56 protein-coding genes (2 of these 56 only partly in view) are annotated in these 55,351 nt (G+C 61.6%); 30 read left to right on the top strand and 26 right to left on the bottom strand.

Translation table 11 applies throughout. From position 1 onward, the window contains the following. The 4 genes from KVG91_RS00490 to KVG91_RS00475 all read left to right on the top strand — a co-directional run. Nucleotides 1-669, top strand: partial view of an amino acid ABC transporter substrate-binding protein gene (locus KVG91_RS00490; protein WP_010212954.1) — the 3' portion only. The gene continues 363 nt to the left of window position 1, outside the view; only the last 669 of its 1,032 coding nucleotides appear in the window; its start codon lies beyond the left edge, outside the window; the stop codon is at nt 667-669. A 72-nt stretch (nt 670-741) separates the two neighbouring features. Beyond that, entirely contained in the window at nt 742-1,923 is a 1,182-nt protein-coding gene (locus tag KVG91_RS00485; protein ID WP_169378514.1) for an amino acid ABC transporter permease, read from the top strand. Between the two features lie 10 nt (nt 1,924-1,933). Then, nucleotides 1,934-3,031 carry an amino acid ABC transporter permease gene (locus KVG91_RS00480; protein ID WP_169378515.1) on the top strand — a complete coding sequence of 366 codons (1,098 nt, stop codon included), beginning with the start codon at nt 1,934-1,936 and terminating at the stop codon, nt 3,029-3,031. Between the two features lie 11 nt (nt 3,032-3,042). Beyond that, nucleotides 3,043-3,807 (top strand): amino acid ABC transporter ATP-binding protein, encoded by a 765-nt coding sequence (locus KVG91_RS00475; RefSeq protein WP_003171943.1) that lies wholly within the window; start codon nt 3,043-3,045, stop codon nt 3,805-3,807. 61 nt (nt 3,808-3,868) lie between these two features. Here KVG91_RS00475 and KVG91_RS00470 read toward each other — a convergent pair whose 3' ends face one another. Both KVG91_RS00470 and KVG91_RS00465 read right to left on the bottom strand, forming a co-directional pair. Next, nucleotides 3,869-4,357, bottom strand: coding sequence for a type II toxin-antitoxin system MqsA family antitoxin (locus KVG91_RS00470; RefSeq protein WP_169378516.1), 489 nt, complete (start codon nt 4,355-4,357; stop codon nt 3,869-3,871). After that, nucleotides 4,354-4,665 carry a type II toxin-antitoxin system MqsR family toxin gene (locus KVG91_RS00465; RefSeq protein WP_169378517.1) on the bottom strand — a complete coding sequence of 104 codons (312 nt, stop codon included), beginning with the start codon at nt 4,663-4,665 and terminating at the stop codon, nt 4,354-4,356. Before KVG91_RS00465 ends, KVG91_RS00470 begins: the two co-directional genes overlap by 4 nt. Nucleotides 4,666-4,840: 175 nt before the next feature. Between KVG91_RS00465 and KVG91_RS00460 the strand changes: the two genes are divergently transcribed. Beyond that, the gene (locus KVG91_RS00460; protein ID WP_169378518.1) at nt 4,841-6,094 is read left to right on the top strand and encodes a CynX/NimT family MFS transporter; all 1,254 of its coding nucleotides are present in this window, start codon (nt 4,841-4,843) and stop codon (nt 6,092-6,094) included. 727 nt (nt 6,095-6,821) lie between these two features. On the opposite strand, the gene KVG91_RS00455 is transcribed toward KVG91_RS00460, so the two are convergent. From KVG91_RS00455 to KVG91_RS00410, 10 genes are all read right to left on the bottom strand, one after another. After that, complete coding sequence (locus KVG91_RS00455; RefSeq protein ID WP_169375712.1) at nt 6,822-7,442, bottom strand: DUF1120 domain-containing protein; 621 nt, start codon at nt 7,440-7,442, stop codon at nt 6,822-6,824. Between the two features lie 38 nt (nt 7,443-7,480). Further along, nucleotides 7,481-8,131, bottom strand: a complete 651-nt coding sequence (locus tag KVG91_RS00450) for a DUF1120 domain-containing protein (RefSeq protein ID WP_169375713.1) — start codon at nt 8,129-8,131, stop codon at nt 7,481-7,483. Nucleotides 8,132-8,141: 10 nt separating this feature from the next. Then, entirely contained in the window at nt 8,142-9,269 is a 1,128-nt protein-coding gene (locus KVG91_RS00445) for a DUF1120 domain-containing protein (RefSeq protein ID WP_169375714.1), read from the bottom strand. Nucleotides 9,270-9,280: 11 nt separating this feature from the next. After that, a complete protein-coding gene (locus KVG91_RS00440) occupies nt 9,281-11,716 on the bottom strand; it encodes a fimbria/pilus outer membrane usher protein (protein WP_169375715.1) in 2,436 nt (811 codons plus the stop codon). A 130-nt stretch (nt 11,717-11,846) separates the two neighbouring features. Beyond that, nucleotides 11,847-12,593, bottom strand: coding sequence for a fimbria/pilus chaperone family protein (locus tag KVG91_RS00435; protein ID WP_225926932.1), 747 nt, complete (start codon nt 12,591-12,593; stop codon nt 11,847-11,849). Nucleotides 12,594-12,595: 2 nt separating this feature from the next. After that, nucleotides 12,596-13,225, bottom strand: coding sequence for a DUF1120 domain-containing protein (locus tag KVG91_RS00430; protein ID WP_169375716.1), 630 nt, complete (start codon nt 13,223-13,225; stop codon nt 12,596-12,598). A gap of 75 nt (nt 13,226-13,300) precedes the next feature. Next, on the bottom strand, nt 13,301-13,924 hold the full coding sequence (locus KVG91_RS00425; RefSeq protein ID WP_169375717.1) for a DUF1120 domain-containing protein: 624 nt from the start codon (nt 13,922-13,924) through the stop codon (nt 13,301-13,303). 36 nt (nt 13,925-13,960) lie between these two features. Next, nucleotides 13,961-14,584: a DUF1120 domain-containing protein gene (locus KVG91_RS00420; protein WP_169375718.1), complete on the bottom strand. Its 624-nt coding sequence runs from the start codon at nt 14,582-14,584 to the stop codon at nt 13,961-13,963. A 29-nt stretch (nt 14,585-14,613) separates the two neighbouring features. Next, nucleotides 14,614-15,249 (bottom strand): DUF1120 domain-containing protein, encoded by a 636-nt coding sequence (locus KVG91_RS00415; RefSeq protein WP_169375719.1) that lies wholly within the window; start codon nt 15,247-15,249, stop codon nt 14,614-14,616. A gap of 187 nt (nt 15,250-15,436) precedes the next feature. Further along, the gene (locus KVG91_RS00410) at nt 15,437-16,060 is read right to left on the bottom strand and encodes a DUF1120 domain-containing protein (protein WP_225926931.1); all 624 of its coding nucleotides are present in this window, start codon (nt 16,058-16,060) and stop codon (nt 15,437-15,439) included. 321 nt (nt 16,061-16,381) lie between these two features. Here KVG91_RS00410 and KVG91_RS00405 point away from each other — a divergent pair, with 321 nt between their 5' ends. From KVG91_RS00405 to dacB, 8 genes are all read left to right on the top strand, one after another. Then, a complete protein-coding gene (locus KVG91_RS00405; protein WP_169375720.1) occupies nt 16,382-17,194 on the top strand; it encodes a response regulator in 813 nt (270 codons plus the stop codon). A 197-nt stretch (nt 17,195-17,391) separates the two neighbouring features. Further along, a complete protein-coding gene (locus KVG91_RS00400) occupies nt 17,392-18,027 on the top strand; it encodes a response regulator transcription factor (RefSeq protein WP_169375721.1) in 636 nt (211 codons plus the stop codon). 230 nt (nt 18,028-18,257) lie between these two features. Then, nucleotides 18,258-18,896, top strand: a complete 639-nt coding sequence (locus KVG91_RS00395) for a DUF1120 domain-containing protein (RefSeq protein ID WP_169375722.1) — start codon at nt 18,258-18,260, stop codon at nt 18,894-18,896. A 98-nt stretch (nt 18,897-18,994) separates the two neighbouring features. After that, complete coding sequence (locus tag KVG91_RS00390; protein WP_169375723.1) at nt 18,995-19,465, top strand: nuclear transport factor 2 family protein; 471 nt, start codon at nt 18,995-18,997, stop codon at nt 19,463-19,465. Nucleotides 19,466-19,502: 37 nt separating this feature from the next. Next, the gene (locus KVG91_RS00385; RefSeq protein ID WP_169375724.1) at nt 19,503-19,778 is read left to right on the top strand and encodes a GIY-YIG nuclease family protein; all 276 of its coding nucleotides are present in this window, start codon (nt 19,503-19,505) and stop codon (nt 19,776-19,778) included. A 268-nt stretch (nt 19,779-20,046) separates the two neighbouring features. Continuing rightward, nucleotides 20,047-20,982 carry a glutathione S-transferase family protein gene (locus tag KVG91_RS00380; RefSeq protein ID WP_169375725.1) on the top strand — a complete coding sequence of 312 codons (936 nt, stop codon included), beginning with the start codon at nt 20,047-20,049 and terminating at the stop codon, nt 20,980-20,982. 108 nt (nt 20,983-21,090) lie between these two features. Further along, nucleotides 21,091-23,511, top strand: coding sequence for a TonB-dependent siderophore receptor (locus KVG91_RS00375; protein ID WP_169375726.1), 2,421 nt, complete (start codon nt 21,091-21,093; stop codon nt 23,509-23,511). 110 nt (nt 23,512-23,621) lie between these two features. Then, nucleotides 23,622-25,067: a D-alanyl-D-alanine carboxypeptidase/D-alanyl-D-alanine endopeptidase gene (gene dacB, locus KVG91_RS00370; RefSeq protein ID WP_169375727.1), complete on the top strand. Its 1,446-nt coding sequence runs from the start codon at nt 23,622-23,624 to the stop codon at nt 25,065-25,067. A gap of 1 nt (nt 25,068) precedes the next feature. On the opposite strand, the gene KVG91_RS00365 is transcribed toward dacB, so the two are convergent. Beyond that, the gene (locus KVG91_RS00365; protein WP_169375728.1) at nt 25,069-25,848 is read right to left on the bottom strand and encodes an IclR family transcriptional regulator; all 780 of its coding nucleotides are present in this window, start codon (nt 25,846-25,848) and stop codon (nt 25,069-25,071) included. Nucleotides 25,849-25,968: 120 nt separating this feature from the next. Here KVG91_RS00365 and hmgA point away from each other — a divergent pair, with 120 nt between their 5' ends. The 4 genes from hmgA (at nt 25,969) to KVG91_RS00345 (ending at nt 30,669) form a co-directional block, all read left to right on the top strand. Further along, nucleotides 25,969-27,252, top strand: coding sequence for a homogentisate 1,2-dioxygenase (gene hmgA / locus KVG91_RS00360; RefSeq protein ID WP_169375729.1), 1,284 nt, complete (start codon nt 25,969-25,971; stop codon nt 27,250-27,252). 3 nt (nt 27,253-27,255) lie between these two features. Further along, nucleotides 27,256-28,542 carry a fumarylacetoacetase gene (gene fahA, locus KVG91_RS00355; protein WP_169375730.1) on the top strand — a complete coding sequence of 429 codons (1,287 nt, stop codon included), beginning with the start codon at nt 27,256-27,258 and terminating at the stop codon, nt 28,540-28,542. An 11-nt stretch (nt 28,543-28,553) separates the two neighbouring features. Next, entirely contained in the window at nt 28,554-29,189 is a 636-nt protein-coding gene (maiA, locus tag KVG91_RS00350) for a maleylacetoacetate isomerase (RefSeq protein WP_169375731.1), read from the top strand. 109 nt (nt 29,190-29,298) lie between these two features. After that, nucleotides 29,299-30,669 carry an MFS transporter gene (locus KVG91_RS00345; RefSeq protein ID WP_169375732.1) on the top strand — a complete coding sequence of 457 codons (1,371 nt, stop codon included), beginning with the start codon at nt 29,299-29,301 and terminating at the stop codon, nt 30,667-30,669. A gap of 305 nt (nt 30,670-30,974) precedes the next feature. On the opposite strand, the gene KVG91_RS00340 is transcribed toward KVG91_RS00345, so the two are convergent. Next, nucleotides 30,975-31,778, bottom strand: a complete 804-nt coding sequence (locus KVG91_RS00340; RefSeq protein WP_169378445.1) for a SirB1 family protein — start codon at nt 31,776-31,778, stop codon at nt 30,975-30,977. Nucleotides 31,779-31,965: 187 nt separating this feature from the next. Here KVG91_RS00340 and KVG91_RS00335 point away from each other — a divergent pair, with 187 nt between their 5' ends. Continuing rightward, nucleotides 31,966-32,985: a Glu/Leu/Phe/Val dehydrogenase family protein gene (locus KVG91_RS00335; protein ID WP_169378444.1), complete on the top strand. Its 1,020-nt coding sequence runs from the start codon at nt 31,966-31,968 to the stop codon at nt 32,983-32,985. Nucleotides 32,986-33,039: 54 nt separating this feature from the next. On the opposite strand, the gene KVG91_RS00330 is transcribed toward KVG91_RS00335, so the two are convergent. Continuing rightward, nucleotides 33,040-33,300: a YebG family protein gene (locus KVG91_RS00330; protein WP_012722374.1), complete on the bottom strand. Its 261-nt coding sequence runs from the start codon at nt 33,298-33,300 to the stop codon at nt 33,040-33,042. Between the two features lie 271 nt (nt 33,301-33,571). Between KVG91_RS00330 and KVG91_RS00325 the strand changes: the two genes are divergently transcribed. From KVG91_RS00325 to KVG91_RS00315, 3 genes are all read left to right on the top strand, one after another. Continuing rightward, the gene (locus tag KVG91_RS00325; protein WP_169378443.1) at nt 33,572-33,832 is read left to right on the top strand and encodes a DUF6124 family protein; all 261 of its coding nucleotides are present in this window, start codon (nt 33,572-33,574) and stop codon (nt 33,830-33,832) included. A 186-nt stretch (nt 33,833-34,018) separates the two neighbouring features. Continuing rightward, a complete protein-coding gene (gene relB, locus KVG91_RS00320) occupies nt 34,019-34,201 on the top strand; it encodes a type II toxin-antitoxin system RelB family antitoxin (protein ID WP_169378442.1) in 183 nt (60 codons plus the stop codon). A gap of 118 nt (nt 34,202-34,319) precedes the next feature. After that, nucleotides 34,320-34,808, top strand: coding sequence for a phosphate-starvation-inducible protein PsiE (locus KVG91_RS00315; protein WP_169378441.1), 489 nt, complete (start codon nt 34,320-34,322; stop codon nt 34,806-34,808). On the opposite strand, the gene KVG91_RS00310 is transcribed toward KVG91_RS00315, so the two are convergent. Continuing rightward, nucleotides 34,805-35,119 (bottom strand): DUF3509 domain-containing protein, encoded by a 315-nt coding sequence (locus KVG91_RS00310; RefSeq protein ID WP_169378440.1) that lies wholly within the window; start codon nt 35,117-35,119, stop codon nt 34,805-34,807. The genes KVG91_RS00315 and KVG91_RS00310 overlap by 4 nt on opposite strands. A 646-nt stretch (nt 35,120-35,765) precedes the next feature. Here KVG91_RS00310 and KVG91_RS00305 point away from each other — a divergent pair. Further along, nucleotides 35,766-36,176 (top strand): HPF/RaiA family ribosome-associated protein, encoded by a 411-nt coding sequence (locus KVG91_RS00305; RefSeq protein ID WP_169378439.1) that lies wholly within the window; start codon nt 35,766-35,768, stop codon nt 36,174-36,176. A 66-nt stretch (nt 36,177-36,242) separates the two neighbouring features. Here the strand turns inward: KVG91_RS00305 and fecA are convergent, their stop codons facing one another. The 3 genes from fecA to KVG91_RS00290 all read right to left on the bottom strand — a co-directional run bounded on the left by fecA (nt 36,243) and on the right by KVG91_RS00290 (nt 40,096). Continuing rightward, nucleotides 36,243-38,579, bottom strand: coding sequence for a TonB-dependent Fe(3+) dicitrate receptor FecA (gene fecA / locus KVG91_RS00300; RefSeq protein WP_169378438.1), 2,337 nt, complete (start codon nt 38,577-38,579; stop codon nt 36,243-36,245). A gap of 90 nt (nt 38,580-38,669) precedes the next feature. Next, nucleotides 38,670-39,611, bottom strand: coding sequence for a FecR domain-containing protein (locus KVG91_RS00295; RefSeq protein WP_169378437.1), 942 nt, complete (start codon nt 39,609-39,611; stop codon nt 38,670-38,672). After that, the gene (locus KVG91_RS00290) at nt 39,608-40,096 is read right to left on the bottom strand and encodes a sigma-70 family RNA polymerase sigma factor (RefSeq protein WP_169378436.1); all 489 of its coding nucleotides are present in this window, start codon (nt 40,094-40,096) and stop codon (nt 39,608-39,610) included. Before KVG91_RS00290 ends, KVG91_RS00295 begins: the two co-directional genes overlap by 4 nt. Nucleotides 40,097-40,504: 408 nt before the next feature. Here KVG91_RS00290 and KVG91_RS00285 point away from each other — a divergent pair, with 408 nt between their 5' ends. The 5 genes from KVG91_RS00285 to KVG91_RS00265 are packed head-to-tail and all read left to right on the top strand — an operon-like array spanning nt 40,505 to nt 44,263. Further along, complete coding sequence (locus tag KVG91_RS00285; RefSeq protein ID WP_169378435.1) at nt 40,505-40,804, top strand: DUF3649 domain-containing protein; 300 nt, start codon at nt 40,505-40,507, stop codon at nt 40,802-40,804. Next, nucleotides 40,801-42,375 (top strand): PepSY-associated TM helix domain-containing protein, encoded by a 1,575-nt coding sequence (locus KVG91_RS00280; protein WP_169378434.1) that lies wholly within the window; start codon nt 40,801-40,803, stop codon nt 42,373-42,375. The genes KVG91_RS00285 and KVG91_RS00280 overlap by 4 nt, the downstream gene beginning before the upstream one ends. Further along, nucleotides 42,376-42,702, top strand: coding sequence for a DUF3325 domain-containing protein (locus KVG91_RS00275; protein ID WP_169378433.1), 327 nt, complete (start codon nt 42,376-42,378; stop codon nt 42,700-42,702). Nucleotides 42,703-42,710: 8 nt separating this feature from the next. After that, nucleotides 42,711-43,289, top strand: a complete 579-nt coding sequence (locus KVG91_RS00270; protein ID WP_169378432.1) for an RNA polymerase sigma factor — start codon at nt 42,711-42,713, stop codon at nt 43,287-43,289. Then, on the top strand, nt 43,286-44,263 hold the full coding sequence (locus tag KVG91_RS00265; RefSeq protein WP_169378431.1) for a FecR family protein: 978 nt from the start codon (nt 43,286-43,288) through the stop codon (nt 44,261-44,263). Before KVG91_RS00270 ends, KVG91_RS00265 begins: the two co-directional genes overlap by 4 nt. On the opposite strand, the gene KVG91_RS00260 is transcribed toward KVG91_RS00265, so the two are convergent. Both KVG91_RS00260 and yejK read right to left on the bottom strand, forming a co-directional pair. Then, nucleotides 44,264-44,614 (bottom strand): glutaredoxin family protein, encoded by a 351-nt coding sequence (locus KVG91_RS00260; protein WP_169378430.1) that lies wholly within the window; start codon nt 44,612-44,614, stop codon nt 44,264-44,266. Then, nucleotides 44,614-45,618, bottom strand: coding sequence for a nucleoid-associated protein YejK (gene yejK, locus KVG91_RS00255; protein ID WP_076951318.1), 1,005 nt, complete (start codon nt 45,616-45,618; stop codon nt 44,614-44,616). The genes KVG91_RS00260 and yejK overlap by 1 nt, the downstream gene beginning before the upstream one ends. Nucleotides 45,619-46,014: 396 nt before the next feature. Here yejK and KVG91_RS00250 point away from each other — a divergent pair, with 396 nt between their 5' ends. Both KVG91_RS00250 and KVG91_RS00245 read left to right on the top strand, forming a co-directional pair. After that, nucleotides 46,015-46,296, top strand: a complete 282-nt coding sequence (locus KVG91_RS00250) for an HU family DNA-binding protein (RefSeq protein WP_003188840.1) — start codon at nt 46,015-46,017, stop codon at nt 46,294-46,296. 359 nt (nt 46,297-46,655) lie between these two features. Further along, entirely contained in the window at nt 46,656-47,093 is a 438-nt protein-coding gene (locus KVG91_RS00245; RefSeq protein ID WP_169378429.1) for a hypothetical protein, read from the top strand. A gap of 153 nt (nt 47,094-47,246) precedes the next feature. Here the strand turns inward: KVG91_RS00245 and rlmF are convergent, their stop codons facing one another. From rlmF to KVG91_RS00220, 5 genes are all read right to left on the bottom strand, one after another. Continuing rightward, a complete protein-coding gene (gene rlmF / locus KVG91_RS00240) occupies nt 47,247-48,266 on the bottom strand; it encodes a 23S rRNA (adenine(1618)-N(6))-methyltransferase RlmF (RefSeq protein WP_169378428.1) in 1,020 nt (339 codons plus the stop codon). Between the two features lie 237 nt (nt 48,267-48,503). Then, nucleotides 48,504-51,350 (bottom strand): valine--tRNA ligase, encoded by a 2,847-nt coding sequence (locus tag KVG91_RS00235; protein ID WP_169378427.1) that lies wholly within the window; start codon nt 51,348-51,350, stop codon nt 48,504-48,506. A 210-nt stretch (nt 51,351-51,560) separates the two neighbouring features. Continuing rightward, complete coding sequence (locus KVG91_RS00230; RefSeq protein WP_169378446.1) at nt 51,561-51,923, bottom strand: DNA polymerase III subunit chi; 363 nt, start codon at nt 51,921-51,923, stop codon at nt 51,561-51,563. Nucleotides 51,924-51,930: 7 nt separating this feature from the next. Further along, nucleotides 51,931-52,359: a DNA polymerase III subunit chi gene (locus KVG91_RS00225; RefSeq protein WP_169378426.1), complete on the bottom strand. Its 429-nt coding sequence runs from the start codon at nt 52,357-52,359 to the stop codon at nt 51,931-51,933. A gap of 147 nt (nt 52,360-52,506) precedes the next feature. Continuing rightward, complete coding sequence (locus tag KVG91_RS00220) at nt 52,507-53,997, bottom strand: leucyl aminopeptidase (protein WP_169378425.1); 1,491 nt, start codon at nt 53,995-53,997, stop codon at nt 52,507-52,509. A gap of 285 nt (nt 53,998-54,282) precedes the next feature. Between KVG91_RS00220 and lptF the strand changes: the two genes are divergently transcribed. Next, a protein-coding gene (gene lptF / locus KVG91_RS00215) for an LPS export ABC transporter permease LptF (protein WP_169378424.1) crosses the window boundary here: on the top strand, nt 54,283-55,351 show its 5' portion. 50 nt of this gene lie beyond the right edge of the window; 1,069 of the gene's 1,119 nt are visible here — the first part of the coding sequence; it begins with the start codon at nt 54,283-54,285; the stop codon falls past the right edge of the window.

Here is a 55,351-nt window from a genome sequence, read left to right as displayed (position 1 = left end):
GGCTTCATCACTTACTACGACGGCATCGGCTTCCTGGTAAACAACAAGCTGGGCGTTAAAAGTGCCAAGGAACTGGACGGTGCAACCATCTGCATCCAGGCCGGTACCACCACTGAGCTGAACGTTTCCGACTACTTCCGCGGCAACAACCTCAAATACACCCCGATCACCTTCGATACCTCCGACGAAAGCGCCAAGTCGCTGGAATCCGGGCGTTGCGACGTACTGACTTCCGACAAGTCCCAGCTGTTCGCCCAGCGCAGCAAGCTGGCCGCGCCGAAAGACTACGTCGTCTTGCCGGAAACCATTTCCAAGGAACCACTGGGCCCGGTCGTGCGTAACGGCGACGACGAGTGGCTGGCCATCGTGCGCTGGGTCGGCTACGCCATGCTCAACGCTGAAGAGGCCGGTATCACTTCGAAAAACGTTGAAGCTGAAGCCAAGTCCACCAAGAACCCGGACGTTGCCCGTCTGCTCGGTGCTGACGGCGAATACGGCAAAGACCTGAAAGTGAAGAAAGACTGGGTCGTACAGATCGTTAAGCAAGTGGGTAACTACGGCGAAGTGTTCGAGCGCAACCTGGGCAAGAGCACCCCGCTGGAAATCGACCGTGGCCTGAACGCGCTGTGGAACAACGGCGGCATTCAATACGCACCCCCTGTGCGCTGATCGCTGATGGTTCTGTCACCCGGTGGGCCAACCGCCGGGTGATGTTCTGTTCCATTATTTTCGGGGCACTTCATGCAAAATCAAATCGGCGCACCCAAGCAGAAGCTCAGCTTCAGCGATCCCAAAGTGCGTGCGTGGCTCTTCCAGATCATCACGATTGTGGCGGTGGTCTCGCTGGGCTGGTACCTCTTCAACAATACCCAGACCAACCTGCAACACCGGGGCATCACCTCGGGGTTCGACTTCCTTGAGCGCAGTGCCGGCTTCGGCATCGCACAGCACCTGATCGACTACACCGAATCGGACAGCTATGCCCGGGTGTTTGTGATCGGTTTGCTCAACACTCTCTTAGTGACGTTCATTGGCGTGATCCTGGCCACACTGCTCGGGTTTGTCATTGGCGTGGCGCGGTTGTCGCCGAACTGGATGATCAACAAGCTGGCGACTGTGTATGTGGAAGTATTCCGCAACATTCCGCCGCTGCTGCAGATCCTGTTCTGGTACTTCGCGGTGTTCCTGACCATGCCGGGGCCGCGCAACAGCCATAACTTCGGCGATACCTTTTTTGTCAGCAGCCGTGGCCTGAACATGCCTGCGGCGCTGGCCGCTGACGGTTTCTGGCCGTTTGTAGCCAGTGTGGTGGTGGCGATTGTGGCTATCGTGCTGATGGCGCGCTGGGCCAACAAGCGTTTTGAAGCGACGGGCGTACCGTTCCACAAATTCTGGGCGGGCCTGGCGCTGTTTATCGTGATCCCGTCGTTGTGCGCGCTGATCTTCGGCGCGCCGCTGCACTGGGAGATGCCGCAGCTTAAAGGCTTCAACTTTGTCGGCGGCTGGGTATTGATCCCCGAACTGCTGGCACTGACCCTGGCACTGACTGTTTATACGGCAGCGTTTATCGCCGAGATCGTGCGTTCGGGCATCAAATCCGTCAGCCACGGCCAGACCGAAGCCGCGCGCTCCCTGGGCCTGCGCCCTGGGCCGACGTTGCGCAAGGTCATCATCCCGCAAGCCTTGCGGGTGATCATTCCGCCGCTGACCAGCCAATACCTGAACCTGGCGAAAAACTCGTCGCTGGCCGCCGGTATCGGTTACCCGGAAATGGTTTCGCTGTTTGCCGGCACGGTGCTCAACCAGACCGGCCAGGCGATCGAAGTCATTGCTATCACCATGAGCGTGTACCTGGCGATCAGCATCAGCATTTCCCTGCTGATGAACTGGTACAACAAGCGCATTGCGCTGATCGAGCGGTGAGGAAACGCCCATGAGTTCACATACATTCAAACCGGATATGCCACCGCCGAACAAGGTCTTCGGGCCAATGGCATGGATGCGCGCCAACCTGTTCTCGAGCTGGCTCAACACGTTGCTGACGTTGCTGGCGTTCTACCTGATCTACCTGGTGGTGCCGCCGATCCTCAGTTGGGCGATCATCGACGCCAACTGGGTCGGCACCACCCGCGCCGATTGCACCAAGGAAGGCGCCTGCTGGGTGTTCATCCAACAGCGCTTCGGGCAGTTCATGTACGGCTACTACCCCGGCGACCTGCGCTGGCGCGTGGACCTCACTGTGTGGCTGGCGATCGTGGGCGTGGCGCCGTTGTTCATCTCGCGTTTCCAGCGCAAGGCGGTCTACGGCCTCAGCTTCCTGGTGCTTTACCCGATCATCGCGTTTTTCCTGCTACACGGCGGCGCGTTCGGGCTGGCCAACGTGGCCACCAGCCAATGGGGCGGCTTGATGCTGACCCTGGTCATCGCCACCGTGGGCATTGCCGGCGCGTTGCCGCTGGGCATCATGCTGGCGTTGGGGCGGCGTTCGAACATGCCGGCGATTCGAGTGGTCTGCGTTACCTTCATCGAGTTCTGGCGTGGCGTGCCGTTGATCACCGTGCTGTTCATGTCTTCGGTGATGCTGCCGCTGTTCCTGCCTGAAGGCATGGGCATCGACAAGCTGCTGCGCGCCTTGATCGGTGTAATCCTGTTCCAGTCGGCCTACGTGGCCGAAGTGGTGCGCGGTGGCTTGCAGGCGATTCCCAAGGGCCAGTACGAAGCGGCCGCGGCGATGGGCCTGGGTTACTGGCGCAGCATGGGCCTGGTGATTCTGCCGCAAGCCCTGAAGATGGTGATCCCCGGCATCGTCAACACCTTTATCGCACTGTTCAAGGACACGAGCCTGGTGATCATCATTGGCCTGTTCGACCTGCTCAACAGCGTCAAGCAAGCCGCCGCCGACCCCAAATGGTTGGGCATGGCCACCGAAGGCTACGTGTTCGCCGCCCTGGTGTTCTGGATTTTCTGTTTTGGTATGTCGCGCTATTCCATTCATTTGGAACACAAGCTCGACACAGGCCACAAGCGTTAGGAGTTGATGTGATGAGCGAAGCGATCAAACAGCCTGTGAGCCCTGAAGGCATTATCCAGATGCAGGGCGTCAACAAGTGGTACGGCCAGTTCCACGTGTTGAAAGACATCAACCTCAACGTCAAGCAAGGCGAGCGTATCGTGCTGTGCGGGCCGTCGGGGTCGGGCAAGTCCACCACCATCCGCTGCCTCAACCGTCTGGAAGAACACCAGCAGGGCCGCATCGTGGTCGATGGCGTGGAACTGACCAACGACCTCAAGCAGATCGAAGCGATCCGCCGTGAAGTCGGCATGGTGTTCCAGCACTTCAACCTGTTCCCGCACCTGACCATCCTGCAGAACTGCACGCTGGCGCCGATGTGGGTGCGCAAGATGCCCAAGCGCAAGGCCGAGGAAATCGCCATGCACTATCTTGAGCGCGTGCGCATTCCGGAGCAGGCCCACAAGTTTCCGGGGCAACTGTCCGGCGGCCAGCAACAGCGCGTGGCGATTGCCCGTGCGTTGTGCATGAAGCCGAAAATCATGCTGTTCGATGAGCCGACCTCGGCGCTCGACCCGGAAATGGTGAAAGAGGTGCTCGACACCATGATCGGCCTGGCCGAGGACGGCATGACCATGTTGTGCGTAACCCACGAAATGGGGTTTGCGCGCACCGTGGCCAACCGTGTCATCTTCATGGACAAGGGCGAGATCGTTGAGCAGGCGGCGCCGAATGACTTCTTCGACAACCCGCAGAATGATCGGACCAAGTTGTTCTTGAGCCAGATTTTGCATTGATCGATGGTTGAATGAATAAACCCGGCCCTGTGCCGGGTTTATTTTTACCTGCTGGTTTTTGTCAGGAGGCTTGTGCTGCGAGCGGTTGCGCATCTTTTGCGATGAGCAGTCGGTTCAGGTCGTCCCCTACATTGAGAGCCTCTATCTCTGCGAGCAAGTGGGGGTGTTTATCCAGTAGGCGCATCAATGTGAGTAACGGTTGCGGCGGAAAAATCTCAGCCCGTTCGTAGCGAGAGAATGCATTGTGCCCGCGGACGGTGAAGAGCCTCACAGCGTCTTTTTGCGTGAGGTGCAGTTTGTGGCGGATTCGCTTCATTTCTGCGGCGATGATTTTACGCGCGTCGATCAACAGCAGATCGGACGCCTTGCAATAACGCTCCGCACTGTCGTCGTCGTGATCGAATTCAACTTCATGACAGACCTCGCATTCCCAGCCTGCAATGTCCGGAATGTCCCGAACCATTCCCCGTGTGTTGATCGTGAAGGTGCGACCTTCGAAATGCTGCATTGCGTCATGGGTTCCGCAGCTCATGCATTGCTGGGTTCTCATAGGGATTTCTCCTTGAAGGAGATTACGGGAGGACCACCGCCTGGGCGGTAAGTAACCTTGATGTAAATCTCCGTGCCGTAAATCTTGATCAGGTAGACGTCCTGCCATACCCGTGGGTCTGCATAGGTCGTCATTGATTTGTACAACATTCGTTTCTCAAGGGCGCAGACCACCTGTTGCATCTGGTCAGGGCTCAGCTCCATTTTTCGAGCATCTTGCCGCGCGGTGGCAGTGAACGCTCTGTAACCTAAACGGACGACCTCTTTTTTCACCAAGGCCAAATCGTAATGAGGTGTGTACTTTTCCATAAGACACCTAAGTCCAATAATTACCCTCTGAGGGTAATTTTACCAATCGAAAATATTGCTCCTTTTGCCGCTTAGAAACCCTAGTGCGTTGCTCTTGTAGGCATGTCCGAATAGGCTGTGGGACTTTTCGTCCATCGATTAGGGCAAACGCCCGTCCCTCTGCCGGCAGTGAGCAATGACCCCCGAAAGCAAACTTGAAGAACTGTTAATTGACGCCGAGGCCGATGATGAAGTGGTGCAACACAGCCATCCGCGGGTGCTTCGCCCGTGGTTGTTGCTGTTGGGCCTGGTGCTGGTGGCGCTGAATTTGCGCCCGGCGCTGTCGAGCTTGTCGCCGCTGCTGAGCGAGGTGTCCGGCAGCCTCGGGCTGTCGGCCGCCAGGGCCGGTCTGCTGACCACCTTGCCGGTGCTGTGCCTGGGTCTGTTTGCGCCGCTGGCGCCGCTCCTGGCGCGCCGGTTTGGCGCCGAGCGCGTGGTACTGGGGATTTTGCTGACCCTCGCCGCGGGCATCATCCTGCGCAGTAGTTTCGGTGAAGCCGGTCTGTTCGCCGGCAGCCTGGTCGCCGGCGCGAGCATCGGCATCATCGGCGTTCTGCTGCCCGGCATCGTCAAGCGCGACTTCGCCAGCCAGGCCGGCACCATGACCGGTGTCTACACCATGGCGCTGTGCCTGGGCGCGGCGTTGGCGGCGGGGGCAACGGTGCCGTTGAGTCATTACTTTGGTGACAGCTGGCACATCGGCCTGGGCTTCTGGATGGTCCCCGCGTTGGTGGCGGCGCTGTGCTGGCTGCCGCAGGTCGGCCAGAAACACGCGGCGCATCAAGTGGCCTATCGGGTAAAGGGATTGCTGCGCGATCCGCTGGCCTGGCAAGTGACGTTGTACATGGGCCTGCAGTCGTCCCTGGCCTACATCGTATTTGGCTGGGTGCCCTCGATTCTGATCAGCCGTGGCCTGAGCGCCACCGAAGCCGGCCTGGCGCTGTCCGGCTCTATCATTGTGCAGCTGCTCAGCGCGCTGACCGCACCGTGGCTGGCCACCCGGGGCAAGGATCAGCGGCTGGCGATTGTGCTGGTGATGCTGCTCACTCTCGGCGGTCTGTTCGGCTGCCTGTATGCACCGCTCGACGGCCTGTGGGGCTGGGCGATTCTGCTGGGCCTGGGGCAGGGCGGCACGTTCAGCCTGGCGCTGACCCTGATCGTACTGCGCTCGCGCGACGCCCACGTCGCCGCCAACCTCTCGGGCATGGCCCAAGGCATCGGCTACACCCTGGCGTCCCTGGGCCCGCTGGCCGTGGGCGTGCTGCATGACTGGACCGGTGGCTGGGGCGCCACCGGCTGGGTGTTCGGCGTGATCGGCGTGGGTGCAATCATCGCCGGCTGGGGGGCGGGTCGAGCCCTTTACGTTGGGGTCACCAGCGAAAAGGCCTGATACACCGGCGCTCAATGTGGGAGCTGTCGAGCCCCGGCGAGGCTGCGAAGGCGGCGGCATTGCTGGCACTTGCTTCGCCTGACACTGCGCTATCGCTGCCTCGCTAAAGCTCGAGAGCTCCCACAGGGAGCTGCTGTGTTAGTTAGATTTGCGGTGTGGCGACTGGCCTCATCCTCAACAGCGCCGACGTTCAACTGTGGGAGCTGTCGAGCCCGGGCGAGGCTGCGAAGGCGGCGGCATTGCTGGCACTTGCTTCGCCTGACACTGCGCTATCGCTGCCTCGCTAAAGCTCGAGAGCTCCCACAGGGAGCTGCTGTGTTAGTTAGATTTGCGGTGTGGCGACTGGCCTCATCCTCAACAGCGCCGACGTTCAACTGTGGGAGCTGTCGAGCCCGGGCGAGGCTGCGAAGGCGGCGGCATTGCTGGCACTTGCTTCGCCTGACACTGCGCTATCGCTGCCTCGCTAAAGCTCGAGAGCTCCCACAGGGAGCTGCTGTGTTAGCTAGATTTGCGGTCTGGCGACTGGCGCCATTTTCAGCGGCACCGCAGCTCAACTGTGGGAGCTGTCGAGCCCGGGCGAGGCTGCGAAGGCGGCGGCATTGCTGGCATTTACTTCGCCTGACACTGCGCTTTCGCAGCCTCGCCGGGGCTCGACAGCTCCCACAGGGAAGCTGCTGTGTGGGTTGGATTTGCGATATAGCGGCTGGCCCCTTGTCGAGGGTCTGGCTTACAAATACCAGACCGTCATGGTGATCGAACCGTCAATTGGCACTTCGTTGGTCAGGGTCAGCGTGTTGGTTGGGGCTATGAGGGGGAGGATCCTCAGGTCGGCCGTTAGCAGTTGAACCGGTGTCGGTGCGGCAATTTCGGTATTGGTTACCGACTTGAGACCGCCGTGCATGAGCCACGAGTTGAAAATCCAGTGGGCACCTGAGTCGGAGGAGTCGATGATCTTGACCGGTCCACCGTCGGCGACCGCCGAGAGTAACTCAAGCTCCATGGAACCGAGTTTCTCGGTGCCGTTGATCAGCCCGAGGCCGAAGTTGCCTCGGTTGTCGTATTCCGAACCCAGGCGATTGTCCCTGCTTTCAAGTGCCATCAGCGTGCTCCCATCGCAGGTCACGGTCAGTTGCAGGGTGAGCTCTTCAAGCCGGGTGAGCTGGTCAACGTTAAGGTCCTTGGCCGACAGCTTGCCGATATCGGCCAGCCCGCCATTGGACAGGCCAGGGGTGCAAGCGCTGGGGGTAATCACGCCCTTGACGCTGAGGTCGACGCTGGAAGCGGCAAACGCGGCGCTGCTGCCGGCGGCAAGCAGTGCGGCGGTCAGGGTGATGAGGGTAGTGCGCATGGTGTTGGTCCTTTGACTAGGGAAAGTCGGGTTGTCAATTACAGGTAAACCACTTCCAGCGTGGCCGAGCCGTCCATCTGCACTTCTTGGCTGAGGTCCAGGTTCTGCTTGGCGTTGATCACCGCTTCAAGAACGAAGGTGCTGGTCAGGTTCTGGATCGCCGAGGGGCCGGCGGTGCTGCCGAGGGCTTCGGTAAAGCCGAGCAGGCTGCGCGCGCCCATGTCGATGGGGTTGCTGTTGGATGTGCGCCAGGCCACGCCGCCGGTGGTGGACTCGGTGCCGTAGATCACCGCGGCGTTGTCGGCCACGGTCTGCTTGGGGTCGAATTTGAGCGAATACACGCCGATTTTGTTGCCGCTGCCATCCAGGCCGAAGCCGTAGAAGATTTCGCTGTTGACGTGGGCCGTGCCGTCGCGGTTATCGCGCATGCGCAGGGCGTAGCGCCCGGCGCTGTTGCAACTGACGGTCAGGGTCATGGTCTTGAGCGGCAGCATCGTCGACTTGGTTTCATTGAGGTCCTGCTGGGAAATCTTGCCGAAGTCCACCACGCCGCCCGCCGAGAACACCGGTGTGCAGGCCATGGGGGTGATGAGGCCGGTAACGGTCAATTCGGCGGTGGACGCCGCATGGGTGCTGCTGGCGCTTCCCAGGAGGGCAAGGCCGGCCAGCGATAGACGAAGGATGTTCATGAACGTGCTCCTAGAGGTAGTTGATTTCGAGGGTGGCGGCGCCGTCGAGGCGCACTTCGTTGCCCAGGTCCAATGAACCGAGCGGCGCGATAAACGCCTCGAGGTTCGCCGTGGCACTGAGGGTCTGGATCGGGTCGGGGCCGCCGGTGCTGCCGGGCATGGCGCTGAAGCTCATGACGCGTGTGCCGCTGATGGCAATCGGGCTGGCGCTGGCGCTGCTCCAGGGGCCGCTGACGGCGGCGGCATCGGTGCGATACAGCGCAGCGAAACGGTCGGCCGTGGCGCGCGTCGGGTCGAATATCAGCCGGTAACGCCCGATTTTCTGCTGGCGCGCGTCCAGCCCCAGGCCGTAGGCCGTGTCATCGGCGCCGCCGGTGGCCGAGCCCTGGCGGTTGTCCTGCATGCGCAGGGTAAAGGCGGTCGGTGCATCGCAGGCCACGTTGACCGCCAGCGAGCGGGCGGGCAGGGCGGTGTCCAGGTTCGGGTTCAGGTCCAGCACTGAGAGCTTGCCGAAATCCACATGCCCGCCGTTGGACAGCTGCGGCGTGCATGCGGCCGGCGCGAAGCGCGCTTGCAAACGTAGCTCCCGCGAGCGGCCCGCGTGGATGGCATCAAACAGCCCGGCGCTGTCCCAGGTCACCGCATCGTTGACCCGCGCCGCCGCTTCATCTGCCCAGGCACTGGCGTCGATTTGCAGCGACAGGCTGCGCCCGGTGACTGGTACGCCGCCACGCAACGGCACGATCCCGTGCTCCGGGCGCCATACCAGTTGTGCGGCACTGGCCACCGGTGGCTGGCCGCTGCCGGCCAGCAAGCCCAGCTCGACGGCCTGGCCATCGAGTACCGCGTCGCTGACGCGCAGGCGATAAGTACCGCGCTCGGTGAATCGATACCGTTGCGCATCCGCGCCCATGGCCCGGTAAAACACGCTCAGGTCCTGCGCTTGCGGGCAGTTCAAGGTGAGGCTGATACGCCGCTCGCCCAACAGGCGCTCGGGCGCCGGCTGCACGGCGACGGCGCGGTTCATCAGGCCGAAGTCCAGGCGTGATTCGCTCAGGTTCAGCTGGCATTCTTCGTTGCCCCAGGCGCTGGCGCTGAGCAGCAGGGCCAGCGGCAGCAGTGCAGTGTTAAAACCCATGGCAGTGATCCTCATGGCTGGCGGCACCGGGCCGCCGCGGTTTCGAAATACACCTCGGGGTCGCCCTTTTCCGGCAACTCGAAGTCCAGGCGACAGCGCGCCTGCCCGGCGGCCTTGACCCACAGCGCGCGCGTGTCGAGTACGTTGGGCAGGAACACCTGGCTGCCTTCCTGCACCAGGGTGACGAACTCGCCGTCGCCGGTGCTCACCGCCGCGCCGCGCGGCAACGGCGTGCCGTCCTCGCGGGTCACGCTGAGCAACGCGCGCCGGGTGAGGGCCACGCCGAACTCGACCTTGTCCACCGCGCCGCGCCCGGCCGACAGCACCGCCAGGCCGTTGCTGATGTCGGCATTGCGCGGCAGCGAGCGGGTTTGCACTTCTACCGGGCTGCGGCCGTAGGCGCTGAGTTGCGGCACCACGGCCTGGCCTTGCCAGTCGGTCCACACCGGGCCGCTGGGGGTGCTGACCTTGATGCCGGCCATCTCGCCCACCGACATCACCGCAAAGGTGTCGCGCACCGGGTACGGCGAGAACGTCAGGCCGTCGCCATGCAGCACCACGCCGCCGCGCGCGCCGCCCTGGTAGCTGGCGCGCTGGTCGTCGGAGCGGGTGTAGTTGAAATCCAACTGGCTGTAATACGGCAGCGCCGACACGCCCACCGACGACTCCACTTCACGGTCCCGGCTGTCACGCTCCACGCCGACGCGATAGCTCAGTTGATCGTTGAGCTGCTCGCTCAAGCCCAGCCCGGTCCGCTGCTCGCCGCCGGCATTGCGCGTCCAGGCGCGGGCGCGGCGGGTTTCGCCCAGGGGCAGGCTGAGGTTCAGGTAGACGCTGTCGTCACTCTGCTTGCGCCCGCCCACCTGCCATTCGGCGCTGGCCGAGACGGACACGCGACCAAAACTCGTGCCCCACGACGCCAGCGCGCGGGTGCTGCTGTCGCCGGTATGCGACGCTGAACGCGAGACACCGGCGCTGAACGCCCCCAGGGCCGGGTGTGACCACGACGCGGTAGCGCTTTGCTGATCGCGATAACGTGAGCGCTGCTGCTCACGGGTGTCGGTGGTGTGCGTCGAGTCTTCCAGTTCGCGGTAGCCCAACGAACGCCAGGACGCGGCGGTGGTGACCGCCCAACTGTCCGACAACCGCTGCGACCAAGAGGCGTCGGTCTGCAGGCCCTGTTCATTGCCGCGACGTGTGGCCTGGGCGCCTTGCACGCCGAATTGAAGCTGGCTGTCGCGCGTCGGCAACCAGCCGATGCTGGCGCCCGTGGCGCGGTAATCCTCGGCCGCCAACACGCCGCCGCTCAGGCTCACCTGCGGGTGCAAGGCACCGCTCCAGCCGGCACTGACCACCCAGGGCTCGGCGCCTTCGCTGTCGCCTATCTTGCGCACTTGGCCGGCGGCCACCGAGTAACCCGGCGCCGGCAAGCCCAGGCCGAGCATGGCGGCGGGCACGGTGAAGCGGCGCTCTTCGCCGCTGGTTTCCTTGACCGTGACTTCGACGTCGGAGCGGCTGTTCAAGCGTCGCACGTCGGTGAGCGAGAACGGCCCGGCGGGCACGACGGTGGAATGAATCAAGGTGCCGTTCTGGCGAATTTCCACCTGCGCCGGGCTGTTGGCGATGCCGTCGATGGTCGCGCCCTGGTTCTGGTCTTGCAGCGCGGTTTCGGTCAGCACCTGGGCGCCGGTGATCTGCGCGCCGGCCAGCACCGGGTTGTAGAGGTTGATCTGCCCGGCCTGGAATACCGCCTGCTGGGCGGCAAAGGTGCGTTGCGCATACGCGTCCAGGTGAGTGGTGCGCGACTGGCCGTCTTGCCAGGTGCGCACTTGGCGGCTGCGCACGATCCAATCACCGGCGTTGAAACCCACCTCAGTGTTCGCCGAGCCGAAGCGGTTACTGTCGTCGCCGTATTCGTTGTACAGGCCGGTGAGATCGTAATTGAGCAGGCCGGCAAACCCTCCGGTCTGGTAGCCGGAAACGTCCTGCACCGCTGGGCGTATGGCGTCGGTCGGTACCACCAGGGACAAACTCAGGTCTGCCGGGTCCTGCTCGATGACCGTTTGCGGGTAGCGCTCGACGAAGCCCAGACACGGCGTGTCGGCCACCGCGTCGGGCAGTTTCAGGTTGCCTGCATCGAGCAGGGCGCGGTCGAAGCACAGCGTGCCCTGTTGATCAAAGGTCACGTCCACGCGGCCGCGCCGCTGACCGTTGACGTTGAGGTTGAGGGCGTGGCGCCCGGCGGTGAAACGCGGTGCTTGCAACAACAGCTTGGCCAGCTCCGGATCAATGCCGCGTTGGGACAGGGTCTGCGGGTCGAACGAGCCGCCGCCTTCATCGGCCAGCAACAGGCCGGCCGGCAGCAGTGCAAGGGCCAGGCCGGCAACGAAGGTAGGCGCCCGCCTTAATGAAACGCCGGGCGCGGCTGCGCCGTCGCGATCAGTCATCACTGTGCTCACAGGTCATACTCAAATGAGAGAAGCGCGCGGCCGATCCTTCGGTGCGGCGGGCTTCGGGTGGCCTTCAAGGGGCCACTGCTTGATCAGAGCGCTGGTGCGGGTCCTTCCAGCGCGGGCATCAGAGCGAGAGGGGCGCCTCATAGGGCGCGACGGCAAAGCCGTAGACGGTGGCCGGCTGCAGTTGCACGGTGGTGGCCGAGGCCTGGCTGGCGGCCACGCTCAGGGTTTCACCGGGCAGCACGTAGGTGCGCGGCAGCAAGGCGGAGCCGTTGCCGGGCAGCAATTTGAGCTCCTGGGCCAGGCGCACCACATACGGTGATGGGTTATGCACGCTCAATTGGCTGTTCTTCAGGCTCCAGGTCAGGCCGGTCCAGGGCGTGCGGTTCGGTGCCAGTCCTTTGGGATGCAGGATCACCGGCAGGTTCTGGCGCACGGTCACGCCGACCCGCGCATGCCCGGCCTGGGCGTCGGATCGGCCTTGGGGCATGCCTTCGAAAATCACCCGTTTCAGGCGTTGCGTCACCAAGGGTTCCGGCGATTGCATGATGAAGCGGATCAGTTGGCTCTTGGACGGCTCGACCCGGGTCAACGGCGGCGTGACGAACAGCAGCGAAGCCTTGTCTTCGGGAATGTCTTCGAGGGTGACGTGCAGCAGCGCCAGTTTGGAGTCGGTGTTGGTCACCGACACCGAGGCTTCGCCGTCGGCTTCGTTGACGATCACCACCGAGGTGTCCGGCACCATGCCGTCGGCCAGCGCCAGGCTTGAGCCGCCCAGCACCAGCAGCACGGCGCCGAGGTACAGGCATAAATAGCGAAAGCCGATGAACAAGCGGCTGAAGAAGGCAGCATAAGGGGTAGGGAACATGGTTACAGATACCTCAGGTCGAGCACGATCGAACCGTCCAGCGGCACCTCTTGATCGAGGGTCAGGTAGGCCGCGGCGTTGATGGACGTTTCGATGTGCAGGGTCGCGGTGATCTCGCGATGGGGTTCGGGCACCAGGGTGCCGGGTCGGGCGAAGCCCATGTAGTTGTCCGGGTAGGCGTTCGATTCCGGGAACCAGGTCTGGCCCTCGTTGCTGGAGGCCAGCACCAACACGCTATCGCCGTCACCGACCACGTCGCGCAACGCCAGCGACACCGTGCCCAGCCGTTCGGTGGGCACGTGCACATTGGTGCCCAGTCCGTAATAAAAACCGGGTCCCAGGGACGAGCCGGCGCGGTTGTCCACGCCCACCAGCACATACAGCACCGATGCGTTGCAGCTCACAGTCAGGTCGAGGGTGCGGCTGGGCAACGTGCTGAACTCGTATTGATTGAGGCTGCGAGCTGGCACCCGACCGTGGTCGACGATGCCATTGGCAGACAGCGTCGGCGTGCAGGCATTGGGCGTGATGGTGCCGGTGACCGTCACCTCGGCGGTGGAGCCGCCGGATGCCGGTGCGGCAACCAGGCAGAAAAAACAGAGGGTCACCAGTCGGCTTGAGAGCGTGTTCATGGTCGGGTTTTGGAACCGTGATTAAGGGGACATCCATGAGAACGGGCGCAACGGCACACGTTGCGCCCGCGGGCGTTACAGGTATTTGACGGTCAAGGTGACCGAGCCGTCGATGGCGACTTCGTTGGTCAGGGTCAGGGTGCGGGCGGGGGCGATTTTTGGATAGAGTGCGAGCTCGGAAGTAAGCGTTTGCACTGGAATCGGCGCATCCGTGGTGTTGTCGGCTACCGACAGGATGTTGCCTCGCATAAAGTTTGTATCCCTTTCCCAGACCGTCCCACCGTCGGTTGAGCCAATGGCGCGCGCAGGCGCACCGTCGACTATCGGCGATAACAGCCGCAGCTCAACGCTGCCGAGCTTTTCGTTGCCGTTGACCAAGCCTAGCCCGAACGCCATGGTGTCGTTGTTGAAGTCCGACCCTTCGCGGTTATCCTTGGCCTCCAATGCCATCAAGGTCGCTGCATCGCAGGTGACGGTCAGTTGCAAGGTAGTTACGGGGAATGAGGTAGGCATGTCGACATTGAGATCTTTGGCAGAAATCTTGCCCATGTCATACACGCCGCCGCTGGACAAGCTCGGCTCGCATGAGCTCGGCGTGATCAGCCCTGTCACGGTCAAATCCACGCTGGAGGCAGCCATGGCACTGCCCGCTCCAGACAGCAGCACGGCGGCGAAAAGGTTTTTCAAAGAGGCGTTCATAGTGTGGCTCCCAGGGAGGAAGATTAAAAAAATGGATTACCAATACTTCAGTTGCAGCGTGGCCTGACCGTCGATGGGCACTTCATCCAGCACCGTCAGGTCCCTGGCCGGCACGATGATGGTGAAGGCGCGCAACCGCGCGTTCAGTACCTCAATGGCGATCGGCGTATTGGGGCCGTCGGCGGCGGCGAACGAGGTCAATGCTTCATGCCCCAGATAGGCGTTTTCGGCCCAGCGGGCGCCGCCACTGCGCGAGACGATGGTCTTGACCGGCACCGCGTCGGCTACCGGTTCGAAGAGCGTAAACGCGACGCTGCCCAGTTTCTGGTCGTCATTGATCATGCCCAAGCCGTGGTGCGCCGGGTTGATGGCCGAGGTGCCGGCGCGGTTATCGAAGGTCGTCAGGGTAAAAACGGTTGCGCCTTCGCAAATGACTTCGAGCTGTATTTCAGCCAGGTCGAGCAGCGTGGGCGTGACCCGTCCGAGGTCCTTGGCGGTCAGTTTGCCGTGATCGATTACCCCGTCGTTGGACAGCGTCGGTATGCATGAGCTGGGCGTGATGCTTCCGGTCACGCTCAGGTCGGCGCTGCTGGCTGCGAATACGCCAGGTGCGCAGGCCGCCAGCAGAAAGGCGAAAGCGGCGCGGGTGGTTTTCTCCATGGGCACGAATCCTTATGGGGCAGGGGGGGTTACAAATACCGCAGTTCCAGGGTGGCCGAGCCGTCCAAAGGGATGGCCGCATCCATCACCGGAAACATGTCTTGGCCATGTATGTAGGGCTCGACGACCAGATCCATGGACGCGGTCTTTATCGGGGTCGGTGCCAGCTGGCCAGCAAGCGTTCTACCGAACGCTGTCATGATGTTGTTTGCCCAGTACTCGCCCACGGAGTAGGGATACCAGTCCGCTCCGTTATCTCGGGATTGGATCGCAATGGCGCTCGGGTCGTCTGTCAGGATGTTTTCCAGACTCAGGAGATACGCGCCGATCCACTTTCTCGGTTCAATCAGCCCCAGCACGTAGAACACCGAGTTGTCTGAAGACACCAGGCGATTGTCCATGGACGCCAACCCGAACAAGCTCGCGCCCTCGCAATCGACAGCCAGTTTCAACACGGTTTTAGGCAGGAACGTCAGCTTCGTCGGGTGCAGGTCCTGGAATGAAATCTTGCCGTAGTCCACCAGGCCGTTGCTGCTGATGCTCGGCGTGCAGGCGCTTGGGGTGATGGAGCCGGTGACCGCCAGGTCAACGCTGCTGGCAGCCTGTGCCAACGGGCAAGCGGCGATCAGCAAGGCTGCGGCAAGTGCGGTGAGTGAAGCTTTCATGGGTAAAAGTCTTCCTGTGCAAGGTGTAAGGGACAGAAGAGGGGGCGCGGGTGAGTTGCCCTTGTTTTAGGGGTTTTGGGGGCACGCGCTGCTTCAGGGAAAGCGGGAGGGAATTTATCGCCGGGACGGTTCAGGGGGAATGCAACAAATACGACTTTGCGCGGCGAACGGATGCCCGGCGTTAGCGCTACAGGTACAGCAGGGTGAGAGTCACGGAGCCGTCGATGGGCACTTGCTCGGTGAGTGTCAATGTGGCGGCGGGAGCGACCGTCGGCGAGATCAGCAGGTAGGCAGTCATTTGCTTGTACGGCGATGGCGTCTGCGTCGTTTTATCGGTGGTGACTGCAGTGATGAAGTGATGGGACATGAGGCTTGTCGGCGACCAGTTGGAATAGGCCGATCCCAGCGGATGCGCAGCGACTCCGTCGGCCAGGACCGACTCGATATTCAAGAAGAAGTTGCCGAGCTTTTCGTGGGTGTTGATCAGGCCCAGACCGAATTTAAAGGATGCGGCGCTATCCGAGCTGGAACCGAGACGGTTGTCCCCAGGTGCCAGTGCCACCAGCGTCGACGCTTCACAGCTCACGGTCAATTGCAGGCGGTGGAAGGGGAGCGCGGTGGGCTGGTCTTTGTTCAAGTCCCTGGCGGCAATTTTGCCCAGGTCGTAGATGCCGCCGTCGGAAAGGCTGGGTTCACAGGCGCTTGGGGTGATCGAGCCTTTGACGCTGAGGTCGACGCTGGACGCTGTAAATGCGCTGCTGGCGGCACCAAGCAATAGCGTGCCGAGCATCAAATGAAATGATGGATTCAAGGTTGGGCTCCGAAGGGCGGTGTAATAACTGCCGAACGATAAGGTCCGAACCGAACAGCGTGAATGCAAGTATTCCGAAAGTTCATCAGCGGGCGCTGGAACATCGGCTGCCTTAATTAAATGCTGGATGTTTATTGGAAAATATCTACGTTGTCGTAGTTGTTGTATCGCAGCACCTTAAATATTCAGCTACTTTTCGCGCTCTTTTAATAGCGCGGGCACTTTATTTGTTTGAGTGATCCGCTTTTATTGTGCGCGACTCTCCAACGCTACCGTGCCCTCAACGCGTATCTGGAACCTGTTGCGCGTATGAGGGGCGACATGCCGGGCAACGCTACGGGTGATGACTCATCCCATTCCACTGCAGACACGCCGGATAGCTGGCAGCAGGCGCGGGTGTTGGTGATCGACGACCACGCCCTGTACCGATCATTCATGGGCGTCCTGCTCGATGCATTGGGCGTGCGCCATGCGGCGTTCAACGACGCACCCAGCGCGCTGCAGGCGCTGGCGCGCGAGCGCTTCGACCTGGTGATCAGCGACTGTCGCATGCCAGTGATGGATGGTTACGCCATGACCCGTGAGCTGAGGCGCATGGAGCGCGACGCCGGTCTTGCACGTGTGCCGGTCATTGCTTTGACCGGTCGCGTGGGGCCTAAGGAAATTCGCCGCTGTGTGGAATGCGGCATGGACGGCTGGCTGCTCAAACCCATCGGCCTTGAGCAATTGCGCGACGTGCTCTGCGATTGGCTGCCCATGCCGACGCCCGCGCCGGGCCGCGGGCTGAATACGTCGGCGCCACGCCCGCAGGGTTTTGCCACCCGCGACAGCTTGATTGCCACGTTCGGCGCCTGGGAAGTGGTGGAGCCATTGTTGTACAAATTGATACAGGGGGCCCATGAGGACCTGGACGGGCTCCTGCACGCCCGAACCGGTGAAGACGAAAAATCCACCACCCAGCATCTGCACCGGCTGGTGGGCAGTGTTGCGTTTCTCGGCGCAACGACGCTGGAGCAGCGCGCCGTGCGGTTGATAGATCGGGTGCATCAGACCGGAGTGGCTGCCAACCGCACTGCACTTGAGCGTATTTGCCAGGACATCGAGCGCTACCTGGAATATTTGCGTACGCTCTAGGTGTTAGTTGTAATGAAGGAAAATGCCAAGTTGTGTGTAGTCCATTTCTGTATGTAGTTTCTTTTTATTCTGTAGGCATCTGTGTAGTGCCCTTGAAACATGGGCTGTGCAGCCATTTAAGTCATTTATTGCCAGTTGTTACAAAGCCAGTGTCGAGGTATTTTTGTTGCTACCTAATTGCCATCATGGAAAAACCGATGATCCGCATCATTATTGCCGACGACCACCCTATTGTTCGGGTCGGGCAAAAAGTAGTTATTGAAGCGAGCGGCAAGTGCATTGTGGTAGGCGAGGCCAATGGCCCCGACCAACTGCTGGCCTTACTCCAGACCACGCCCTGCGATGTGGTTGTGACTGACTTTGCCATGCCGGGTGACCAGCAAGCCGACGGCTACGGTTTATTGGGCCTGCTGCAACGGCAGTACCCGAAACTGCCGGTGATCATGGTGACCATGTTCGCCAACGTCGCCACCCTGCGTGCCGCGCTGTCCCACGGGGCCAAGGCGGTGCTGGCCAAAAGCGCCTCGGCGCTGGAATTGCCCCAGGCCATCCGCACGGTGGTGCAGGGCCGTACGTTTATCAGTGAGTGTTTGCGCGTGCAACTGGATCAGGCCCACCCGGCGCAATCGATCCAGGAACCGAAGCTTTCGGGCAAGGAGCAGGAGGTGGTGAGGATGTTGGCCAGCGGCATGACCGTCACCCAGATCGCTGCGCAAGTCAATCGCAGTATTTCGACGATCAGCAAGCAGAAAAGTACGGCGATGCAACGCTTGTGTATTTCCACGGATGTTGATTTGTTTGCTTATGCGCGGGATGTGGGAATGGTGCCGTGAATTTCGCTAATCAATAGGCAAGTTTCAGGTTTGTACCGGTATTTGTAAGTTCCCTTTTAGTGACTGGATTCGTATTAGTTGTATTGGGTCGAGCGAATGGCTTGGTTATGGTTTCTAGATCGCCGTTAATTCAATGGCGGTGACAATTTCCCTTGTCCAATTATTCGAGCCGAACTTTTCGGCACGCAATCGCGTGCCTGGAAAGTGCAGGTTCTTAGCGAGCGAATATCATGAAACTTTCAATTATCAGTGCGGCGTTGTTATTGGCGGGTGCGTCTAATGTATGGGCGGCGTCCAGCGTGGATTTAAGCGTTAAGGGCTTGATCATTCCGGCTGCGTGTACGCCGACGTTGTCGGCGGGCGGAGTGGTGGACCACGGCAAGATATCCTTCAAGGATCTGAGCTGGAACCTGTACAACGTGCTACCTGTCGCAACTTTGCAACTGAACGTCAACTGCGACGCGCCGACATTGGTGGCGATCAAGGGGCGCGACAATCGAGCCGGCAGTTCAGCTGCGGACCCGATCGGTCAGCCGAACTATGGATTGGGTCTGGTCAACGGTGACAAAAAACTCGGCTGGTACCTGCTCAAGACGGCTAACGGTCAAGCTGATGGCGTGGATCGACCGGTGATTGAGTCCAACGATGGCGCCAGTTGGACGGATGCGTCCTACCCAGGCGTGGTCTGGCAGGTCGGTGGCATGCGTGCCCTGAGCGCCAGTACCGGTAGCGACGCCGCGCCGCTGCCCGTGGAGGCGATGACGCTGGATATTTTGATCGAAACGACGATGGTCCCGGCTTACTTGATACCGGCCGGCCAGGAAGTGCCCCTGGATGGCAGCGCGACGCTGGAAGTGATCTACCTCTGAGCGCACCGCCCCGTATCGAGGTGGCAAATGGGCATAGCCTTCCTCTCGCGTGCAGACTATCGTGCAAGCCGGATAACAACAAAGCCCGGAGCCTGCCCATGAGTGACACCCATAACGCCCTGATCACCCGCTTCTACGAGGCCTTCCAGCGCCTCGACGCCGAAGCCATGGCCGCCTGCTACACCGACGACGTGGTGTTCAGCGACCCGGCCTTCGGCGAGTTGCGCGGCCGCGATGCCGGCGATATGTGGCGCATGCTCACCACCCGCGCCAAGGACTTTTCCCTGACCTTCGACCATGTGCGCAGTGATGACACCACCGGCAGCGCGCATTGGGTGGCGACCTACCTGTTCAGCGCCACCGGCAACACGGTGGTCAACGATATCGGCGCACGTTTCGTGTTTCGCGATGGCAAGATTTGCGAGCACCACGATCACTTCGACCTGTGGCGCTGGTCGCGCCAGGCGTTGGGCGTCAAGGGGCTGCTGTTGGGCTGGTCGCCGGCGCTGAAGAATGCCGTACGTGCCCAGGCGCGCAACGGCTTGAAGGCATTCCAGGCCGGTCGTTGATAAGATTGGCGCTCTTCTGGCTGGCCGACATCGACCCGTGACTGACCTTTCCGACCCCAAACCCTGGTTCGTCTACCTGGTGCGCGCCGCCAATGGCGCGCTGTATTGCGGCATCAGCAACGACCCGGTGCGCCGCTTCGCTTCACACCAGAGCGGCAAGGGCGCGCGGTTCTTCCTGTCCAGCCCGGCAGTCGCGCTGGTGTACACCGAGCAATGCGCGAGCAAGGGCGAAGCATTGCGCCAGGAGCGCTTGATCAAGAAGCTGAAGAAAAGCGCCAAGGAGTGCCTCGCGGCGAGTGGCTCATTGGTTTGACTGATAAGTCTATCAATTGCTACCGAAAGCTACCAAATGTCGGTATCCGTTAGTATCTTTTGGTAGAAATCACTTTTTATGGACCGTTCAGATGGATCGACCACGGATACCTGGATTTCACCGTCCCGCTGTTTGCCGATTACATGCGGCGCCAGGGTGGGGCGTTGCCATGACGCCCTTCCATTGATCCGCCTGATAGGGTCACATCACGCCAACTGAGGCAGTTGCACGCTAAGCTGCGGGTTCATTTTGCCGAGTGGACCCCCGCATGTCTGAGCTGATCCTGCACCACTACCCCACATCCCCCTTCGCGGAAAAAGCTCGGCTGTTGCTGGGCTTCAAAGGCTTGTCCTGGCGTTCGGTGCATATCTCGCCGGTGATGCCCAAACCGGACCTGACCGCCCTGACCGGTGGCTACCGTAAAACCCCGGTGCTGCAGGTCGGCGCCGACATCTATTGCGACACTGCCCTGATCGCGCGTCGCCTGGAACAGGAAAAAGCCGCGCCGGCGCTGTTCCCGCTGGGCCAGGAAATGATCACCCAGGCCTTCGCCACCTGGGCCGACAGCGTGGTATTCACCCATGCGGTGAGCCTGGTGTTCCAGCCCGAGTCGGTGGCGGTGCGCTTCGGCAAATTGCCGCCTGAAGCGATCAAGGCGTTTATTGCCGACCGCGCCGCGCTGTTCAGTGGCGGCACCGCGAGCAAACTCCCGGCAGAATTGGCCAAGCACCAGTGGCCGGCGATCATGGCGCGCTTGGAGCAGCAACTGCAGCGTGAGCCGGGGGCTTACCTGTTCGGCGCGCCGTCGATTGCCGACTTCGCCATGGCCCACCCGTTGTGGTTCCTCAAGGCGACGCCGGTCACCGCGCCGTTGGTGGATGCCTATCCGGCGGTGGTGGCGTGGCTGGAGCGGGTCCTCGGCTTCGGACATGGCACGGCGAGCCCGATGAGCGCCGAGCAGGCCCTGGACATTGCGCGCGACGCGACGCCGGCAGCGCTGCCGGATGAACGCTTTGAAGACCTGAATGGCTTCCGGGCCGGCCAGCAGGTGACCATCAGCGCAATCGATTACGGCGTCGATCCGGTCGCCGGCCAATTGCTGTTTGCCGGGCGCGAGGCGCTGATCCTGCGCCGCACCGACCCTCGCGCTGGCACCGTGCATGTGCATTTCCCGCGCTTCGGTTTCCGCCTCCAGGCGCAATAAGCAAAAATATTTGCAAATAAACGTGAGGTAAACCTGCAGCCCACTCGTGTAGTGCTTGAAACTGCGATCAATTCGCATTAACAGCTTTTCTACACGGGTTCTCACAGCATGAAGTCGACGGCGGGCGGTTGGGTTAAACAGTGGCTGGGAGCCTCGGTGTTGGCAGTATCGGGGCTGGCGTTATTGCCCCTGAGCGTGGCGCAGGCGCAGACTCAACAGAACGCTCAGTTCACCTTTGCCCAGGCGGCCAAACCGCTGCCCCAGGCGCTGAGTGATTTCAGCCGGGTGACGGGGATCAGCGTGATCTACACCGATGAGGCACCCTACGGGCTGAACGCGCCTGCGGTCAGCGGCCAGATGAGTGCGCCCCAGGCCCTGCAACGCCTGCTCGGCAACAGCGGCTTTACCTTCCGCCAGATCGATGCGCGCACCCTGGCGCTTGAGCCCGTGCCTACCGAAGGCGCGGTCAATCTGGGCGCCACCACCATCAGCGGCGTTGGCCAGCAGGCCCAGGACAGCACCAGTTATCAGCCGCCACCCACCAGTTCGGTGATGCGTTCGCGCGCGCCGCTGCTGGAAACCCCGCAAACCGTCAACGTGGTGCCCGCCCAAGTGCTGCGCGACCAGACCCCGCGCAACCTGGATGACGCCCTGGGCAATATCAGCGGCATCACTCAGGCCAACACCTTGGCCAGTACCCAGGACGCGGTGATGCTGCGCGGCTTTGGCGACAACCGTAACGGCTCGATCATGCGCGACGGCATGCCGGTGGTGCAGGGCCGTGCGCTGAACGCCACGGCCGAACGCGTCGAAGTGCTCAAAGGCCCGTCGTCGTTGTTGTATGGCATCCAGGACCCGGGCGGCGTGGTGAATATCGTCAGCAAAAAGCCAGAGTTGGTTCAGTCCACCGCCCTGACCGTACGCGGCTCCACCTTCGGCGACGGCAAGAACGGCAGCGGCGGCAGCCTCGATACCACCGGCCCGATTGGCGACAGCGGCCTGGCGTATCGGCTGATCGTCGATCATGAAGACGAAGACTATTGGCGCAACTTCGGTACACACCGCGAGACCCTGGTGGCGCCGTCCCTGGCCTGGTTTGGCGACAGCACCCAGTTGTTGTTCGCCTACGAGCACCGCGAATTTCTCTCGCCGTTCGATCGGGGTACCGCCATCGACAAGTCCAACCACCCGTTGGACATCCCATCCACCCGCCGCCTGGATGAACCCTTCAACAACATGGAGGGCCGGTCCGACCTGTACCGCTTCGAAGCCGACCATGACCTGAATGACGACTGGAAGGCCCACTTCGGCTACAGCTGGAACCGCGAAACCTACGACGCCAGCCAAGTGCGCGTCAGTGCCGTGAATACCAACGGCACCCTGACGCGCAGGATGGATGGCACCCAGGGCGCGATCACCACCGACCGCTTCACCACCGCCAGCCTCGAAGGCAAGGTCAATGTGTTCGGCCTGCAGAACGACCTGGTGTTCGGCCTGGACGACGAGTACCGCAAGATCTACCGCGCCGACCTGATCCGGCAGAACTCGCGCGGCCCCTTCAACTACAATAATCCGGTGTACGGCAACGAAGTCGCGGGCACCACCGTCAGCGCCGCCGACAGCGCCCAGACCGACCTGCTGCGCAGCGACTCGCTGTTCTTCCAGGACGCGATTCACCTCACCGACCAATGGATTTTCGTCGCCGGTGCGCGCTATCAGATGTACGACCAGTACGCCGGCAAGGGCGTGCCGTTCAAGGCCAACACCGACGGCAACGGCCAGGCCTGGGTGCCGCGCGCCGGCCTGGTGTATCGCTACACCGACGAGCTGTCGTTCTATGGCAGCTACACCGAGTCGTTCAAGCCCAACTCCACCATCGCCGCACTGGCCGATGGCAGCACCTTGAGCGGTGACCTGACGCCGGAGGAGTCCAAATCCTGGGAACTGGGGGCCAAGCTCGACATTCCAGGGCGCATCACCGCCAGCGCGGCGTTGTTCACGATCAACAAGCGCAATGTGCTGGTGTCGGTGGGTTCTGGCGCGAACACGGTCTACAGCATCGCCGGCCAGGTGCGCTCCCGTGGTCTGGAACTCGACGCCAGCGGCCAGTTGACCGACCAGTGGAGCCTGATCGGCAGCTACGCCTACACCGATGCTGAAGACATCAAGGACAACGATCCGACGCTTGAAGGCAACCGCCTGCAAAACGTCGCCAGGCACACCGGTTCGCTGGCGGTGGCCTATGACTTCGGCAACGTCCTGGGTGGCGATCAATTGCGCGTGGGCACTGGCGCGCGCTACGTGGGCGAACGCGCAGGCGACGCGGCCAACGACTTCAACCTGCCGGGCTACACCGTGGCGGACGCGTTCGCCACCTACGACACCCGGATCGATGGGCAGAAGGTCAAGTTCCAGCTCAACGTGAAGAACCTGTTCGACCGCACCTATTACACTTCGGCGGCGAGCCGGTTTTTTGTGTCGTTGGGTGATGCGCGGCAGGTCTCGCTTTCAAGCACTCTGGAATTCTAACGCTCGACAGAGATCCTGTGGCAAGCCCGCTCGCCACAACAAGTCCGCTCGCCACAAGAGGGAGGAGCTGCTAGCGTTGCCGGCACTGATGGTTTGGCGGAACAACACTGATGCACTTTGGACGATGGCTACACCTGCTGTGCTTTGTTTTTTTGCTCGGCGGCTGCGCCAGCGTTTCGCGAACCTCCACCCCGGCGATCCTCGATCAGTTGCTGGCCGATCCGGCGCTGCAAGGCGCCACCGTCTCCCTGACGGTGCGCGACGTCCGCACCGGCAACACGCTTTACCAGCACAACCCGCGCACGCGCCTGGTTCCCGCGTCCAACCTCAAATTGCTGACCACGGCGGCAGCGATGGATGTGCTGGGCCCGCAGTACCGGTTCTCCACGCAACTGTTGAGCAACGGCACACAGCAAGGCGAGCGCCTGAGCGGCAATCTGTACCTGCGCGGCCTGGGCGACCCGACCCTGCAGTTCGCCGATTACCAGGCGCTGGCGGCACAACTGGCGAGTCAGGGCGTGCGCCAAGTGCAAGGCGACCTGGTGTTCGACGACACCTGGTTCGACGCTGAGCGCCTGGGGGTCGATTGGGCGCAGGACGACGAAAGCACCTACTACGGCGCGCAGATTTCCGCGCTGACCGTGTCGCCCAATGCGGATTTCGATGCCGGTACCCTGATCGTCACCGCCAAGGCGCCGGTTGGGCTTGGTCAGCCTGTGAGTGTCCAGGTCTTTCCTTCCACCGATTACGTGCAGATCAGCAATCGTGCGGTCAGCGGCTCGGGCGACACCTACAGCATCACCCGCCAGCACGGCACCAACCTGCTGCAACTCACGGGCGCGCTGGCGCCGGGCCAGCAACGCCGGGAGTGGGTCAGTGTGTGGGAACCCACGCAACTGGTGGCCAATCTGTTTGAACAGGCGTTGGCGCAGCAGGGCATCAAGGTGCTGGGCCGGCGCGTGATCGGCGGGACAAGCCCGGCCAACGCGACGGTCCTGGCAGAGCACCGGTCAGCGCCGTTGCAGGCACTGATCACGCCACTGCTCAAACTCTCCAACAACACCATGTCTGAAGCGCTGCTCAAGGCCATGGGGCGCCAGACTGCCAATGCGGGCACCGCCCAGGCAGGCGTGGCGGCGGTGGCGGCGTTCATGAAACGCCAGGGGCTGGACCCGGCGACACTGAGCCAAGTGGACGGTTCGGGCTTGTCCCGGCGCAACCTGGTGTCTTCACAAAACCTGAGCGACCTGCTGTTGGCGACCGCCCGGCAACCCTGGTTCGACGCCTGGTACAACGCCTTGCCGATTGCCGGCAACGCGGACCGCATGACCGGCGGCAGCCTGCGCTATCGCTTGCGCGGGACAACCGCCGAAAACAACCTGCACGGCAAGACCGGCTCCATGGCCGGGGTGTCGTCGTTGAGCGGCTACCTCACCGATGCCGAGGGGCGGCGCTTGGTGTTCTCGATGATCAGCAACAATTACCTGAACGACGCTGCGCCGATCCGTGCCCTGGAAGATCGCGTAGCCGTGGCCCTCGCGAGCTGGCACCGGTGACTCAAGGCTGATAACCCATCCGCCAGCTCACGGCCCGGGTCGCTGCCAGCAAACGCTGCGCCGCCGGACCGTCTTCATCGGCATGGAACAATGAGGTGGGGCCGACCACCGTCATCACCGCCGCCACCTGCCCGCTGGCGTTGAACACCGGTGCCGACAGCGCATCCACACCGGGCATCAACAGACCATGCACAAAATGCAGGCCACGGGCGCGAATCTGTTCGCACGTGGTGGCGTAGGCCTGATCGTCGGCCAGCGCGTGAGCGAGACCGGCCTGGATTTCCCGCTCACGCAATTCGACGGTTTCCCGGGTCGGCAGGAAGGCGCTGAACACCAGCCCGGTGGACGAGCTGAGCAGCGGCAGCACCGAACCCAGCTGCGTCACCACCGTCACCGCGCGCACCGCCGGCTCGATCTGCACCACGGTCGCGCCCTGGTTGCCCCACACCGCCAAAAAGCACGTTTCATTCAACTCATCCCGCAGCTCCGCCAGGGGCAGGGCGCCGACTTTCAGTACGTCCATGCTGCCCAGCGCCGCCAGGCCCACGCGCAAGGCTTCGCGGCCCAGGCCGTAATGGTTGGTGGCGGGGTTCTGCTCGGCAAAGCCTGAGGCAATCAGTGCCTGCAAATACCGGTGCACCTTGCTCGCCGGCATCTGCACATGCTCGGCCAGGCGCGACAGTGACGTGGCGGGCGACAGTTCGGCCAGGGCCTTGAGGATGTCGGTGCCCACTTCGGCCGAGCGGACTTTCTGTTTACCGGTGTCGCGGGGCTTTTCCATGGAGGGGCGAGAATCCGAGAGATGAATGGGCGTCTTTATAGCTTGACGGTGGATAGCGATCAAATTACGTTGTGCGTAACTGGATTACGATAAAAACAAATTCCTTGCAGAGGACGGTCCATGAACCTCGAATACCTGTCGGGCTTCGGCAATGAATTTGCCAGCGAAGCCTTGCCCGGCGCATTGCCGGTCGGCCAGAACTCCCCGCAAAAAGCGCCTTACGGGCTGTACACCGAACTGTTCTCCGGCACCGCCTTTACCATGCCGCGCAGCGAAGCCCGTCGTACCTGGCTGTACCGCATCCAGCCGTCGGCCAATCACCCGGCGTTCGTCAAGCTTGAGCGCCAGTTGGCCGGTGGGGCGTTAGGTGCGGTGACCCCCAACCGCTTGCGCTGGAACCCGTTGGATATGCCGAGTGAACCGACGGACTTTATCGACGGCCTTGTAGGAATGGTCGCCAACTCAGGGGCGGAAACACCCTCAGGCATCAGCATCTACCACTACCGCGCCAACCGTTCGATGCAGCGTGTGTTCTTCAACGCCGACGGCGAGTTACTGATCGTCCCCGAGCATGGCCGCCTGCGCGTTGCAACTGAACTGGGTGTGCTCGACGTGGAGCCGTTGGAGATCGTTGTATTGCCGCGCGGCCTCAAATTTCGGGTGGAACTGCTGGACCCGCAGGCCCGTGGTTACGTTGCCGAGAACCACGGCGCGCCGCTGCGCCTGCCGGACCTGGGCCCCATCGGCAGCAACGGCCTGGCCAACCCGCGCGACTTTCTCACGCCAGTGGCCCACTACGAAGACCTGAAACAACCTACGACGCTGGTGCAGAAATTCCTCGGCCAACTCTGGGCCTGCGAACTCGACCATTCGCCGCTCAACGTTGTCGCCTGGCATGGCAACAACGTGCCGTACAAATACGACCTGCGCCGTTTCAACACAATTGGCACCGTCAGTTTCGATCACCCGGACCCGTCGATCTTCACCGTGTTGACCTCGCCCACCAGCGTGCACGGCTTGGCCAACCTCGACTTCGTGATCTTCCCGCCGCGCTGGATGGTGGCTGAGAACACCTTTCGCCCGCCGTGGTTCCACCGCAACCTGATGAACGAATACATGGGCCTGATCCAGGGCGCCTACGACGCCAAGGCCGAAGGCTTCGTGCCCGGCGGCGCGTCGCTGCACAGCTGCATGAGCGCCCACGGCCCGGACGGCGAGACGTGCACCAAAGCCATTAACGCCGAGCTGGCGCCGCACAAGATCGATAACACCATGGCCTTCATGTTCGAGACCAGCCAAGTGCTGCGTCCCACGCAGTTCGCCCTGGAATGCGCGCAGCTGCAAACCACTTATGACGCGTGCTGGGCCTCGCTGCCTGCCACCTTCAACCCGAACCGGAGATAACCCATGATGCAGCCAACCCTTACCCGCAGCTGGGTAGCCTCCGCCAATGGCCATACCGATTTTCCGTTGCAGAATTTGCCGCTGGGGGTATTCAGCATCAACGGTTCGGCACCGCGCAGTGGTGTGGCGATTGGCGATTCGATCCTCGATCTTCAAGCGGCGATCGACGCGTTCGACGGCGAAGCCCTGCGTGCTGTTGAAGCGACTGCCGGCGGCCAACTGAACCGCTTTTTCGAACTGGGCCGTGGTCCACGTGTGGCCTTGCGCGAGCGCCTGCTGGAACTGCTGGCCGAAGGCAGCACGTTGCAGACGCGTGAGGCGCAGGTGCTGCACCGTGCCGCCGATTGCCAGATGCACCTGCCGGCGAAGATCAATGACTACACCGACTTCTACGTGGGTATCGAACACGCGCAGAACGTCGGCAAACTGTTCCGCCCCGACAACCCTTTGCTGCCCAACTACAAGTACGTGCCGATTGGCTACCACGGCCGCGCTTCGACCATTCGTACCTCCGGCGCCAATGTGCGTCGTCCCAAAGGCCAGACCCTGCCCGCCGGCCAGACCGAACCGACGTTTGGCCCGTGCGCACGCCTGGACTACGAACTGGAGCTGGGTATCTGGATCGGCCCGGGAAATGACATGGGCGATTCGATTGCCATCGGTGATGCGGCCGATCATATCGCCGGTTTCTGCCTGCTCAATGACTGGTCGGCGCGGGATATCCAGGCGTGGGAATACCAGCCGCTGGGGCCGTTCCTGTCGAAAAGCTTCATCACCACGATTTCGCCCTGGGTCGTCACGGCTGAAGCCTTGGCGCCGTTCCGCAAGGCGCAACCGCCACGGCCTGAAGGTGATCCGCAACCGCTGCCGTACCTGCTGGATCAACGTGACCAGGCCGCCGGTGCCCTGGATATCGAGCTGGAAGTACTGCTGACCACCGCCGCGATGCGCGAACAGAACCTGCCGGCCCATCGCCTGGCCCTGAGCAACAGCCTGCACATGTACTGGACCGTCGCACAGCTGGTGGCGCACCACAGCGTCAACGGCTGCCAGTTGCAGGCCGGCGATCTGTTTGGCTCGGGCACCTTGTCCGGCCCGCAGGCCGGGCAGTTCGGCAGCCTGCTGGAAATGACCGAAGGCGGTAAAAAAGTGCTGGAGTTGCCATCCGGTGAAGTGCGCAAGTTCCTCGAGGACGGCGACGAAATCATCCTGCGCGCCCGTTGCAGTCGCGAGGGTTTTGCCTCCATCGGCTTCGGCGAATGCCGCGGCACCGTGGTCGCGGCGCGTTAAGAGGGCAGGGCATGGAACTCTATACTTACTATCGCTCCACCGCGTCGTACCGGGTGCGCATTGCCCTGGCGCTCAAGGGGCTGGATTTCACCGCCGTGCCGGTCAACCTGCTGGTGCCGGCGGGCGGTGCGAATCGCCAACCCGAGTACCTGGCGATCAACCCGCAGGGCCGGGTGCCGGCGTTGCGCACGGATGAAGGGGCGTTGTTGATTCAGTCGCTGGCGATCATCGAATACCTGGAGGAGCGTTATCCACAGGTGCCGCTGCTCTCCAAAGAGCTGGCGGCCCGCGCTCATGAGCGGGCGGTTGCGTCGCTCATCGGCTGTGATATCCATCCGCTGCACAACTCCAGTACCCAGAACCTGCTGCGCCAGTGGGGACACGATGAGGCGCAGGTGCTGGAATGGATCGGCCATTGGATCAGCCAGGGGTTGGGCGCGGTGGAGCAGTTGATTGGCGATGAGGGCTTTTGCCTGGGCGACCAGCCGGGGTTGGCCGATGCGTTTCTGATTCCGCAGCTGTACGCGGCGGAGCGTTTCAAGGTGCCGTTGGCGGCGTACCCACGGATTGGGCGAGTGGCGGCGTTGGCGGCGCAGCATCCGGCGTTCATTCAGGCGCACCCGGCAAACCAACCTGACACACCCTAAATCAATGTGGCTGGCTTGCCTGCGATAGCGGGGGGTGAATGCACCACCGCTGTTGCAGGCAAGCCCACAGTTGCGTCAGCCCTGATAAAAACAAGACAGGTACCTTGCGATGCACAATCAGCTTGCCAGTTTTCGCGCGGCACTCGACACCCGCCCGGTGTCGCGCTACCAGTGGTTGATTCTCCTGTTGCTGGCATTGCTGCTGGTGACCGATGGCTACGACGCCCAGGTGCTCGGCTATGTGGTTCCGGCGCTGGCCAAGGATTGGGGGTTGGAAAAGGCCGCCTTCGGTCCGGTGTTCAGCGCCAACCTCCTCGGGTTGACGCTCGGGTCGTTGCTGGTCACGCCGCTGGCAGATCGCTTTGGCGTGCGCCGCATCCTGCTCGGCTGCGTGCTGCTCTATGCCAGCCTTACCTTGCTGATGGTATTCGCCAGCTCGCTGACCACGCTGATGGCCGCCAGGTTTGTCTGCGGCATCGGCATGGGCGGCGCCATGCCCAGTGCCATGGCGTTGATGTCGGACTATTCCCCACCGCGCCTGCGCACCTTGATGGTGACGCTGGCGGCCTGTGGCTTCTCGTTTGGCGGTGCGGCGGGCGGCTTTGTGGCGGCGGGGTTTATCGACGGCTTCGGGTGGCAGGCCGTGTTCCTGGCGGGTGGCGTCACGCCGTTGCTGCTGTTCCCGTTTCTGCTGTGGCTGTTGCCTGAATCGTTGCCGCGGTTACTGCGGGATGCACCGCCCTATGCGCGGCTGCGCAAAGTGTCGGCGCGCATGCTGCCCGGCTGGCAGCCGCCGCTTGCGACCGAGGCGCAAAACCAACAGGCGCAAGGCAGCAAACTGACGGTCGTCGAGTTGTTCCGCAACGGTTACGCGCGCCCGACCCTGCTGCTCTGGGCGACCTTTTTTGTCAGCCTGATCCTGTTGTATTTCATGATCAGCTGGTTGCCGTCGCTGCTGCTGGAAAGTGGCCTGGCACTGAAGGAAGCCAATCTGGTGACGTCGATGTTCCTGTTTGCCGGCACCTTGGGCGCCATCGGCATGGCCTGGTTCGCCGACCGCCTGAAAAGCAAAGTGCGGCTCCTGGCCGGCGTACTGACGGCCGCTGCACTGTGCACCGTTCTGCTCGGCCTGAACCACGACAACCCACGCTATCTGGTGGCCTGCGTGTTTGCGGCCGGGTTTTGCATCATCGGTGGCCAACTGACCCTCAACGCATTTGCCAGCAACTTTTACCCGGCGCATGTGCGCGCTACCGGTACAGGCTGGGCGTTGGGCGTCGGGCGGTTTGGCTCGATCCTGGGGCCGCTGTTCGGCAGCATGCTGCTGGCGATGCATATACCGGTGCAGCAGATTTTCTTCTTCTGCGCGATTCCGGCGGTGATGGCGGCACTGTTGATTATCCAGGTGCGCTCGCCTGGCGCTGAAACGCCCAACGCCTCGCTGCCGGGTGACGTTCTCAAGGTATCGACCCCTCGGTGACTGAGGCCAGGTTTGAGGTGCTATCGCAGCATGGGTATCTACACAACTTTCGACGGTGTGTGGCGAGTGAGCTTGCTTGCGTGGCGGCCTTGGAGCCGACCGGTATTCATGCCGAACTCGGTTCAAAATGTGGGAGCTGTCGAGCCCCAGCGAGGCTGCGAAGGCGGCGGCACTGCTGGCATTTCCTTCGCCTGACCTACCGCTTTCGCAGCCTCGCTAAAGCTCGACAGCTCCCACAGAGGGTGAAGTCAGCCTCTGAAAGTTGTGTAGATAGCTATGGCCATCGCAGGCAAGCCAGAGGGGCGTCAATGCACCACTGAATTAGGTGGCAGGTGCCCCAGGCGCTCGGTCAGGCGCAGGCGCTGGATCGGGTCTTCGCTGAGCATCAGCGCGTGTTCCAGGTCGAAGCGTTCAGCGTTGGGGCAGTCCAGGCGCTGATACAGGCTGGCCCGCGCCAGGTAATCGGCAGCGCTGGCATTGCCCAGCTCCAGCACGCGCTCGGCATCGACCAGGGCCTGCAGCGGGGCGTCGTTGGCGAGGTGCAGTTGCCGCAGGTTGCGTGACAGCCGTTGCAGGATCGACCGCGGGTTGGCGGTGAGCAGGTGGTCGGCCTGTAGCTTGAGGTTGGGGCCGTACTGGCGCTGCAACAGGTCGCGACAATCATTGGGGTACAGGCGCCGGCCGCCGCACGGGTCCAGCAGGTGATCGGCGCCGGGTACCCGCAGCAGGAAGTGGCCGGGGAAGTTCACGCCAACCATCGGGATATCGAGGCGTCGCGCCAGCTCCAGGGCAATCAGCCCCATGGCCAGGGGCTGTCCGCGTTTGCGCTGCAAGACTTTGTCCAGCAGGGCGGCGGCGGGGCGCAGAGGGGTGAATTCATCCTGGGCAAACCCCAGGTCATTCAGGCGCCGCAACAGCGGTTGGCCCAGTTCGTCCGCCGGCAGCAGAGGCATGCCCAGGCTGACCTGCTGTTGCAGCGGGATCAGTTCCTGCAGGACCCGCAAAGGCTGCACTGCCGGATCATGCTCGGCAGCGATCCACAACGCGGCTTCAAACAACGCAGGCGGGGAGCGTTCCAGGCAGGCGAAAAAGGCTTGGCGAGCATTCATTGCATTCTCCGGCGGATGCCCCCGTTTTAGCCTTGCTGGGAATTTTCGTCCAGTGGCTTGGAAAATATCCTGCGTGCTTATGTCGTAAATCCTGCGAAAACCGCCTGCTTATTCCAGCGCGGTCCGGCAGTTTTTTACCGCAAGCCTATACTTGGCCCACTACCAGAAGTGATTCGGGAGCTTGACGATGTTTGCTCTCATGAACAGCACCCGCCTTGAATCGCTGCACCTGAGTGTCGACCCGGTCACCGGGCTGAAAGCGGTCATCGCCATCCATAACAGCCGCCTGGGGCCTGCCCTTGGTGGCTGTCGTTATCTTGCCTACCCCGACGACGAAAGTGCGGTGGCCGATGCCGCGCGCCTGGCCCAGGGCATGAGCTACAAGGCTGCCCTGGCCGGCTTGCCCGTCGGCGGCGGCACAGCGGTCATCCTGCGCCCCGCGCACGTGGAAAACCGCGCCGCGCTGTTTGAGGCTTTTGGTCGCTGCATCGAGCAACTCGACGGTCGCTACATCACCGCCACCGACAGCGGCACCTCGGTCGCCGACATGGACTGCATCGCCCAATACACCCGTTTCGTCACCAGTACCAGCGCCGCCGGCGACCCCTCGTCCCACACCGCCATGGGCGTATTCACCGGCATCCGCACCACCGCCATGGCCCGCCTGGGCAGCGACAACCTCGAAGGCCTGCGCGTCGCCATCCAGGGCCTGGGCAATGTCGGCTACGCCCTGGCCGAACAGCTGCACGCCGCTGGCGCCGAACTGCTGGTGAGCGACATCGACCACGGCAAGGTGCAACTGGCCATGGAGCAACTGGGCGCGCACCCGATCGCCAACGATGCCTTGCTCAGCACACCGTGCGACATCCTCGCACCCTGCGGCCTCGGTGCCGTGCTCAACCGCCAGAGCGTCGGCCAACTGCGCTGCGCCGCCGTGGCCGGGTCCGCCAGTGCGCAACTGACCAACCTCCAGGTGGCCGACCAACTGGAAGGGCGCGGCATCCTCTATGCCCCCGACTACGTGATCAACTCCGGTGGGCTGATCTACGTCGCCCTCAAGCACAGCGGGGCTGAACTGCCGACCATTACCGCGCACCTGTCCAACATCGGCACGCGCCTCACCGAAATCTTCGCCCACGCCCAGGCCGAAAAACGCTCACCCGCACGGGTGGCCGATGAACTGGCTGAGCGCCTGCTTTACCGATAGCCAGGTATTAAAAAGGCCCTGAATCCATGATTCAGGGCCTGTTCAATTCGGGCTTTATTCCGCCGGTGCGTTGAGCAACTCGGACAGCGCGTCCGGCTGGCTCTTGAACGCCTTGGCAAATACATCGCGATTCTTCGCCATGTAGATCCCGGCTTCTTCCACCTGCTGCTCGCTCAGCGACGGCACGGCCTTTTGCAACACCTCTGCCAGCAACTCAGCGAGTTCAAGCATTTTGTCATGACGGTCAGCTTCGGCTTTATCCATGAACAAACGCTCCAGATCTCGGCTGCTGCGGTATACCACTTCGACGGCCATTCACCACCTCACATGCCTTCACGATAGTTGTCTATTGCGACTACTGTATTTATATACAGCTAAAAGGGTAAGCCAAACCAGAGCGTTTGGGTAGCAGTTTTTTAATGTAGTCGGGAAATGGGGGTTTGCTACAAGGGAAATTTCTGACAACACGTTGAGGTTGCCGAGTAATCCTACAGTGGCTTACCTTTTCCGGGCTTTGCAAACGCAAGGCCGAGCTTGGCGGCTCGAATACGGAAGGAAAACTTTTAATGACCACCGGAGCCGCACCATGGAAAGCAATACTCCCCGTTCCGCCGCCGCATTAGCTTCAGAGCCGTCTGCCGCGTTATTCAGCGTCACCCCTGAAGCGGACACAGAAACCCTGTTGGCCAACGCCAGCGAAACCCTGAGCAGCGCCCGTGAAATAGCCAGTACGCTGGCATTCGACTTGGAAGGCCCGCAGCGAAGTCTGGTGTTAGCCATTCACCAACTGGTGGAGATGAGCGGTTTGCTGGTCGACCGCGCGCTGGAACAAATCGCACCTGCGTAAAATCACACCGATGTTTTTTGCCGAGCGAGCTTGTTGTGGCGAGCGAGCTTGCTCGCGTTGGGCGGCGAAGCAGCCCCAATTCAGGCGAAGGTGTTCTTCCAGATAAACCCGGATGACAGATTTTGGGGGCGCTTCGCACCCCAACGGGAGCAAGCTCCCTCGCCACAGAATAGGTGTACATACCTTATGGAAACTGAATCTTCTGAAATCCCGCAGCACCAGGATCCCGATGCGTCCTACGACTTTTGGTTTCGAACCAAGGTGCAAGAAGCCTTGGATGACCCGAGCGCAGGTATCCCCCATGAGCAAGTCATGATCGAAATGCAAGCGTTGATCGAAGCCAAGTTTTCAACCTATCAACCCGATTAAGTGCCTCATGTCACGCGGCCACCATCTCACTTCCGTGGCTGGCCTTTTTTCTGCATGCAGAATAACCGTCACGTCCAACCCGCATTATCCGGTCGAACCGACCTAAGGAAGCATCATCGTGAAAATCAACTGGGCCGAAAGGCTGCGCCAGCAGGTACACGGCCTGGCCGAGTCCCTGGGCAATCTGTTTGTCGAGTCGTTCCATTACCTGGCGCTGTTCGCCATCGGTGCGGTGACGGCCTGGGCGGCGGTGATGGAGTTTTTGGGGATGCTCGAAAACGGGCACATCAAGATCGATGACATCTTGCTGCTGTTCATCTACCTGGAATTGGGCGCCATGGTCGGGATTTATTTCAAGACCAACCACATGCCCGTACGCTTCCTGATCTACGTGGCAATCACCGCGCTGACGCGCCTGCTGATCTCCAACGTGTCCCACCACAACCCGCCAGACGTGGGAATCATCTACCTGTGCGGTGGGATTCTGCTGCTGGCATTTGCAATCCTGGTGGTGCGCTACGCATCCTCGGCCTTCCCGTCAGTGAAAGTCGAAGGCCCGCGCCGCAAAGGGCAGGCGAGCCTGGAAACCGAGAAGGGAGAGCTTTAAAGCCCGACGCTGAAAGGCAGGGCGCGGGTGGAGGGTTGCGGTGGCACTGTGTGATCGCCATCCGTCATCACCGTCAGGATGTCCATGGCGCTGTGGCCCTGTTCGATGGCGATGCCGAACTGGATACTCTGCACCAGGCGTTTGAGCCGTTTGGGATCGTTGCGCTGTTCGGCGCTGATCATGCGTTTGGCCACCACGCCTTGATCGTTGGAGAGGGTCAGCATGATGCTGCCGTCCAGCCGCTGGATGCTCAGGTTGACACGGTATTGCGGGGTGAATGTGTCGGTGATGATCTGAAAAGGATTGTCCATGGTGCGTTACCGCCTGATAAGAACATGCAGTCATTGACGACCGGTGTCGGGATTAGTTCGCATTGCCTGACCACCGGCCACTTCGTCGCTGAGGGTTCACAAAGTCCGTTTGCCCCATGGCTGTACAGCAAATGGCGTGCCGTACAACGAGCTATCTGCCAGCGGAATGCCAACGTGGGAGCGGGCTTGCCCCGATTGCGGCCTGTAGTGAGCGGGCTTGCCCCGCGCTGGGCTGCGAAGCCGCCCCAAACCAGGCGACTCGGTTCTACCTGAAGGTCGGCGGTGTCTTTATTGGGGCCGCTTCGCCGCCCAGCGCGGGGCAAGCCCGCTCACTACATTGGACGTGCGTTATGTTCCATTTCAGGGCGGTACGCAGAAAACGATCGCAGACAGCGCAAACCGGATGGCAGCCATCAACAAGGGGGGAATTGCGAGGATTTCGGGGCGTTAGAAGATGTAACTAACTCCCCACCCTAACAGCGTTTACGCTTGTCGTCAGGCTTAATTTGTAATGTAGGATTTATCTTCGAAAAGGGGTTGAATTGTTTCAGCAGGTGCTCAATTGTGTAGTTAAGAGGTCATGGTTTCACCACCCCGGTGTAGCAGTTGTGACCTCTCGCGAGCTAGCTGAAATAAGGGAAGAACTATGCAAATCCAAGTCAATAGCGATAACCATATTGAAAGCAGCATCCGACTGGAGGAGTGGGTACGAACTACCATTGAGAGCACGCTCGAACGTTACGAAGAAGACCTGACCCGAGTGGAGGTCTACCTGCGGGATGAGAACGGCGACAAGCCAGGTCCCCACGATTTAAGTTGCCGCCTGGAGGCGCGCCCAAAAGGCCATCAAGCGCTGTCGGTCCTGCACAAGGCCGATACCCTGGAACAGGCGATCGACGGTGCAGCCACCAAGCTGGAGCATGCGTTGGAACATTTGTTTGGCAAACTGCAAGGCAAGCCCCGCGCTGCCGGAAAAAACCAGCCGACCACCAAAGTTAACGAAGATGAGCTTGAGCAGGAGTTTCTGGAAAAAGAACGTGCCGTGTTCAACGGCTGACCGTTTTCTCACGCTTGACTAAAAAACGGGCCTGCATTTGCAGGCCCGTTTTCGTTTCAGGTGGCTTTAGAACGCGATGGAAGTCTGCACATAGACGGTGCGCGGCTCGCCTACGTATTTGCCCTTGTTGTTATCGTCGAACGAACGGGTGAAGTACTGGGTGTTGAAGATATTTTTCACCCCGACCGCCACGTTCAGGTCCGACAATTGCGGGCCGAAGTCATACGCTGCGCGGCTGCTGAACAGCATGTAGCCAGGGATGCGTCCGTTGGCACCGTCGGCGGTTTCCCTCTGGGTGTTGGCGTTGTCGGCGAACTGGCTGCTCTGGTAACTGCTGTCCAGGTTGAGCTTCCAGCGGCCTTCGGTATAACCCACGCCCAAGGTGCCTTTGTGCTTGGACGAGAAGGGCACGCGGTTGCCTTTGTTCGGGCCGTCTTCGCGGATGGTGGCGTCGACATAGGCGTAAGTGGCGTACACATCAAAGCCGGCCAGCGCGGGGCTTAAGCCATCGAGTGCATAGTTGACGCTGGTCTCGATACCCTGATGGCGCGTTTCGCCGCGGGCAATCACCGAATCGTTGGTCTGGTTGCTTTCGTACTGGTTGTCGAAGTTGATCAGGAACGCGCCGATTTCCGCGCGCAAGGTGCCGTCGTCGTAGCGGGTACCCAACTCCCAGGTGCGGGCTTTTTCCGGTTTCACTTCGCCGCTGGTCACGCGGTTCGGCATCTGGCTGTACTGCACGCTGCCGAACGAGCCTTCGGTGTTGGCGTAGAGGTTCCAGCTGTCGTTGAGGTGGTAGAGCACGTTCAACGCCGGCAACGCGGTGTTGTAGTCGCCCTTGTACTTGACGTTGGTCAGGTTGTTGGTCTGTTGCGACTCGATCATCTCGTAGCGAATGCCCGGCGTGATGGTCCACTTGCCGATATCTATCCGGTCGTCGATGAAGAATGCATTGGCTTCGGTGCCGCCACGGGTGTCGCGGTCGTTGCGGCTGTCGGTGCTGGGGATCTGCTGGTTGGCGGCAATCGGCGTGCGGTAGCGCAGCTCGTGGCCCGCCTCGTTGATGTAGCGGTAGCCGACGCCCACTTCGTGGCTGGTCGGGCCCAGGTCGAAGCCTTGGGCGAAGCGGGTCTCGATGCCGCGCACCCAATATTCACGCGGGGACAGCGACAGGAACGAGCCCTGGTCCAGATAACCGCTGCGCAACGTCTTGGTGAAGAAGCTGTTGACGGTGAATTCGCGACGGTCCTGCTCATAGCGATAGCCGACGTTGAACATCGTACGGCGGCCCCAGAACTTGTCGTAGGCGCGGGTTGACTGATACGGATCGGCCTTGTAGTCCGCGACGTTCAGGCCGCCGGGCATATCCGCCTGGCCTTCGTAGTACTGCGCCATGGCGTTGAAGCTGTTGGCGTCGTCGAGTTGGTATTTGCCCTTGAGGATCAGGTCGTCGATACGCGTGCCGCTGTTTTCGCGCCAGTCGCCGCCACGGGTGCCGGAGTACAACAGCGCACCGCCCAGGCCATTGTCGGCGGTGCCGCCCGCGAGCACATTGCCGGTGGTCTTGAAGCCATCATGGCTGGAGGAAGGGCTGGTCTCGGTCTGCAGGCCACCTTTGACGGTGGGCGCGTCCGGGATCGCGCGGGTCACGAAGTTGACCACGCCGCCGACGTTCTGCGGGCCGTAGCGCACGGCGCCGCCGCCACGTACGACGTCGACGGCGTCCATGTTGCCCATGCTGATGGGGGCGAATGAAAGCTGCGGCTGGCCATACGGTGCGAAAGGCACCGGGATGCCGTCCATCAGCACCGTGGAGCGCGACGCCAGGCGCGGGTTGAGGCCGCGAATGCCGAAGTTCAGCGCCATGTCATGGCTGCCGGTGCCGTTGTTATCCGGGGCGTTGACGCCGGGGATGCGGTTGAGCACATCCTTGGCCTGGGTGGCGCCCTGGCGCTCGAACTCTTCGCGGCGGATCACATCGCGCGCACCGGGGTGTTCAAACACATTGGTTTGCGCCGCGTCGCCGAGCCAATCGCCGACCACGCTGGAGGTACCCAACTCAATACTGGCCGGTGCCGTGGCCGGCTGCAGGCTGTAGGCATTGTCACCCTCGGCGCGGGCCTGCAGGCCGGTGCCTTCCAGCAGTTTCTGCAGGCCATCCGCCGCGCTGTAATTGCCGGACAACCCACGGCTCTGCATCCCCGCCGTGACCTCGGAGCCGAAGGAAATCAATACGCCGGCTTCACGCCCGAATTGGTTCAGCGCGGCTTCAAGCGAGCTCGGGGCGATGTGATACGGCTTGGCGTCAGCCGCCATCACTGGAGGCAGCACGGTAAGACTGAGGCTGGCGCCGAGCAGGAGTTGGCGCACGGTGCGGGCGAGAAGCGTCGGTTGCTGGGGCATGAAGAGCGGTCCTGAGAAGGAAAGATCAAGGTGGCTTGCCTTCTCTGTCACGCGAGGTGTGGAAAACGGCTCACAAATTTTGAAAATAATTCAGGCGCGTGCCTGGACCGTCACCCAGTAGCGGGTAAAGCGTCGTACCTTGACCGGCAAGCTCACTTCCAGCAGCTCGAGAATGCGCTCGCTGTCGTCCAGCGGGTAGCTGCCGGAGATCAGCAGGTCGGCCACCTGTGGGTCGCAGTTGAGCTGACCACGGCGATAACGCCCGAGTTCGCCGAGGAAATCTTCCAGGCGCATGTGGGCCGCAACCAGCATGCCGTCGGCCCAGGCGCCGCTGTTGGTGTCGGTGGGGCGCGGGGTGTCCCAGCCTCTGCGGGTGACGTTGACCTGGTGCGAGGCCTGAACGGTCAGCGGCAGGCCGCTGTAGGTGTTGGGCATCACGTCGACGCGCCCACCTAACACCGCCAGTTGCGTGTGATCGCTGAACTGCCGCACGTTCAAGCGCGCCGCCTGGCTGGTGAGCAGGCCCTGGCCGGTCAGCACCTGCAGCGGTGCGTTGCCGGCGGCGCCGGTCAACAGGATCTCACCTTCAAGCAGGCGGACCAGGCGCTGCTGGCCGTCGAAATGCACGTCCACCGCACTGCCGGTGTTGAGCTGCAACTGGCTGCCGTCGGCCAGTTGCACCTTGCGTCGCTGGCCGACCGGGCTGCGGTAATCGGCGCTCAGTGGTGGCAATAGCTGTTGCTGGCGCAGGCTCCAGGCGGCGGCCGAGCCGGCACCCAGGATCAACAGCAGTTTCAGGGCCTGGCGCCGGCTGGTGGACGTCGGCGCGTTCAGTGCCGCGTGGGCGAGCGGGGAGGGCATGCCGCGCAGGCGCTGGTTGACGCGCTGCATGTGGTCCCAGGCGCGCTGGTGGTCGCTGTGGGCGTTCAACCAATGCTGCCAGGCCGCCTGCTGGCGCGGGTTGAGGGCGCCTTGCTGCATTTCCATCAGCCAGTGCACGGCTTGTTCGGCGACTTGAGTAGAAAAATTCATAGCGCGAAATAGCAGCGCATGGCCGCTTTGTTCAGGTGGCGTTTGACGGTGGCGATGGAAATGCCCAATTCAGCGCCAATCTGCGCGTAGGTCAGGCCATCGAGTTGAGCCAACAGGAAGGCACGCTTGACCTGGACCGGCAGGCCGTCGAGCAGTTGATCCAGTTCGAACAGGGTTTGCAGGATGATTGCGCGTTCTTCTTCCGATGGCGCCACGTGTTCGGGCATTTGCGCCAAGGCATCTAGGTAGGCGCGCTCCAGGTCCTGGCGACGATAAAAATTGAACAGCACGCGCTTGGCAACGGTGGTGAGAAACGCGCGGGGCTCGATCAGCGTTGGCGTTTCCCGTGCGGTGAGCACGCGCAGGAAGGTGTCCTGCGCCAGGTCGGCTGCACTCTGCGGGCAGCCAAGCTTGCGTCGCAACCAGCCGGTGAGCCAGTGGTGATGGTCGTTGTACAGAACTTCGACAGTGTTGGACGGGCTCAACTGGAACGCTCCGCTGGCATCGGCATGCTTTAGAGAACAAGAATTGTTCTCATTGTAGGGGGCGTGAAGAGCTTCGGCAATCCTGTCATGGGTATATCTGCGCACGCTCTGAGGTTTACGAATCTCCTTGTGGCGAGCGGGCTTGTCCCGCGTTGGGCTGCGAAGCAGCCCCAAAACCAGCCTCTGCGGAGTGTCTGAAACACCGCATTCTGCTTTTACTGGGGCCGCTTCAGCCCAACGCGGGACAAGCCCGTTCGCCACAGGAGAATTCGCCAGCCTTTGAAAGTGTGTAGAGACCTATGGCAATTGCGCATCGCATAACCTGGCGCAGGTGATTCATCCGTTCTGTTTTGCTTATGAGAATATTTATCATTAATATTGTGGGCTGATGAACCTGGCGCCTCCCGCATGAAAAGCAAAACCTTGCCTGTCTCCTATCGCCTCGCCGTCACCTCGCGCGTGCTGGCTGCCGTCATCGGCGGTTACCTGATGGCTTCCCTGGCCAGTATCTGCCTGGCGCTGTGGCTGCCCACTTCACGCGCCGACGCCGTGATCACCGGGATGATGAGTTCATTCGTGTTCTATCTATTGGCCGTGCTCTGGTGTTTCGCCTGCCGCAGCGCCGCACGCGCCTGGTTCGGTGTGATGCTGCCGAGCGCGGCATTTGCCACGCTGGCGGGGCTGGGTTTTTGGATGGCACGCACATGAAAGAGGGCTTTCGTCAGGCCATGGCCTGGCTGCACACCTGGGCTGGGTTGATCTTCGGCTGGCTGCTGTTCGCGATTTTCCTGACGGGCACCCTGGCCTATTTCAAGGATGAAATCAGCCACTGGATGCAGCCGGAAGTGCAGGCCCATCCCCTGGACGATGCGCGCAGCCTGACCGTCGCCCAAACCTATTTGCAGCAGGTGGCACCCACGGCCGCGCGTTGGTTTATCACCCTGCCGGACAGCCGCGACCCCGGCCTGTCGGTGATGTGGCAAGACAAGGTCGACCCCGGCAAGCGCGGCAACTTCGTCCGCAAAACCCTCGACCCGGTTACCGGCCAGGCCGTGGAGGCCCGTGAAAGCATGGGCGGCGAATTTTTCTACCGTTTCCACTTCCAACTGCAAATGCCGCATCCCTGGGGTCGCTGGCTGTCGACCATCGCCGCGATGATGATGTTTGTCGCGTTGATCAGCGGGATCATCACCCATAAGAAAATCTTCAAGGACTTCTTCACCTTCCGCCCGCGCAAAGGCCAGCGTTCATGGCTCGACGGGCATAACGCGGTGGGCGTGCTGGTGCTGCCGTTTCACCTGATGATCACCTACAGCAGCCTGGTGATTTTCATGAGCATGGTGATGCCGGCGCCGATCCTGGCCTCCTATGGCAACGACACCCGCGCCTTCTTCAGCGAGGTGTTCCCGGCCACCGACAATGCGCCGGCGCTCGGGCAGCCTGGGCAGTTGAAGCCGCTGGTGCCGATGTATGAGCAGGCGCGGGCGCACTGGGCGGGCGGACACGTCGGGCGGCTGGCGGTGAACAACCCAAGTGATGTGAACGCCTCGGTCAATGTGTTCCGCGCCGGTTCCGACAGCGTGGTGCACGACTTCGGCACTACGGTGTCCTTCAACGGCCATACGGGCGAATTGCTGCGAGTCAGTGGCGAGCCGTCGTTGCCGGCGGTGATCGGCGGCAGTTTCTACGGGTTGCATATGGGCCATTTCGCCGGCCCGGTGTTGCGCTGGTTGTACTTTATCTGCGGCCTGGCGGGCACGGCGATGATCGGCACCGGGCTGGTGATCTGGCTCGGCAAACGCCAGCTCAAGCACGTTAAAACCACGGCGATGCCATTTGAGTTGCGGTTGGTGCAAGTGCTGAATATCGCCAGCATGTCCGGGCTGATGATCGCCATTGCGGCGTTTTTCTGGGCCAACCGTTTGTTGCCGGTGAGCTTCGCCGAACGGTCTGGTTGGGAAGTGCAAAGTTTCTTTATCGCCTGGGGCCTGAGCCTGCTGCACGCGATGCTGCGGCGCGGCCGCCAGGCTTGGGTCGAGCAATTGAGCATCGGCGCGCTGCTGTTTATCGCCATCCCGCTGCTCAATGCGCTGACCACCTCGCATCACTTGGGTGTTTCGCTGGCGAGCGGCGACTGGGCCATGGCCGGCTTCGACCTGACCTGCCTGGCCAGCGGCGTGTTCCTCGCCTGGGCTGCCTGGAAGATGCAGCATCGCACCGCGCCGCAAGCCAAGGCTGAACGCGCACGCCCGTTGACGCTCGAGCAGGGGGTGAACTGAATGCTCCTCGCATTGCTGATGTGTTACGCCGGCTTCGTGGCACTGTGCCTGTCTACCGACCGTCACCATGGCGAACTGCTGCACAGCAAACCGTCGCCGCGTCGGCGCCTGGGCTTGCGTGTGCTGGGAGGGTTGCTGCTGACCGTGGCGATCTGGCCGGCAGTCGCCGTTGCCGGTTGGGGCCAGGGCTTGGTGCAGTGGTGCGCCGTATTGATGCTCAGCGTATTGCTGCTGGTGCTGCTGCTGCCGTATCGGCCAAGGCTGGCGTTGATCCTGGCGGGCGTCGGCCTGCTGGTCAGTCCGGTTGCGGCCTTCGCCACTCTCTGAACCGACCGATGATGATCAGCCCCCCACCCGACTCCCAGGACGGCCAGCACGCTGAGGCGGCAGGTGGGCGTGCGCATTTTTTGCAGGTGTTCCTGTCCCAGCGTTCGCAGATGGAAGCTCTGGTGAACCGCCGCGTGGGTTGCCGCGCCACGGCGGCCGACTTGGTGCAGGATTTGTTCCTGCGCTTCTGGCGCCGGCCGTTGGTGCAGGTCGAAGAGCTCAGCACCTACCTGTTGCGTTGCGCCGGTAATATCGCCATCGACCACCTGCGCAGCGAAGGCGCACGTGCACGCGGTAGCGAGGGCTGGCTGCCTGAACAACAGGACAATCAGGGCTGCGAACCCCAGGCGGCACTCGAAGCCGGCAATGATCTGCGCCACGTCGAGGCCGCACTGCGCAGCTTGCCGGAACGCACGCGGCAGATCTTCCTGCTCAACCGTATCCATGGCCGCAAGTACGCAGAGATCGCCAAGGCCATGGGCCTGTCCCAAAGCGCGGTGGAAAAACATATGATGCGCGCCCTCGAAGCCTGCAAAGCCAGCCTTCGCGAGCCATCGACCCCACGCACGCCAGGGAACGCACCGTGAACGTCACCCCCACGCCCGACCAGGAACACGCCGCACTGGCCTGGCTGAGCCGGCTGCATGACCAACCCAGCAGCGCCGACCAAGCCACTTTCAGCCGCTGGCTGCGGGCGGACCCTGCGCATGTCGAGGCTTATTCGCGGGCCCAGGTGCTGTGGGAGCTGAGCGAAGTGCCAGCGCGAACACTGGCGGACGAGGAGGCGGTTGCGCTGCAGGGCTACCTCAAGGCGATGAACACATCGAAGCGCTCACGGACGCTGCGTTGGTCCGGCGCGCTGGCGATGGCGGCCTGCCTGATGCTGATGATCGCCACGGGCGCCGGCTGGCAGCCGTCGCGTTGGTTCGATGACCTTGGCGCCGATTACGTGACGGCGCCGGGGGAGGTCAAGACTGTCACGCTGGCCGACCAATCCCAGGTCACCCTCGATGCCGACAGCGCCATTGCCGTCAACTTCAGCCAGGGTGAGCGGCATATCCAACTGCGTCGTGGCGCCGGCTTTTTCAGCGTGGCCCACACCGGTGAGCCCTTCGTCGTAGAGGCTGGCAGCGGCGAAGCGCGGGTGTTGGGGACGCAATTCGAGGTGCGACTGCAACCGGCGGGCGCGCAGGTAACGGTGCTCTCCGGGCGGGTTGGCGTGAAGCCATCCAGCCAGGGGCAGCAGCGAATTCTTGCAGCAGGACAGCAAGTGGCTTACGCAGACGGCGTCGCCGACCCGCTGCACGCGGTCGACAGCGAAGCCCGCCTGGCCTGGCGCGATGGCTGGCTCAACTACTACAAGGCGCCCCTGGCCGACGTGCTCAAGGACCTTGAACGTTACTACCCGGGTCGCATCCTGTTGCTCAACGGCGAGTTGGGCGCCCGGCGCGTCAGCGGCAGCTTCCCGAGCAAGGACCCGCGGGCGGTGCTCAATGCCTTGCAGGCTGTGCTGGGGTTCGAGCAGCACAGCGTACTGGGCCGGATGATTGTGCTGCGCTGATTACTCCAGCGCTGCCATGATCTTCTCGGGGCTGTAGTCGCGGATCAAAGTGCCGTTGACCGCCACGAATGGAATCCCGCCACCGCCCAACGCCTCATACGCCTTGCGCGCCTGGGCATCCTTCTCGATATCGAACACTTCGTAGGGGATGCCCTTCTGGTCGAGGAAGCGGCGGATCTGCTTGCAGTAGCCGCACCACTCGGTGGCATACAGCGTCACCCGCGCTGAAGCGCGGATCTGCTGCGAAACCACCTGCGACGGGTTGAACACCCGCTCGATCTTGCCCCAGTTCTGGATCACCACCACGACCAGCAACACCAGCAGGACTTTCTTGAAAACCCCGCCAAGCATCAGTTACGGCGCTTGAGCTGGTCGGTCAGTTGGGTTGGCAGGCCCTTGATGATCAAGGTGCCGGCAGCTTCGTCGTACTCGATCTTGTCGCCCAGCAGGTGCGCTTCAAAGCTGATGGACAAACCCTCGGCGCGGCCGGTGAAGCGGCGGAACTGGTTGAGCGTGCGTTTATCCGCCGGAATCTCCGGCGACAGGCCGTAATCCTTGTTGCGGATATGGTCGTAGAACGCTTTGGGCCGATCTTCATCGATCAAGCCCGACAGTTCTTCCAGACCCATGGGCTCGCCGAGCTTGGCCTGGCTGCTGGCGTAGTCCACCAGGGTCTTGGTTTTTTCGCGGGCGGATTCATCGGGCAGGTCTTCGCTCTCGACGAAGTCACTGAAGGCCTTGAGCAGGGTGCGGGTCTCGCCCGGGCCGTCGACGCCTTCCTGGCAGCCGATGAAGTCACGGAAGTACTCCGAGACTTTCTTGCCGTTCTTGCCTTTGATAAATGAGATGTACTGCTTGGACTGCTTGTTGTTCTGCCACTCGGAGACGTTGATGCGCGCCGCCAGGTGCAACTGGCCCAGGTCCAGGTGGCGCGACGGGGTCACGTCCAGCTCGTCGGTCACCGCCACGCCTTCGCTGTGGTGCAGCAGGGCAATGGCCAAATAATCGGTCATGCCTTGCTGATAGTGGGCAAACAGCACGTGGCCGCCGACGGAGAGGTTGGATTCTTCCATCAGCTTCTGCAGGTGTTCCACGGCCGTGCGGCTGAAGGTGGTGAAATCCTGCCCGCCGTCGAAATACTCCTTCAACCAGCCGCTGAACGGGTGCGCGCCGGACTCGGCATGGAAGAAACCCCAGGCCTTGCCTTGTTTGGCGTTATAGCTCTCGTTGAGGTCGGCAAGCATGTTCTCGATGGCGGCCGACTCGGCAAGCTCGGAGTCGCGGGCATGGAGAACTGCGGGTGTGCCGTCGGGTTTTTTGTCGATCAGGTGGACGATGCAATGACGGATCGGCATAGGCTTCTCGGCTGGTTGAAGGGGAGCGGTGAGCCTCCCCAAAAAGTCGCCCAGTGTACCGCACCCATTGGCCAAGACACGCTTGGAAGGCGGTTTAGGCAGCAGTCCGACGGGCGATATGTCTTTTTTTCACGGTTTTGAGCGATAAAGCTGACCAAATGGGTAGGTAGAGGCGGATATTTCCCCGTCTCTGTGCTAGTTTTGCGCGGTCTTACGCCAAGTCTCGGCGATAAGCGTGCATTCAGCATCTGTCAGGTCGAACCAATCCCCGTTTCAAGCATCTATAACCCCGATCTCCGTGGTTATAGCCGGGGGTGCCAGGCCTTGACGGTCGGGCTCGATGGCTGACACTGCACTCTGCAATCCATATGAATTTGATAGGGAAGGAACACCACAATGGCTATTACTAAAGACCAACTGATCGCTGACCTGGCTGAAGCAGTAGACGCACCGAAAACCACCGTGCGCGCTCTGCTGGACCAACTGAGCCAAGTTGTTGCTGATCAGCTGGAAAACGGCGGCGAAATCACTTTGCCAGGCGTTGGCAAACTGAAAGTGACCGAGCGTCCTGCCCGTACTGGCCGTAACCCTTCGACTGGCGCTGCCATCGAAATCGCTGCCAAGAAAGTTATCAAGCTGGTTGTGGCCAAAGGCCTGACCGACGCTGTTAACAAGTAAGACGCAGCAAAAAAAACCGTGCTCCGGAGCAATCCGGGCACGGTTTTTTGTTGCCTGCGATTTTACGTCTTACCGTAGGAGCGAGCTTGCTCGCGAAGAACGTTAACGATAACGCGGTCATCCTGGATGTACGTGGTGCCTATGAGATCTTCGCGAGCAAGCTCGCTCCTAGAAGGTGAGCGGAGGATGATATTACTTGCTTTAAAAAGCAGCACTCTAATCAGAATAATAATAGAGATTTTTATTTCTTAATGGTCGACTGAACTGTTATTTCTAACAGTAGAGAGTTTAATTTTCTGTGTGGTAGTTTCTAATTTGAGTGAAGAGCAATCATCAGCCTAAATGAAGGAACTAGTGAGATGAATAAGTACCGTTTGGCAAGCTTGGTTGGGGCTTTTTTACTGGCGGCAAATGCATGGGCGGCTGGGGAAAGTCCTGTAGAGAACACGCAGAGCGGTCAGTCCGCAGGAACCATTATTGTAGAGTCGGCAGGTACCAGTGCGTTTTATGTAAGTGATACCGATGCCTCTGTGGGTTATGCGAGCCCAGTCAATATTGGCGTTGCAGGGGGCTCTCTTAGAGAGGGTAAAAAACTCGGTATTTATAATCGGGGTTCAAAGGATATAGTGATTGGCACCAATAATACCAATCTGACTTCTCCGCTGACTCTTGCACCCAAACACAGCGTTGTGTTTGTTGTCACGTCGAAGGTATGGGTCTCTACAGGTGTAAAAGCTGATGAAGCGCCTGGCACGCCGGGGACCGGTCAGGTGAATGTTCCACCTGTGTCTAATTAGTTGCTGCAAAAAGCAGATGGCGTCGACGAAGAAATCACTTTGCCAAGCGTTGGTATACTGAAAATGACTGACCGACGCTGTCAATAAGTAAGACGCAGTAAAAAACCGTGCTTCGGAGCAATCCGAGCACGGTTTTTTGTTGCATGCGATTTATCAGTCGCGTACCCAGCGTTGGCGCCAGATCTGCTGTTCATTCTTGGTTTGAAAGGTCCAGGCTACAAAGCGGCTTTGTTTCTGCCCCTGGGACATTTCCACCACTTGGCTTTCCAGCACGCCGGCTTTTTTCAAGGCGGTCTCGATTGCTGGCAAGTTCGACGCTTTTGACACCAAGGTGCTGAACCACAATACCTTATGAGCAAAATTCGCGCTCTCGGCGATCAACTGCGTCACAAAGCGCGCTTCACCACCTGGGCACCACAACTCGGCCGATTGGCCACCAAAGTTCAGCACCGGCAACTTGCGCTTGGGATCAGCCTTGCCCAACGCACGCCACTTGCGCTCGCTGCCCTTGGTGGCTTCTTCCATGGACGCATGGAACGGCGGATTGCACATGGTCAGGTCAAAGCGCTCACCCGGTTCAAGCAGGCCCAGCAGGATGTGCTTGGGATTGCTTTGCAGGCGCAGTTGGATGACCTTGCTCAGGTCGTTGGACTGCACGATGGCCTTGGCGGCGGCCACGGCGGTGGGGTCGACCTCCGAGCCGAGGAAGTTCCAGCGGTACTCCATGTAGCCAATCAGCGGGTAGACGCAGTTGGCGCCCATGCCGATGTCCAGCACCTTGACGATCGACCCGCGCGGGATCTTGCCTTCGTTGGTGCTGGCCAGCAGGTCGGCGAGGAAGTGCACATAGTCGGCACGGCCTGGCACCGGCGGGCACAGGTAATCGGCCGGGATGTCCCAATGCTGGATGCCATAGAACGACTTGAGCAACGCCCGGTTGAACACCCGCACCGCATCGGGGCTGGCGAAGTCGATGCTTTCCTTGCCGTAGGGGTTGATGATCACGAATTGCGCCAGTTCCGGCGTGGTCTTGATCAGCGCCGGGAAGTCGTAACGGCCTGTGTGGCGGTTGCGCGGGTGCAGGGTGGCCTCTTTGCGCGGTGCGACGGGTTTGGCCGTGGCTGCGGTCTTAGGCTTCTTGCGCGGAGGTTTTGGCGTAGTGGGGGCGGTCATGTTGATTCTGGTGTTGGCTCAAAGTGGTGGGCATTGTCACACATTCTGAGCCCAACTCACTTAACTGTGGGAGCTGGCTTGCTCGCGAAAGCGTTGGGTCAGTCACTGACTGTGTATCTGATACACCGCTTTCGCGAGCAAGCCCGCTCCCACACTGACCGTGTTGCCAGCAGGAAATCGGGACTATCCAGCGAAAAAAAGAGACCCGAAGGTCTCTTTTTCTACACGGCTTACACCTTACAGGCTGGAAATCCGCGCATGTTGCTCCGCCAGCTTGCCCAGGGCCTGTTCAGCCTCGGCCAATTTGGCGCGTTCTTTGTCGATCACCTCAGCCGGTGCCTTGTCGACGAATGCCGCGTTGGACAACTTGCCGCCCACCCGCTGCACTTCGCCTTGCAGGCGCGCAATTTCTTTATCGAGACGGGCCAGTTCCGCGCCCTTGTCGATCAGGCCGGCCATCGGCACCAGCACTTCCATGTCGCCGACCAGAGCGGTGGCCGACAGCGGTGCCTCGGCGCCAGCAGCCAATACGGTGATCGACTCCAGCTTCGCCAGCTTCTTGAGCAGCGCGTCGTTCTCAGTAAGACGGCGCTGATCTTCGGTACTGGCATTCTTCACAAACACCGCCAACGGTTTGCCCGGCCCGATGTTCATCTCGGCGCGGATGTTGCGTGTGCCGAGCATCAGGGTCTTGAGCCATTCGATATCGCTTTCGGCGGCCTCGTCGATGCGTGCTTCATTGGCCACCGGCCAAGGTTGAAGCATGATGGTCTTGCCTTCGATACCGGCCAGCGGCGCCAGGCGCTGCCAGATTTCTTCGGTGATGAACGGCATGAACGGGTGCGCCAGGCGCAGCGCCACTTCAAGCACGCGCACCAGGGTGCGGCGGGTGCCGCGCTGGCGTTCGACCGGTGCGTTTTCGTCCCACAGCACCGGCTTGGACAGTTCCAGGTACCAGTCGCAATACTGGTTCCAGATGAACTCGTACAAGGCCTGTGCGGCCAGGTCGAAACGGAACTGGTCGAGCTGGCGGGTCACTTCGGCTTCGGTGCGCTGCAGTTGCGAGATGATCCAGCGGTCGGCCAGGCTCAGTTCGAAGGCCTCGCCGTTCTGGCCGCAGTCCTCGCCCTTGTCCAGCACGTAGCGCGCGGCGTTCCAGATCTTGTTGCAGAAGTTGCGATAGCCTTCGACGCGGCCCATGTCGAACTTGATGTCGCGGCCGGTGGACGCCAGCGAGCAGAAGGTAAAGCGCAGGGCGTCGGTGCCGTAGCTGGCGATACCGTCGGCGAACTCGTCGCGGGTCTGCTTCTCGATCTTTTTCGCCATTTTCGGCTGCATCATGCCCGAGGTGCGCTTTTGTACCAGCGCTTCGAGTTCGATGCCGTCGATGATGTCCAGTGGGTCCAGGACGTTGCCTTTGGACTTGGACATCTTCTGGCCTTGCCCGTCACGCACCAAGCCGTGAACGTAGACGGTCTTGAACGGCACCTGCGGCGTACCGTCGTCGTTTTTCACCAAGTGCATGGTCAGCATGATCATCCGGGCAACCCAGAAGAAAATGATGTCGAAGCCGGTGACCAATACGTCGGTCGGGTGGAATTTTTCGAGGAACGCGGTTTTTTCCGGCCAGCCCAGGGTAGAGAAGGTCCACAGCCCGGCGCTGAACCAGGTGTCGAGTACATCGTTGTCCTGGTTCAAGACCAAGTCGGCCGGCAGGTTGTGCTTGGCACGTACCTCAGCTTCATCGCGGCCTACATACACCTTGCCCGATTCGTCGTACCAGGCCGGAATGCGGTGGCCCCACCACAGCTGACGGCTGATGCACCAATCCTGGATGTCACGCATCCAGGAGAAGTACATGTTTTCGTACTGTTTAGGCACGAACGCGATGCGGCCGTCTTCAACGGCGGCAATGGCTGGTTCAGCCAAAGGCTTGGTGGACACGTACCACTGGTCGGTCAGCCACGGTTCGATCACGGTGCCGGAACGGTCGCCCTTCGGCACTTTCAAACCGTGGTCGTCGACGCTGACCAGCAAGCCGGCGGCGTCGAAGGCGGCAACGATCTGCTTGCGCGCTTCAAAACGGTCAAGGCCTGCGTATTCGGCCGGGATCTTGCCGTCGATGCTGTCGTTCAGCGTGCCGTCCAGGTTGAACACCTGACAGGCCGGCAATACGGCGGCGTTCTTGTCGAAGATGTTCAGCAGCGGCAGATTGTGGCGCTTGCCGACTTCGTAGTCGTTGAAATCGTGGGCCGGGGTGATTTTCACGCAGCCGGTGCCGAACGCAGGGTCGCAGTAGTCGTCTGCGATGATCGGGATGTGGCGGCCAACCAGCGGCAGCTCGACGAACTTGCCGATCAGCGCCTGGTAGCGCTCGTCGTTCGGGTTAACCGCCACGGCGGCGTCGCCGAGCATGGTTTCCGGGCGGGTGGTGGCGACAATCAGGTAGTCGTGGCCTTCAGCGGTCTTGACGCCGTCGGCCAGCGGGTACTTGAGGTTCCACAGGAAGCCTTTCTCGTCGTGGTTTTCCACTTCAAGGTCGGAAATCGCCGTGTGCAACTTGGTGTCCCAGTTGACCAGGCGCTTGCCGCGGTAGATCAGGCCGTCTTCATGCAGGCGCACGAAGGCTTCTTTCACGGCTTCCGACAGGCCGTCGTCCATGGTGAAGCGCTCGCGGCTCCAATCGACCGACGAGCCCAGGCGACGGATCTGACGGCTGATATTGCCGCCGGACTGGTCTTTCCATTCCCAGATTTTTTCCAGGAATTTCTCGCGACCCAGGTCATGGCGGTTCTGGCCGGTCGCTTCGAGTTGGCGCTCCACCAGCATCTGTGTGGCGATACCGGCGTGGTCGGTGCCCGGCTGCCACAGGGTGTCGCGACCCTGCATGCGGCGGAAACGGATCAACGCATCCATGATCGCATTGTTGAAGCCATGGCCCATGTGCAGGCTGCCGGTGACGTTCGGCGGCGGGATCATGATGGTGTAGGGATCGCCCGCGCCTTGCGGGGCGAAATAATTCTCGGATTCCCAGGTGTTGTACCAGGAAGTTTCGATAGCGTGCGGCTGGTAGGTCTTATCCATGCGCGGCGGGACCCTATTGGCATTTATTCAGGAAAGCCGGCAAGTATAACGGGGGATGGGGGAGAGGGCGAGTTGAAGACGGGTTCGAGCTGTATGCAAACCATTGTGGGAGCTGGCTTGCCTGCGATAGCGGTATGTCAGTCAACCTCTTCAGTGACTGTTATGCCGCCATCGCAGGCAAGCCAGCTCCCACAGGAATCCATGCAGGCTTCAGGACTGATACTGGCTGAGCAACCGCTCCATCCGCGCATCCATTCGCCGTTTGATCTCGGTCTCGATATGCGGGGCAAAGTCGTCGATCACGTCCTGCATGATCAATTTCGCGGCGGCGCGCAGTTCGGCGTCCAGATGCAGCAGCAGGGCGTCCTGGGTTTTTCCGGCGGCAGGCGGTTCGGCCGGCGTGGGAGCAGGCTTGCCGTCGGACATTTCCAGCAACATGGGAATCTGTACCACTTCATTAACCAACTCGGTCAGAAGTGGCGGCTGCAAGCCATCATCCCCCAGCAACTGCCGGATCGACTCGAGGTCGTCCAGCAGGTGGTCGTCTTTTTTCAGCGGGTTGGGAGTGTCCATCATGTGCTCAAAGTCGTTGTAGCCGGTGATCTTGCAGAGGATAGCCCTGTTCGCGGTAGAAACGGAAACTCTCCCGCGCGGCCTGACGAATAGCCGGATCTTCCACCACCACTTCCGCCACGCGGGCGAAGCCCTTGGCAAATGGCGGTACTTTCAGGTCCAGGTTGACCAGCAGGTCATGGTGATCGCCGCAACTGTCGCCCAAACCCAGTACCACCAGGCCTTCCGGTTCCGACTCGGCAGGGCCGTGGGGCACGAAGCTTTCGCCCTTGAAGCGCCACAGGCGGGCATCAAGTTCGTCGCGCTGGGCGGCATCGCTGCAATGCAGGTAGATGCGGTGGCCCATGCGCCAGGCTTTTTCGGTGAGCTTGCAGGCGAAGTCCAGGCGCGCGAGCGGGTCGGCGCTGGGCAATATATAGAAGTCGACTTGGGTCATTGCGGTTCCTGAGACCGGGACGGTGCGGTGACCGTCCCGGAATGTGTAGGAGCGAGCTTGCTCGCGAAAAACGCAAGGTCGCCGCGATCAACCTGGTTTCCCGAGTCATCGTTAACGACCATCGCGAGCAAGCTCGCTCCTACAGGGTTAGGCCTTGGCGCGGTCCAGCAGGTATTGGGTCAGCAGTGGCACCGGGCGGCCGGTTGCGCCCTTGTCCTTGCCGCCGCTGGTCCAGGCCGTGCCGGCGATGTCCAGATGCGCCCAGTTGAAGTTCTTGGCAAAGCGCGACAGGAAACAGGCAGCCGTGATAGTGCCGGCTTTCGGGCCGCCGATGTTGGCGATGTCGGCGAACGGGCTGTCCAGTTGCTCCTGGTACTCATCGAACAGCGGCAGTTGCCAGGCGCGGTCGTCGGCCGCCTTGCCGGCGCTGAGCAGTTGCTCGATCAGCTCGTCGTTGTTGCCCAGCAGGCCCGAAGTGTGGGCGCCCAGGGCCACCACGCAGGCGCCCGTCAGGGTCGCGATGTCGATCACCGCCTGCGGCTTGAAGCGCTCGGCGTAGGTCAGGGCGTCGCACAGCACCAGGCGGCCTTCGGCGTCGGTGTTGAGGATTTCGACGGTCTGGCCGCTCAGGGTGGTGACGATGTCGCCCGGACGAGTCGCGCCGCCGCTCGGCATGTTCTCGGCGCAGGCCAGGATGCACACCAGGTTGATCGGCAGCTTGAGCTCCAGCACGGCGCGCAGGGTGCCGAACACGCTGGCGGCGCCGCCCATGTCGTACTTCATCTCGTCCATGCCCAGGCCTGGCTTGAGGCTGATGCCGCCGGTATCGAAGGTGATGCCTTTGCCGACCAGGGCATAGGGCTTCTCGGACTTCTTGCCGCCGTTGTATTGCATCACGATCAGGCGTGGCGGCTGGTCGCTGCCCTGGCCCACGGCATAGAACGAGCCCATGCCCAGTTCCTTGATTTTCTTCTCGTCCAGCACTTCAACCTTCAGGCCCTTGAACTCTTTGCCCAGCGCCTTGGCCTGTTCGCCCAGGAAGGTCGGGTGGCAGATGTTCGGCGGCAGGTTGCCCAGGTCGCGGGTGAAGGACATGCCGTTGGCGATCGCTGTCGCGTGGGTCACGGCGCGCTCGACCTCAGCCTGGGCTGCCTTGATGGTCAGTAGGGTGATTTTCTTCAGCGCGCGGGGTTCGGCTTTCTGGCTCTTGAATTGGTCGAAGGTGTAACCGCCGTCTACCAGGCTTTCAGCCAGCAGGCGGGTCTTGCCGTAGCTGTCACGGCCTTTGACCACGATTTCATCGAGCGCCAGCGCTGCGTCGCTGCCGCCCAGGCCCTTGAGCGTGGTAAGGATGGCGCTGATGATTTTGCGGAACGGGCGGTCGCCGAGTTCGGCATCCTGGCCCACGCCCACCAGCAATACGCGGTCGGCCTTGAGGTTGGGCAGGCTTTGCAGCAGCAGGCTCTGGCCGACTTTGCCGGCCAGGTCGCCGCGCTTGAGCACCGCGCTGATGGCGCCGCCGCTGAGTTCGTCGAGTTGCTTGGCGGCGACGCCGAGCTTGCGGCCTTCGCCAATGGCGACCACGAGGGTGGCGGTTTTCAACGTTTCGGGGCTAACGCTTTTTACAACCAATTCCATTTTCGGGTCCCTTAATAAAGGTCGGTTAGCCAGGAGTCTGTACTCCGGCTTTAATACCAGGCAGTTGTATAAACCGCCGGCGACAAAGGCAGCAGTTTGAACCTCGGCGGCGGAGCCTGACAACCCTTGCCAGCGGCTTTATGCATGTGCGTGAGCAAGCTCCGTGACAGGCGCGGTCAATCACAGGATAATGCGCCATCTTTTTAGCCGGCCCTGTGTAAAGGGGCTGACTCGGTATGCTTGCTTGTTTGGCCGCCTTAGCCTGACAACCCTGGAGTGTCTGGTTTGATCGTCTTCCGTTATCTGTCCCGCGAAGTCCTGTTGACCCTGAGTGCCGTGAGTGCGGTCCTGCTGGTCATCATCATGAGTGGTCGTTTCGTCAAATACCTGGCCCAGGCTGCCTCCGGCGCGCTGGACCCGGGCTCGCTGTTCCTGATCATGGGCTTTCGCCTGCCAGGCTTTTTGCAGCTGATCCTGCCGTTGGGCCTGTTCCTCGGGATCCTGCTGGCTTACGGCCGCCTGTACCTCGAAAGCGAAATGACCGTGCTCTCGGCCACCGGCATGAGCCAGCAGCGCCTGCTGGGCATGACCATGATCCCGGCCGCCGGCGTTGCGCTGATCGTGGCCTGGCTGAGCTTGAGCCTGGCGCCTCAGGGGGCGATGCAGTTCCAGTTGGTGCTGAACAAACAGGACGCGATGACCGAGTTCGACACCCTCGAACCCGGCCGTTTCCAGGCGCTCAACGATGGCTCCCGGGTGACCTACACCGAAACCCTGACCGACGACCGCGCCAACCTGGGCGGGGTGTTCATCTCCGAGAAACGCCTGGGCCAGGACAAGAAGGACCGTGGTATTTCCATACTGGTGGCTGATTCGGGTCGCCAGGAAGTGCGTCCGGATGGCAGCCGCTACCTGATCCTGGAAAACGGCTACCGCTACGATGGCAGCCCAGGCATGGCCGATTACCGCGCCATTCAGTACGACACCTACGGCGTGATGTTGGCGCGTCCGGATATCAGTGATGAAGTCACCGACCGCGACGCCATCCCGACTACCGAACTGTTCGGCAGCCAGGAGCTGCGCTCCATCGCTGAGCTGCAGTGGCGAATTTCGCTGCCGCTGCTGGTGTTTATCGTGACCTTGATGGCCGTGCCGCTGTCGCGTGTCAACCCGCGCCAGGGCCGGTTCCTCAAGCTGCTGCCGGCAATCCTGTTGTACATGGCGTACCTGACCATCCTGATTTCCGCCCGTGGCTCCCTGGAAAAAGGCAAGCTGTCGCCGACCCTGGGCTTGTGGTGGGTGCACGGGATCTTCCTGGTCATCGGCCTGGGGCTGCTCTACTGGGAACCGATCC

The sequence above is a fragment of the Pseudomonas azadiae genome (assembly GCF_019145355.1).
Classification (GTDB): Bacteria; Pseudomonadota; Gammaproteobacteria; order Pseudomonadales; family Pseudomonadaceae; genus Aquipseudomonas; species Aquipseudomonas azadiae.
Note: the sequence above shows the minus strand (reverse complement) of the source record. Positions and strands in the feature narration are given on the sequence as shown.

Excerpts from the sequence above, each read along its gene's own strand:
- KVG91_RS00485 (WP_169378514.1), top strand. The coding sequence starts at position 742 with ATGCAAAATCAAATCGGCGCACCCAAGCAGAAGCTCAGCTTCAGCGAT.
- KVG91_RS00480 (WP_169378515.1), top strand. The coding sequence starts at position 1,934 with ATGAGTTCACATACATTCAAACCGGATATGCCACCGCCGAACAAGGTC.
- KVG91_RS00475 (WP_003171943.1), top strand. The coding sequence starts at position 3,043 with ATGAGCGAAGCGATCAAACAGCCTGTGAGCCCTGAAGGCATTATCCAG.
- KVG91_RS00470 (WP_169378516.1), bottom strand. The coding sequence starts at position 4,357 with ATGAGAACCCAGCAATGCATGAGCTGCGGAACCCATGACGCAATGCAG.
- KVG91_RS00465 (WP_169378517.1), bottom strand. The coding sequence starts at position 4,665 with ATGGAAAAGTACACACCTCATTACGATTTGGCCTTGGTGAAAAAAGAG.
- KVG91_RS00460 (WP_169378518.1), top strand. The coding sequence starts at position 4,841 with ATGACCCCCGAAAGCAAACTTGAAGAACTGTTAATTGACGCCGAGGCC.
- KVG91_RS00455 (WP_169375712.1), bottom strand. The coding sequence starts at position 7,442 with ATGCGCACTACCCTCATCACCCTGACCGCCGCACTGCTTGCCGCCGGC.
- KVG91_RS00450 (WP_169375713.1), bottom strand. The coding sequence starts at position 8,131 with ATGAACATCCTTCGTCTATCGCTGGCCGGCCTTGCCCTCCTGGGAAGC.
- KVG91_RS00445 (WP_169375714.1), bottom strand. The coding sequence starts at position 9,269 with ATGGGTTTTAACACTGCACTGCTGCCGCTGGCCCTGCTGCTCAGCGCC.
- KVG91_RS00440 (WP_169375715.1), bottom strand. The coding sequence starts at position 11,716 with ATGACTGATCGCGACGGCGCAGCCGCGCCCGGCGTTTCATTAAGGCGG.
- KVG91_RS00435 (WP_225926932.1), bottom strand. The coding sequence starts at position 12,593 with ATGTTCCCTACCCCTTATGCTGCCTTCTTCAGCCGCTTGTTCATCGGC.
- KVG91_RS00430 (WP_169375716.1), bottom strand. The coding sequence starts at position 13,225 with ATGAACACGCTCTCAAGCCGACTGGTGACCCTCTGTTTTTTCTGCCTG.
- KVG91_RS00425 (WP_169375717.1), bottom strand. The coding sequence starts at position 13,924 with ATGAACGCCTCTTTGAAAAACCTTTTCGCCGCCGTGCTGCTGTCTGGA.
- KVG91_RS00420 (WP_169375718.1), bottom strand. The coding sequence starts at position 14,584 with ATGGAGAAAACCACCCGCGCCGCTTTCGCCTTTCTGCTGGCGGCCTGC.
- KVG91_RS00415 (WP_169375719.1), bottom strand. The coding sequence starts at position 15,249 with ATGAAAGCTTCACTCACCGCACTTGCCGCAGCCTTGCTGATCGCCGCT.
- KVG91_RS00405 (WP_169375720.1), top strand. The coding sequence starts at position 16,382 with ATGCCGGGCAACGCTACGGGTGATGACTCATCCCATTCCACTGCAGAC.
- KVG91_RS00400 (WP_169375721.1), top strand. The coding sequence starts at position 17,392 with ATGATCCGCATCATTATTGCCGACGACCACCCTATTGTTCGGGTCGGG.
- KVG91_RS00395 (WP_169375722.1), top strand. The coding sequence starts at position 18,258 with ATGAAACTTTCAATTATCAGTGCGGCGTTGTTATTGGCGGGTGCGTCT.
- KVG91_RS00390 (WP_169375723.1), top strand. The coding sequence starts at position 18,995 with ATGAGTGACACCCATAACGCCCTGATCACCCGCTTCTACGAGGCCTTC.
- KVG91_RS00380 (WP_169375725.1), top strand. The coding sequence starts at position 20,047 with ATGTCTGAGCTGATCCTGCACCACTACCCCACATCCCCCTTCGCGGAA.
- KVG91_RS00375 (WP_169375726.1), top strand. The coding sequence starts at position 21,091 with ATGAAGTCGACGGCGGGCGGTTGGGTTAAACAGTGGCTGGGAGCCTCG.
- dacB (WP_169375727.1), top strand. The coding sequence starts at position 23,622 with ATGCACTTTGGACGATGGCTACACCTGCTGTGCTTTGTTTTTTTGCTC.
- KVG91_RS00365 (WP_169375728.1), bottom strand. The coding sequence starts at position 25,848 with ATGGAAAAGCCCCGCGACACCGGTAAACAGAAAGTCCGCTCGGCCGAA.
- hmgA (WP_169375729.1), top strand. The coding sequence starts at position 25,969 with ATGAACCTCGAATACCTGTCGGGCTTCGGCAATGAATTTGCCAGCGAA.
- fahA (WP_169375730.1), top strand. The coding sequence starts at position 27,256 with ATGATGCAGCCAACCCTTACCCGCAGCTGGGTAGCCTCCGCCAATGGC.
- maiA (WP_169375731.1), top strand. The coding sequence starts at position 28,554 with ATGGAACTCTATACTTACTATCGCTCCACCGCGTCGTACCGGGTGCGC.
- KVG91_RS00345 (WP_169375732.1), top strand. The coding sequence starts at position 29,299 with ATGCACAATCAGCTTGCCAGTTTTCGCGCGGCACTCGACACCCGCCCG.
- KVG91_RS00340 (WP_169378445.1), bottom strand. The coding sequence starts at position 31,778 with ATGAATGCTCGCCAAGCCTTTTTCGCCTGCCTGGAACGCTCCCCGCCT.
- KVG91_RS00335 (WP_169378444.1), top strand. The coding sequence starts at position 31,966 with ATGTTTGCTCTCATGAACAGCACCCGCCTTGAATCGCTGCACCTGAGT.
- KVG91_RS00330 (WP_012722374.1), bottom strand. The coding sequence starts at position 33,300 with ATGGCCGTCGAAGTGGTATACCGCAGCAGCCGAGATCTGGAGCGTTTG.
- KVG91_RS00325 (WP_169378443.1), top strand. The coding sequence starts at position 33,572 with ATGGAAAGCAATACTCCCCGTTCCGCCGCCGCATTAGCTTCAGAGCCG.
- relB (WP_169378442.1), top strand. The coding sequence starts at position 34,019 with ATGGAAACTGAATCTTCTGAAATCCCGCAGCACCAGGATCCCGATGCG.
- KVG91_RS00310 (WP_169378440.1), bottom strand. The coding sequence starts at position 35,119 with ATGGACAATCCTTTTCAGATCATCACCGACACATTCACCCCGCAATAC.
- KVG91_RS00305 (WP_169378439.1), top strand. The coding sequence starts at position 35,766 with ATGCAAATCCAAGTCAATAGCGATAACCATATTGAAAGCAGCATCCGA.
- fecA (WP_169378438.1), bottom strand. The coding sequence starts at position 38,579 with ATGCCCCAGCAACCGACGCTTCTCGCCCGCACCGTGCGCCAACTCCTG.
- KVG91_RS00295 (WP_169378437.1), bottom strand. The coding sequence starts at position 39,611 with ATGAATTTTTCTACTCAAGTCGCCGAACAAGCCGTGCACTGGCTGATG.
- KVG91_RS00285 (WP_169378435.1), top strand. The coding sequence starts at position 40,505 with ATGAAAAGCAAAACCTTGCCTGTCTCCTATCGCCTCGCCGTCACCTCG.
- KVG91_RS00280 (WP_169378434.1), top strand. The coding sequence starts at position 40,801 with ATGAAAGAGGGCTTTCGTCAGGCCATGGCCTGGCTGCACACCTGGGCT.
- KVG91_RS00275 (WP_169378433.1), top strand. The coding sequence starts at position 42,376 with ATGCTCCTCGCATTGCTGATGTGTTACGCCGGCTTCGTGGCACTGTGC.
- KVG91_RS00270 (WP_169378432.1), top strand. The coding sequence starts at position 42,711 with ATGATGATCAGCCCCCCACCCGACTCCCAGGACGGCCAGCACGCTGAG.
- KVG91_RS00260 (WP_169378430.1), bottom strand. The coding sequence starts at position 44,614 with ATGCTTGGCGGGGTTTTCAAGAAAGTCCTGCTGGTGTTGCTGGTCGTG.
- yejK (WP_076951318.1), bottom strand. The coding sequence starts at position 45,618 with ATGCCGATCCGTCATTGCATCGTCCACCTGATCGACAAAAAACCCGAC.
- KVG91_RS00250 (WP_003188840.1), top strand. The coding sequence starts at position 46,015 with ATGGCTATTACTAAAGACCAACTGATCGCTGACCTGGCTGAAGCAGTA.
- KVG91_RS00245 (WP_169378429.1), top strand. The coding sequence starts at position 46,656 with ATGAATAAGTACCGTTTGGCAAGCTTGGTTGGGGCTTTTTTACTGGCG.
- rlmF (WP_169378428.1), bottom strand. The coding sequence starts at position 48,266 with ATGACCGCCCCCACTACGCCAAAACCTCCGCGCAAGAAGCCTAAGACC.
- KVG91_RS00235 (WP_169378427.1), bottom strand. The coding sequence starts at position 51,350 with ATGGATAAGACCTACCAGCCGCACGCTATCGAAACTTCCTGGTACAAC.
- KVG91_RS00230 (WP_169378446.1), bottom strand. The coding sequence starts at position 51,923 with ATGGACACTCCCAACCCGCTGAAAAAAGACGACCACCTGCTGGACGAC.
- KVG91_RS00225 (WP_169378426.1), bottom strand. The coding sequence starts at position 52,359 with ATGACCCAAGTCGACTTCTATATATTGCCCAGCGCCGACCCGCTCGCG.
- KVG91_RS00220 (WP_169378425.1), bottom strand. The coding sequence starts at position 53,997 with ATGGAATTGGTTGTAAAAAGCGTTAGCCCCGAAACGTTGAAAACCGCC.